This window comes from Pseudomonas sp. BE134, assembly GCF_031456105.1.
Lineage (GTDB): Bacteria > Pseudomonadota > Gammaproteobacteria > Pseudomonadales > Pseudomonadaceae > Aquipseudomonas.
In genome coordinates this window covers 1-57671 of sequence record NZ_JAVDUA010000001.1, presented here as the reverse complement: position 1 = coordinate 57671, position 57671 = coordinate 1, and the positions used below count along the sequence as shown (strand labels likewise).

49 protein-coding genes (1 of these 49 running past the window's edge) are annotated in these 57671 nt (G+C 60.3%); 23 read left to right on the top strand and 26 right to left on the bottom strand.

Annotated elements, in window-relative coordinates:
• Positions 1-1132: the 3' portion of a nitrite/sulfite reductase gene (locus J2Y56_RS00245; RefSeq protein WP_310337916.1), read on the top strand. 527 nt of this gene lie to the left of the window's left edge; the window shows 1132 of its 1659 coding nt (coding positions 528-1659); the start codon falls outside the window, past its left edge; the stop codon is at positions 1130-1132.
• Positions 1116-1610: a DUF934 domain-containing protein gene (locus J2Y56_RS00240; protein WP_007946496.1), complete on the top strand. Its 495-nt coding sequence runs from the start codon at positions 1116-1118 to the stop codon at positions 1608-1610. The genes J2Y56_RS00245 and J2Y56_RS00240 overlap by 17 nt, the downstream gene beginning before the upstream one ends.
• A gap of 52 nt (positions 1611-1662) precedes the next feature.
• Here J2Y56_RS00240 and J2Y56_RS00235 read toward each other — a convergent pair whose 3' ends face one another.
• Both J2Y56_RS00235 and sohB read right to left on the bottom strand, forming a co-directional pair.
• Positions 1663-5403: a dermonecrotic toxin domain-containing protein gene (locus tag J2Y56_RS00235; protein ID WP_310347753.1), complete on the bottom strand. Its 3741-nt coding sequence runs from the start codon at positions 5401-5403 to the stop codon at positions 1663-1665.
• A 185-nt stretch (positions 5404-5588) separates the two neighbouring features.
• Positions 5589-6611: a protease SohB gene (sohB, locus tag J2Y56_RS00230; RefSeq protein WP_007946494.1), complete on the bottom strand. Its 1023-nt coding sequence runs from the start codon at positions 6609-6611 to the stop codon at positions 5589-5591.
• Between the two features lie 203 nt (positions 6612-6814).
• On the opposite strand from sohB, the gene J2Y56_RS00225 reads away from it, so the two are divergent.
• The 7 genes from J2Y56_RS00225 (at position 6815) to J2Y56_RS00195 (ending at position 15340) form a co-directional block, all read left to right on the top strand.
• Positions 6815-7525 carry a histidine phosphatase family protein gene (locus J2Y56_RS00225; protein ID WP_310347751.1) on the top strand — a complete coding sequence of 237 codons (711 nt, stop codon included), beginning with the start codon at positions 6815-6817 and terminating at the stop codon, positions 7523-7525.
• A 78-nt stretch (positions 7526-7603) separates the two neighbouring features.
• Complete coding sequence (locus J2Y56_RS00220) at positions 7604-7918, top strand: SCP2 sterol-binding domain-containing protein (RefSeq protein WP_007976511.1); 315 nt, start codon at positions 7604-7606, stop codon at positions 7916-7918.
• A gap of 295 nt (positions 7919-8213) precedes the next feature.
• Complete coding sequence (locus tag J2Y56_RS00215; protein WP_310348335.1) at positions 8214-10061, top strand: amidohydrolase; 1848 nt, start codon at positions 8214-8216, stop codon at positions 10059-10061.
• 297 nt (positions 10062-10358) lie between these two features.
• On the top strand, positions 10359-12089 hold the full coding sequence (locus tag J2Y56_RS00210; protein ID WP_310347746.1) for a hydrogenase maturation protein: 1731 nt from the start codon (positions 10359-10361) through the stop codon (positions 12087-12089).
• Between the two features lie 54 nt (positions 12090-12143).
• Positions 12144-13007 carry a LysR family transcriptional regulator gene (locus J2Y56_RS00205; RefSeq protein ID WP_007946489.1) on the top strand — a complete coding sequence of 288 codons (864 nt, stop codon included), beginning with the start codon at positions 12144-12146 and terminating at the stop codon, positions 13005-13007.
• Between the two features lie 99 nt (positions 13008-13106).
• Positions 13107-14252 carry an SRPBCC family protein gene (locus tag J2Y56_RS00200; protein WP_310347743.1) on the top strand — a complete coding sequence of 382 codons (1146 nt, stop codon included), beginning with the start codon at positions 13107-13109 and terminating at the stop codon, positions 14250-14252.
• Positions 14249-15340 (top strand): SMP-30/gluconolactonase/LRE family protein, encoded by a 1092-nt coding sequence (locus J2Y56_RS00195; RefSeq protein WP_310347741.1) that lies wholly within the window; start codon positions 14249-14251, stop codon positions 15338-15340. Before J2Y56_RS00200 ends, J2Y56_RS00195 begins: the two co-directional genes overlap by 4 nt.
• Before the next feature lie 114 nt (positions 15341-15454).
• Here J2Y56_RS00195 and J2Y56_RS00190 read toward each other — a convergent pair whose 3' ends face one another.
• Together J2Y56_RS00190 and J2Y56_RS00185 are read right to left on the bottom strand one after the other, a co-directional pair.
• Complete coding sequence (locus J2Y56_RS00190) at positions 15455-15616, bottom strand: hypothetical protein (protein WP_310347738.1); 162 nt, start codon at positions 15614-15616, stop codon at positions 15455-15457.
• A gap of 109 nt (positions 15617-15725) precedes the next feature.
• The gene (locus J2Y56_RS00185) at positions 15726-15968 is read right to left on the bottom strand and encodes a DUF465 domain-containing protein (protein WP_007946484.1); all 243 of its coding nucleotides are present in this window, start codon (positions 15966-15968) and stop codon (positions 15726-15728) included.
• Positions 15969-16186: 218 nt separating this feature from the next.
• Here J2Y56_RS00185 and J2Y56_RS00180 point away from each other — a divergent pair, with 218 nt between their 5' ends.
• From J2Y56_RS00180 to J2Y56_RS00150, 7 genes are all read left to right on the top strand, one after another.
• On the top strand, positions 16187-16708 hold the full coding sequence (locus J2Y56_RS00180; protein WP_310347737.1) for a DUF4142 domain-containing protein: 522 nt from the start codon (positions 16187-16189) through the stop codon (positions 16706-16708).
• 242 nt (positions 16709-16950) lie between these two features.
• Entirely contained in the window at positions 16951-17802 is an 852-nt protein-coding gene (locus J2Y56_RS00175) for an STAS domain-containing protein (protein ID WP_310347735.1), read from the top strand.
• Positions 17803-17806: 4 nt separating this feature from the next.
• Positions 17807-18169, top strand: coding sequence for an STAS domain-containing protein (locus J2Y56_RS00170; protein ID WP_007946480.1), 363 nt, complete (start codon positions 17807-17809; stop codon positions 18167-18169).
• Positions 18166-18570, top strand: coding sequence for an anti-sigma regulatory factor (locus J2Y56_RS00165; RefSeq protein WP_007946479.1), 405 nt, complete (start codon positions 18166-18168; stop codon positions 18568-18570). The genes J2Y56_RS00170 and J2Y56_RS00165 overlap by 4 nt, the downstream gene beginning before the upstream one ends.
• Positions 18567-19577: an ATP-binding protein gene (locus J2Y56_RS00160; RefSeq protein ID WP_310337961.1), complete on the top strand. Its 1011-nt coding sequence runs from the start codon at positions 18567-18569 to the stop codon at positions 19575-19577. Before J2Y56_RS00165 ends, J2Y56_RS00160 begins: the two co-directional genes overlap by 4 nt.
• Positions 19570-20445 carry an ATP-binding protein gene (locus tag J2Y56_RS00155; protein WP_310347732.1) on the top strand — a complete coding sequence of 292 codons (876 nt, stop codon included), beginning with the start codon at positions 19570-19572 and terminating at the stop codon, positions 20443-20445. The genes J2Y56_RS00160 and J2Y56_RS00155 overlap by 8 nt, the downstream gene beginning before the upstream one ends.
• Positions 20435-22378: a response regulator gene (locus tag J2Y56_RS00150; protein ID WP_310347730.1), complete on the top strand. Its 1944-nt coding sequence runs from the start codon at positions 20435-20437 to the stop codon at positions 22376-22378. The genes J2Y56_RS00155 and J2Y56_RS00150 overlap by 11 nt, the downstream gene beginning before the upstream one ends.
• A 109-nt stretch (positions 22379-22487) precedes the next feature.
• On the opposite strand, the gene J2Y56_RS00145 is transcribed toward J2Y56_RS00150, so the two are convergent.
• From J2Y56_RS00145 to J2Y56_RS00115, 7 genes are all read right to left on the bottom strand, one after another.
• On the bottom strand, positions 22488-25124 hold the full coding sequence (locus J2Y56_RS00145) for an excinuclease ABC subunit UvrA (RefSeq protein WP_310347727.1): 2637 nt from the start codon (positions 25122-25124) through the stop codon (positions 22488-22490).
• 76 nt (positions 25125-25200) lie between these two features.
• Positions 25201-27312 (bottom strand): ATP-binding protein, encoded by a 2112-nt coding sequence (locus tag J2Y56_RS00140; protein WP_310347725.1) that lies wholly within the window; start codon positions 27310-27312, stop codon positions 25201-25203.
• Positions 27313-27682: 370 nt separating this feature from the next.
• The gene (locus J2Y56_RS00135) at positions 27683-30781 is read right to left on the bottom strand and encodes an error-prone DNA polymerase (protein WP_162131648.1); all 3099 of its coding nucleotides are present in this window, start codon (positions 30779-30781) and stop codon (positions 27683-27685) included.
• Positions 30757-32172 (bottom strand): DNA polymerase Y family protein, encoded by a 1416-nt coding sequence (locus J2Y56_RS00130; protein ID WP_007946471.1) that lies wholly within the window; start codon positions 32170-32172, stop codon positions 30757-30759. The genes J2Y56_RS00135 and J2Y56_RS00130 overlap by 25 nt, the downstream gene beginning before the upstream one ends.
• 7 nt (positions 32173-32179) lie before the next feature.
• Positions 32180-32797 carry a translesion DNA synthesis-associated protein ImuA gene (gene imuA, locus J2Y56_RS00125; RefSeq protein ID WP_007946470.1) on the bottom strand — a complete coding sequence of 206 codons (618 nt, stop codon included), beginning with the start codon at positions 32795-32797 and terminating at the stop codon, positions 32180-32182.
• Entirely contained in the window at positions 32797-33414 is a 618-nt protein-coding gene (gene lexA, locus J2Y56_RS00120; protein ID WP_007946469.1) for a transcriptional repressor LexA, read from the bottom strand. The genes imuA and lexA overlap by 1 nt, the downstream gene beginning before the upstream one ends.
• Before the next feature lie 183 nt (positions 33415-33597).
• Entirely contained in the window at positions 33598-34530 is a 933-nt protein-coding gene (locus tag J2Y56_RS00115; RefSeq protein ID WP_007946468.1) for a LysR family transcriptional regulator, read from the bottom strand.
• Between the two features lie 103 nt (positions 34531-34633).
• Here J2Y56_RS00115 and J2Y56_RS00110 point away from each other — a divergent pair, with 103 nt between their 5' ends.
• A complete protein-coding gene (locus J2Y56_RS00110; protein ID WP_007946467.1) occupies positions 34634-36376 on the top strand; it encodes an amidohydrolase in 1743 nt (580 codons plus the stop codon).
• Between the two features lie 126 nt (positions 36377-36502).
• Positions 36503-37240, top strand: a complete 738-nt coding sequence (locus J2Y56_RS00105; protein ID WP_310347722.1) for a TorF family putative porin — start codon at positions 36503-36505, stop codon at positions 37238-37240.
• A 10-nt stretch (positions 37241-37250) separates the two neighbouring features.
• Here the strand turns inward: J2Y56_RS00105 and J2Y56_RS00100 are convergent, their stop codons facing one another.
• The 11 genes from J2Y56_RS00100 to J2Y56_RS00050 form a co-directional block, all read right to left on the bottom strand.
• Positions 37251-37541: a DUF971 domain-containing protein gene (locus J2Y56_RS00100; RefSeq protein ID WP_007946463.1), complete on the bottom strand. Its 291-nt coding sequence runs from the start codon at positions 37539-37541 to the stop codon at positions 37251-37253.
• Positions 37538-38500, bottom strand: a complete 963-nt coding sequence (locus J2Y56_RS00095; RefSeq protein ID WP_007946462.1) for a HEAT repeat domain-containing protein — start codon at positions 38498-38500, stop codon at positions 37538-37540. The genes J2Y56_RS00100 and J2Y56_RS00095 overlap by 4 nt, the downstream gene beginning before the upstream one ends.
• Complete coding sequence (locus tag J2Y56_RS00090) at positions 38497-39345, bottom strand: ABC transporter ATP-binding protein (RefSeq protein ID WP_007946460.1); 849 nt, start codon at positions 39343-39345, stop codon at positions 38497-38499. Before J2Y56_RS00090 ends, J2Y56_RS00095 begins: the two co-directional genes overlap by 4 nt.
• A complete protein-coding gene (locus tag J2Y56_RS00085; RefSeq protein ID WP_162131647.1) occupies positions 39345-40091 on the bottom strand; it encodes an ABC transporter permease in 747 nt (248 codons plus the stop codon). The genes J2Y56_RS00090 and J2Y56_RS00085 overlap by 1 nt, the downstream gene beginning before the upstream one ends.
• A 188-nt stretch (positions 40092-40279) precedes the next feature.
• Positions 40280-41698, bottom strand: coding sequence for an ABC transporter substrate-binding protein (locus J2Y56_RS00080; RefSeq protein WP_310347719.1), 1419 nt, complete (start codon positions 41696-41698; stop codon positions 40280-40282).
• 257 nt (positions 41699-41955) lie between these two features.
• Complete coding sequence (locus tag J2Y56_RS00075; protein ID WP_007946457.1) at positions 41956-42201, bottom strand: ferredoxin family protein; 246 nt, start codon at positions 42199-42201, stop codon at positions 41956-41958.
• A gap of 26 nt (positions 42202-42227) precedes the next feature.
• Complete coding sequence (locus J2Y56_RS00070; RefSeq protein WP_310347717.1) at positions 42228-43973, bottom strand: fumarate reductase/succinate dehydrogenase flavoprotein subunit; 1746 nt, start codon at positions 43971-43973, stop codon at positions 42228-42230.
• On the bottom strand, positions 43970-44722 hold the full coding sequence (locus tag J2Y56_RS00065; protein ID WP_007946453.1) for a GntR family transcriptional regulator: 753 nt from the start codon (positions 44720-44722) through the stop codon (positions 43970-43972). Before J2Y56_RS00065 ends, J2Y56_RS00070 begins: the two co-directional genes overlap by 4 nt.
• 269 nt (positions 44723-44991) lie before the next feature.
• Positions 44992-45963 carry a Gfo/Idh/MocA family oxidoreductase gene (locus tag J2Y56_RS00060; RefSeq protein WP_310347714.1) on the bottom strand — a complete coding sequence of 324 codons (972 nt, stop codon included), beginning with the start codon at positions 45961-45963 and terminating at the stop codon, positions 44992-44994.
• A 16-nt stretch (positions 45964-45979) separates the two neighbouring features.
• The gene (locus J2Y56_RS00055) at positions 45980-46867 is read right to left on the bottom strand and encodes a Dyp-type peroxidase (RefSeq protein WP_310347712.1); all 888 of its coding nucleotides are present in this window, start codon (positions 46865-46867) and stop codon (positions 45980-45982) included.
• A gap of 205 nt (positions 46868-47072) precedes the next feature.
• On the bottom strand, positions 47073-48119 hold the full coding sequence (locus J2Y56_RS00050; RefSeq protein WP_310347709.1) for an AraC family transcriptional regulator: 1047 nt from the start codon (positions 48117-48119) through the stop codon (positions 47073-47075).
• Between the two features lie 207 nt (positions 48120-48326).
• Between J2Y56_RS00050 and J2Y56_RS00045 the strand changes: the two genes are divergently transcribed.
• Positions 48327-49271, top strand: a complete 945-nt coding sequence (locus J2Y56_RS00045; protein WP_007946449.1) for a transporter — start codon at positions 48327-48329, stop codon at positions 49269-49271.
• Positions 49272-49535: 264 nt separating this feature from the next.
• On the opposite strand, the gene J2Y56_RS00040 is transcribed toward J2Y56_RS00045, so the two are convergent.
• The 3 genes from J2Y56_RS00040 to J2Y56_RS00030 are packed head-to-tail and all read right to left on the bottom strand — an operon-like array spanning position 49536 to position 52622.
• Positions 49536-50819 carry a DSD1 family PLP-dependent enzyme gene (locus tag J2Y56_RS00040; RefSeq protein ID WP_310347705.1) on the bottom strand — a complete coding sequence of 428 codons (1284 nt, stop codon included), beginning with the start codon at positions 50817-50819 and terminating at the stop codon, positions 49536-49538.
• Positions 50819-52213 carry a D-arabinono-1,4-lactone oxidase gene (locus tag J2Y56_RS00035; RefSeq protein WP_405046826.1) on the bottom strand — a complete coding sequence of 465 codons (1395 nt, stop codon included), beginning with the start codon at positions 52211-52213 and terminating at the stop codon, positions 50819-50821. Before J2Y56_RS00035 ends, J2Y56_RS00040 begins: the two co-directional genes overlap by 1 nt.
• Positions 52214-52232: 19 nt before the next feature.
• Positions 52233-52622 carry a cytochrome c5 family protein gene (locus tag J2Y56_RS00030; RefSeq protein WP_310347703.1) on the bottom strand — a complete coding sequence of 130 codons (390 nt, stop codon included), beginning with the start codon at positions 52620-52622 and terminating at the stop codon, positions 52233-52235.
• A gap of 266 nt (positions 52623-52888) precedes the next feature.
• On the opposite strand from J2Y56_RS00030, the gene J2Y56_RS00025 reads away from it, so the two are divergent.
• Both J2Y56_RS00025 and J2Y56_RS00020 read left to right on the top strand, forming a co-directional pair.
• Entirely contained in the window at positions 52889-54514 is a 1626-nt protein-coding gene (locus tag J2Y56_RS00025) for an NADP-dependent glyceraldehyde-3-phosphate dehydrogenase (RefSeq protein WP_007948753.1), read from the top strand.
• Between the two features lie 65 nt (positions 54515-54579).
• Positions 54580-55599, top strand: coding sequence for an FUSC family protein (locus J2Y56_RS00020; protein WP_310347700.1), 1020 nt, complete (start codon positions 54580-54582; stop codon positions 55597-55599).
• Between the two features lie 3 nt (positions 55600-55602).
• On the opposite strand, the gene J2Y56_RS00015 is transcribed toward J2Y56_RS00020, so the two are convergent.
• Positions 55603-56496 (bottom strand): DMT family transporter, encoded by an 894-nt coding sequence (locus tag J2Y56_RS00015; RefSeq protein WP_310347697.1) that lies wholly within the window; start codon positions 56494-56496, stop codon positions 55603-55605.
• Positions 56497-56630: 134 nt separating this feature from the next.
• On the opposite strand from J2Y56_RS00015, the gene J2Y56_RS00010 reads away from it, so the two are divergent.
• Entirely contained in the window at positions 56631-57068 is a 438-nt protein-coding gene (locus tag J2Y56_RS00010) for an Lrp/AsnC family transcriptional regulator (RefSeq protein ID WP_007948750.1), read from the top strand.
• A gap of 58 nt (positions 57069-57126) precedes the next feature.
• Positions 57127-57453, top strand: coding sequence for a YceK/YidQ family lipoprotein (locus tag J2Y56_RS00005; protein ID WP_310347693.1), 327 nt, complete (start codon positions 57127-57129; stop codon positions 57451-57453).
• Positions 57454-57671: the final 218 nt, after the last annotated feature.

Sequence of the window (57671 nt, the reverse complement as noted above, 5' to 3'; positions counted from 1 at the left end):
CCGTGCGGCCATCGAAGTCCATGACATTGGCCTTGAGCCGGTGCACAACGCCGCAGGCGAACTGGGCTTCCGTGTACTGGTCGGTGGTGGCCTGGGCCGTACGCCGGTGGTGGGTGCGTTCATCAATGAGTTCCTGCCGTGGCAAGACCTGTTGAGCTACCTCGATGCCATCCTGCGGGTCTACAACCGCTATGGTCGTCGTGACAACAAGTACAAGGCGCGCATCAAGATTCTGGTCAAGGCGCTGACGCCTGAAGTCTTCGCGCAAAAGGTCGACGCGGAAATGGAACACCTTCGCGGTGGCCAGACCACGCTGACCGAAGCCGAAGTGCATCGCGTCGCCAAACACTTCGTTGACCCGGACTACAAGGTCCTGGACAACCAGAGCGCCGAACTGGCCGAGCTCGACCAGCAGCACCCTGGCTTCGCCCGCTGGCGCACGCGCAATACCCTGGCGCACAAGAAGCCGGGCTATGTGGCCGTGACCCTGTCCCTGAAGCCGACCGGTGTGGCACCGGGCGACATCACCGACAAGCAGCTCGACGCCGTGGCCGATCTGGCCGACCGTTACAGCTACGGTCAACTGCGCACGTCCCACGAACAGAACATCATTCTGGCCGACGTGGAACAGTCCCGACTGTTCGCGATGTGGGGCGAGTTGCGCGAACAAGGTTTCGCCACGCCGAACATTGGCTTGCTGACCGACATCATCTGCTGCCCTGGCGGTGACTTCTGCTCGCTGGCCAACGCGAAATCGATCCCGATTGCCGAATCGATCCAGCGTCGCTTCGATGACCTGGACTATCTGTTCGACATCGGTGAGCTGGACCTGAATATCTCCGGCTGCATGAACGCCTGTGGTCACCACCACGTCGGCCACATCGGCATCCTCGGGGTGGACAAGAAAGGCGAAGAGTTCTACCAGGTGTCCCTCGGTGGCAGCGCCAGTCGTGACGCCAGCCTGGGTAAAATCCTTGGCCCGTCCTTTGCCCAGGAAGCCATGCCTGACGTGATCGAAAAGCTGATCGACGTGTACATCGAACAACGTACCGAAGACGAACGCTTCATCGACACCTATCAGCGTATCGGTATCGACCTCTTCAAGGAGCGCGTCTATGCAGCGAATCATTAAAAACAACGAGGTCGTCGACGAGACCTGGCACTTGCTGCCCAAGGACTTCAACATCGATGAGATCAGCAACTGCGATGACCTGATCGTCCCGTTGCAGCTGTGGCGCGAACACAGCCGTATGCTCAAGGCCCGCGATGGCGGCTTGGGCGTTTGGCTGGACGCCGGCGAAGAAGCTGAAGAGATAGGTGACGACGTGGATCTGTTCCAGGTAATCGCCTTGAACTTCCCGGCGTTCACCGACGGCCGCAACTACTCCAACGCCCGCCTGCTGCGTGACCGTTACGGTTTCAAAGGTGAACTGCGGGCGATCGGCGATGTGCTGCGCGACCAGCTGTTCTACCTGCATCGCTGCGGTTTCGATGCGTTCGCAATACGCGCCGACAAAGACCCGTATGAAGCCCTGGAAGGTCTGAAGGACTTCTCAGTGACTTATCAAGCCGCCACCGACGAACCGCTGCCGCTGTTCCGTCGCCGCTGATGGTCAAGCCTTGAACCCCTCACGGGGTTCAAGGCTCCCCTCCTGCTTTGAATTAAAGATTGGCACGTTCCTCAAGTGCCCTGAAAGCCGCCATCGGATGATCAAAACGCCCGCTGCTGCGACTTAATCGACTCCACATTTGCTCCGAAGCATCGGCCTCGTCCAACAATCGCCAGACTCGTGTTTGTAGCGATAGATAGCTGACTTGAAAATCGGCCGTCAGGCTCAGCCTGTCCATGACCGCTAAAAACCGTGTGCCAGAAGGCTTGCCTGCCAGTCGTTGCCAAAGCGCATGCCGGGACTGCTGCAACGCTGCCTCGCAGTCTCGCAGCCATACTGTCGACGTTCCATAGTCGGCGCCGGGCATTCCAAGCCATAAATTGATTCCCGTTGCCTCTCGATGACTGATCAGCCGACGTAGCGTGTCTTCGTCCGTCAGCGGATTCCCCCACAGCAACACGCGATCGTCTGCAACGGCCTGATTTATCACCGCGGGTGGAACCCGGGTAATCTGGTTATCCCGTAAATCCAGGGACGTCAGATAGGGCTCGTCCTTGATACCGATCGGGCACCGGCTGATGTGTGTATTTCTCAGGTTAAGCTGGCGTAGATCGTTCATACCCAACACCAGAGGGGGTACACCCAGCGGGTTGTCACTCAAGTCCAGCAATTGCAGTTGGGTCAGGTCACGCAGCTGTGACGCGGCACTTTCACTGAAAACCAGCCGTGTTCCACGCAGGTGCAGCGAGCGAAGGTGCGTCAATTGCTCGATTGCGGGCGGCAAAGAGCGACCAGCATCGCCGGCCATGAAGTAGTGACGCAAGTCCACGCTGTCCAGATCCAGTATTTCAAGGTTTGGAAAACGCTCGATAAACCCGTTCAAGCTGTCCTGCTCGGTCAGATGGAAGCCTTTCATCAACAACTCGGTCACGTCGTCGAACCGCACATTCAACGTTGGCATTCGGTGATAGTTTTCGTAATTCATATCCAGCGTGGTAGACGGGGAACCGCCACGCTTTTGCCATATGGAGACCAGTTCCTCGGCGAGCTCCGTCCTCAGGGCTCGTTCATCTTGTAGCTCATCCGCCAGCAGCTGGTCGTTGTACGCCGTGATTTGTGCGGACGTCAAATCCTCCGCCGCCGCATCGCCAGCAACCAGAAACGGAAGGTCCATATCAGCGACATCATGGGGAACGCGGTCAATCCAACGGCTCAAATCGATGTTGAGTTGCTGAAGTTGCTGCTTTAACCCATCGATATAAGCTTGCACATTGTTGCCCACCCGTTGCAGGACTTCATCGGCCTGCGCAGCGGTGAAGTCAGGATAAATATCCTTGAGCTGCAACCTCATCATCTCGTGGGTCATGGCTACGCCTTGAGGTGTCGGGGGGTAACCTCCGCCGCGCAGCCCCTGAGGCTCAAACGTTAGCCCGCTGTCCATCCTTTGCAGGCCCGGCAGGGTTTGCGAACGAGGTATCGCCACTGCGCCGACCTTGAGTCGCAGCTCATTGGCAGGATCATCAGTCATCAGGTGTAACGCCGAGCGTTCGTCCTTTGACAGGATAGCGAGGACAGCCTCGTAGAAGTCCGATGGCAAGGCTGGGGGGTCATAGCGATCTTTTGCCCTGATGAGGCTCCGAGTGTTAGCAGCATCGAGTGGACCGCAGCTGTCCAGAACTCGCCCGGAAGGCGAATGGTCAAGAATGTTTATCCGAAGATTTTTGGGCCATCCGGGTACATTCTGGAGGGAGTGCAATGCCAGCGTGTCCGTCTCGGCATTGGCGACCGATCCAAGGTAAAGGCCTTCGTAAGCACGATTCAGGCGCACATGCTGCTGGTACTGACGGGCCTTGCTGTCCAGGCGTTTGAACACTTGCCTGACCTCGACAACGTCGGGCGTCGCGCGAATGTCTACGCCATAGCGGTCGAGCATTTGCTCTATGGCGCTTTTGGGAAGCCCCGGGTATTGACGTTGAAACAGCTGGACCCATTTATGCTCCGATTGCTGCAGCGCGGCGTAACGGCTATTGAATAATCCGGTTTGACCGACCGGCCCCAGTTCCTGATCGAGCTGGAAGCGGCTGATCGTGTCAGCCAGCAACGGAGTCGGTGGCCGGCCGGTGTTCATCAAGCGCAGCATGTCGTCGTCTACTGCGCTGACCTTGCCGATCTGCGCCAGGACTTCATCGCTGAATGACGCGACCGAGGGGCCGATGCCGCGGATCAGCTCCAGCCGCGATAGCCTGGAAGGCGCTGCCATACTGTCCTCGGCCGGCGTTACAAGGGCGACGTGTTCACTTGGCCCAAGTGCTTTGGCCTCAGCCCTTCCAACGCTAACATCCGCCCCTGCGCCTGCCAGCGGCAGCGCATTGAGCAAGCCAAACACCGTGCGCGTTACGCCCTCTTTGCGCTGGCCCGGCGTTTCACCGTTCACGGCCTGATCCAGTCCGTAACCGGCGTCGATGAGCCCTGCTAGCGCCAATACGCCTTCTCCCCCCGGTACAAACAGTGCCAGCGGCCCAAACTGGTTTATCCATTGCACGAGTGGCTCAATTACTGCGCTCAAATTGTCACGGTTGACTTGCGCGTCGTTTCGAATGGTTTTGGCGCTCCCCCAAGCCGCCTGCTTCATGGTCAATACCAACTGTGCAAACGGATCGGTCGCAGGGGCTTGATCGTCGAACCCGACGTACTCGGCGGGATCCCAATAACCATCATTGTTGAAGAAGCCGGCATTGTTCGTCAGCCAGTGCTTTTGGGGGTAAATCGCCATGCCGTCCAACGCCGTCAGCACACCTGCGTGGAAGGTGCCGTCTTGTCGATCATCTTCGATAAAGTGAGAAGCCACGGCTTGCTTCGTGGCACTGGCATTGCTCTGTTTCACCACCCATTGGTGCAATTGCGAAACGTCGGCGAAGTCGTGCAGCGGTGAGGAATTGCCAGGGATGTACATCAGTACTCGAGGGTTGGTGGCGACACGAAAGGTCCAGATATCGGTCGCAGTGTAGCGATAGAGCTTTAATCGGCTCGCCGTGACCGTGGGTGGAATGCGGGTAAGTGCTTGCAGCGATTCGGTGGTCAGCGTTTCCCATGCCTGATCCAGCGGCAAACCTGCTGCCTGCATTGCGAGCTTCAGGCCCTCCTCACTCAGGCGTTGTTCCTGTTGCTGCAACCAGGCGGCCATGACAAATGCCGCTTTGGCCGACGTCCTCAACCCACAGGGTTGCGGTGCAACGAGCATCTCGTCAGACGGCCAGGCCTGATTGAGATATGCCTTGTACGAATCCTGCAAATCCAGCTCCCAGACCCATTTCTTGAAATCAGCGGGTTTTAAGGTGATCTGTGTCGACGGCCCATAGGTCTGCGGGGCCGTTTGGCGATAAATGCCTTCGTATGTCTGGTGATTGCCGCTGCCGTGGTCAGCGAACTCGTCGACCCGCGGTACGATTCGAACAGAAGGACCAAGGTCCGGCGGGGTGTACAGGCCAAACGCATTTTCCGCGAAGCGTCCGTCTCCCACGGTCTGATAATTGGAAAGCAGCGCTTGCAGCAGCGATTGCGAGCTCGCTACTTGCCCTTGGTGAATACCCTCCGGTGCAGGATGACCCTTGTATTCGTAATCAAGTGTGACCAGCAGGGCCGTCTGTGGATCGATATCCGCCCCCCACTTCTCCCTAATCAAGCGGGCCCCAAATTGACGAGGGGTTTGCGGCATTGCGATGTTCACGGCGGCGTTGAGTTCGTCGCGCATTCGTAGCGGGTGGGCGACATTGTCAGGATTGAGGTCGGTCATGTGCATTCCATTGCGAGCATTTGGAACATCACCCTAACCAGTCGCCATTCACTCGAATGCAGGATCGGGTCGACAGCAGACTTAGGAAGTTTCGCTTTTTCATAAGGGAATGTGGGCGAATCCGGGCGAAAAAAAACCGGGACATAAGTCCCGGTTCCTTCTTCAGCACGATGTCGCGCTGGCGATTACCAGAAGCGTTGCTGGGTCAATCGGCTCCACCAAGTCAGCAATACACGATCGACCGAACCGCTGGCCGCCATGCCAATACGCTCTTGCAGGCTTTTTCGTTCCGCGTAGTGCAGGTGAAAGAGCTCGGCATTTTTTGCCCGTTCGGCGAGGTATTCATCGCTGGTCTTGAGTTCGTCGACCAGTTGCTTATCGAGGGCTGCGACACCGAGCCAGACTTCACCCGTGGCTACATCGTCGATGGCCAGTTGCGGGCGATAACGCGCGACGAAGTTCTTGAACAGTTGATGGGTAATGTCCAGGTCTTCCTGGAACTTCTCACGCCCCTTCTCGGTGTTTTCGCCAAACACGGTCAGGGTGCGTTTGTATTCGCCGGCCGTCAGCACTTCGAAATCGATGTCGTGTTTTTTCAGCAAGCGATTGACGTTGGGCAGTTGCGCCACCACGCCAATCGAGCCGAGGATCGCGAACGGCGCGCTGATGATCTTCTCGCCGATGCACGCCATCATGTAGCCGCCGCTGGCCGCGACCTTGTCGATGCAGATGGTCAACGGCACGCCAGCATTGCGGATGCGCGCAAGTTGCGAGGACGCCAGGCCGTAACTGTGAACCATGCCGCCACCGCTTTCCAGGCGCAGCACCACTTCATCCTTGGGCGTAGCAAGCGTCAGCAGCGCAGTAATTTCGTGGCGCAGGTTCTCGGTGGCTGAGGCTTTGATGTCGCCATCGAAGTCCAGCACAAACACGCGTTGTTTGGCCTCGGGGGTTTTCTTTTGCTTTTTCTCGGATTTAGCCTGGGACTTGCGCAAGGCCTTCAGCTGGTCCTTGTCGAGCAAGGTCTGTTCCAGGCGTTCACGCAGCCCTTTGTAGAAATCATTAAGTTTGCTGACCTGCAATTGGCCGGCCGACTTGCGTCGACCTTTGCTGCGCAACGCCGCAAAACTAGCCAGGACCACCAGAATGGCGATCACCAGTGTCACGGTCTTGGCCAGAAAACTGGCGTATTCGGACAAAAACTCCACAGTGACTCCTTCATTACGATGCGCGGCTTAAACACGCGCGGGATGTGTTCAGCATACCCATGCGCCAGCCCGACGACCAGCCGTGAAACCTCTGGCAACAGGCCTGTAACGGCCATTTCAAACAAGCGTATGTTTTTTCATTGACAGCTCAGCGCCATCCTCATAACCTCGCCAAACCTTCAACGTACCGGGATGACGCGGACGTGGGCAGTATCTATTTGATTCGACATGGCCAGGCCTCCTTTGGTGCAGACGACTATGACGTCCTGTCGCCGACCGGTATTCGCCAGGCAGAAATCCTCGGCCAACACCTGGCCGAGCTGGGTATCAGCTTCGATCGCTGCCTCTCGGGTGACCTGCGCCGTCAGCAACATACCGCCAACAGCGCGCTGGAACAGTATGCCGCCGTGGGCCTGCCAGTGCCGACCTTGGAAATCGATCCTGCCTTCAATGAGTTCGACGCCGACGCGGTCATCCGCGCGCTGCTGCCGGCCATGCTGGAGGACGAACCCGAGGCGCTGGACATCCTGCGCAACGCCGCGCAAAACCGCGCCGAATTCCAGCGCATCTTTGCCCTGATCATCGAACGCTGGCTCGCTGGCACCTATGACACGCCGAGCCTGGAAAGCTGGCTGGGTTTTGTTGAGCGCGTGCAAGCCGGCCTGCAACGAATCCTGGAAAGTGCCGACAGCACCCAGAAAATCGCCGTGTTTACCTCCGGTGGCACCATCACTGCCCTGCTCCACCTCATTACACACATGCCTGCCCGGCAGGCATTCGAACTGAACTGGCAAATCGTCAACACCTCGCTCAACCACTTGAAGTTCCGTGGTCGCGAGGTGGCGCTGGCTTCCTTCAACAGTCATGCACACCTGCAACTGCTGAAGGCCCCGGAACTCATCACGTTTCGTTGAGTCCGGACTATTGTGACCCTGGCTGTAATCACCCAGCTGTAATTACCCTGCTCTTATTACCCAAGAAAGGATCGAACCATGACCTCCGTAGCTGATGCCGTACAAGCAATGAAAGCCAAGTTCAACCCAGCCGCTGCTGCCGGTCTGGACCTGGTATTCGGTTTCCGCATCGACGACACCAAGAACTTCTCGCTGATCGTCAAAAACAGCACCTGCGAGCTGCAAGAAGGCGAAAACCCTGACGCCCAGGTCACCCTGGTGATGGACGGCGAAACCCTGGAAGGCATCGTTGACGGTTCGACCGACGGCATGCAAGCGTTCATGGGCGGCAAACTGCGCGCTGAAGGCGACATGATGCTGGCGATGAAACTGTCCGAGCTGTTCCCAAGCTAAGACGGCGGTTTCCGACCTTCGGGAACCTGTCTGGCTATCAACGAATCCCGCCCCTTGTGGCGGGATTCGTCGTTTTCGATCCCTGGAAAACGCCCCGCTGCGGATTCACCGTCTATATTCCTTCTGGCCGCATCCATCAGGGATCGGCTGTTTGCCCCCGACTTATTTTGCGTGGAGCACGGCCATGAGCCCACCTGATGCCCCTGACGGTTTCAACCGCCGACGTGTACTGCAAGGCCTTTCGGCAGGTGCTGTCGGTGCCTGGATCAGCCCGCTATTCGCAGGGAGTAAAACCATGCCCGATACTCCGGCCGACCTCATTCTGTACAACGGACGCCTGCACACCGTTGATCGAAAAAAGCCCCAGGCCAGCGCTGTCGCAATCAAGGACGGACGATTTGTCGTGGTCGGCAGCGATGCCCAGGCCATGGCCCTGCAAGGCCCCGGCACGCAAATCGTCGATCTGCACGGTCGCACGGTGATTCCCGGCCTCAATGACTCGCACCTGCATTTGATCCGGGGCGGCCTCAATTACAACCTCGAGCTGCGCTGGGAAGGCGTGCCGTCACTGGTCGATGCCTTGCGCATGCTCAAGGACCAGGCCGATCGCACCCCCACGCCGCAATGGGTGCGGGTGGTCGGTGGCTGGAACGAGTTCCAGTTTGCCGAAAAACGTCTGCCAACCCTTGATGAACTGAACAAAGCGGCGCCGGACACCCCGGTGTTCGTCCTGCACCTCTACGACCGCGCCCTGCTCAACCGCGCGGCACTGAGAGTGGTCGGCTACACCCGCGACACGCCGAACCCGCCCGGTGGCGAAATCCAGCGCGATGCCAATGGCGATCCCACCGGCATGCTGATCGCCCGGCCGAACGCGATGATTCTCTACTCGACCCTCGCCAAGGGGCCCAAATTACCGCTGGAGTATCAGGTCAATTCGACCCGCCAGTTCATGCGCGAACTCAATCGCCTTGGCATCACCAGTGCCATCGATGCCGGCGGCGGTTATCAGAACTATCCCGACGACTATCACGTCATCCAGCAACTGGCCAAAGACCAACAACTCACGGTGCGCATCGCCTACAACCTGTTCACCCAGAAACCCAAGGAGGAGCTGACCGACTTCAAAAACTGGACCAGCACTTCTCACTACGGCCAGGGTGACGATTTCCTGCGGCACAACGGCGCCGGGGAAATGCTGGTGTTCTCGGCGGCGGATTTCGAAGACTTCCTCGAACCGCGCCCGGACTTGCCACAAACCATGGAGCAGGAGCTGGAACCGGTGGTCCGGCATCTGGTGGAACAGCGCTGGCCGTTCCGTTTGCACGCGACGTACAACGAATCCATCAGCCGCATGCTCGACGTGTTCGAGAAGGTTAATCGCGACATTCCGTTTAATGGTCTGCCATGGTTTTTCGACCATGCCGAAACCATTACGCCGCAGAACATCGAAGGGGTAAAAGCCTTGGGCGGTGGCATTGCGATTCAGGACCGCATGGCGTTCCAGGGTGAATACTTCGTCGACCGTTATGGCGCCAAGGCGGCGGAACATACGCCTCCGATTGCGCGCATGTTGGCCGAAGGAATTCCGGTCGGCGCCGGCACCGACGCCACGCGCGTTTCCAGCTACAACCCCTGGACCTCGATGTATTGGCTGGTCAGCGGCCGCACCGTCGGCGGATTGGAGCTGTACCCGCAAGGCCTGAGCCGCGATACGGCGCTCGAACTGTTCACCCATGGCAGCGCCTGGTTCTCTTCGGAACAAGGCAAGAAGGGTCAAATCAAAGTCGGGCAATTGGCGGATTTGATCGCGCTGTCGGCAGACTATTTCCACATCGAAGATGAGGCGATCAAATGGATCGAGTCGGTGCTGACCATTGTCGACGGCAAAATTGTGCATGCCACCAGTGAGTTCGAAAAACTTGGGCCTGCGCCCATTCCTGTGGTGCCTGAGTGGTCACCGGTCGCCAAGGTGCCGGGACACTGGAAACATCTGACGCCGATGACTGCGCAGGTGCACCAGTGTGTTGGTGCCTGCGCGGTACATGCGCACAGTCATGAGCGGGCCCGGTTGTCCTCAGCGCCGGTCAGTGACTTCCAGGGATTTTGGGGGGCGTTTGGTTGTTCGTGTTTTGCGTTTTGATCAATGACCTCGCCTACATCGGCAATCCTCTGTGGGCCCTGCTCGCGATAGCGGTCTGAGATTCAACATTGATGTTGACTGACACACCATCGCGAGCAGGCTCGCTCCCACAGTTGTTTGCCACCCTGACATCGCAAACAGTTCTAAAGAACTGTCAGTTCTTACAGGCGCCAGTGCAAGCACTCTAGTTTTACTCTTCCAGGTAACAAACAAGCAGCGGGAATGGCGCGCTGCATCGAACGCCATGGACGGCTGATTCGAGGCCAATGGCTGAACATTCTCAAGGAAGAGTCAAACATGCGACCTCTCAACATTATTTTGTTGTGTTCGGCGTTCAATGGCCTGAGCCAACGGGCTTGGCTGGAGTTACGCCAGTGGGGGCATTGCCCCAGTGTCGTGCTGTTCACCGATGAAAAATCAGTCTGCGAGCAGATTGAGCAGTCTGGCGCCGATCTGGTGATCTGCCCGTTTCTCAAGGACCGGGTGCCGCAGCACGTGTGGAACAACGCGGAACGACCCGTTGTGATTATTCATCCGGGCATTGTTGGTGACCGTGGCGCCAGCGCACTGGACTGGGCCATTATCGGTAAGCTGGACCGCTGGGGCGTCACCGCGCTGCAAGCGGTGGAAGAAATGGACGCCGGGCCGGTCTGGTCTACCTGCGAATTCAACCTGCCCCAGGGCCTGCGCAAATCCGAGTTGTACAACGGACCGGTCAGCGATGCGGCGATCCATTGCATTCGCGATGTCGTGGACAAATTCACCAACGGTTTCGTGCCCGTATCGGTGGATTATAAAAATCCCTCTGTATTGGGCCGCTTGCAGCCGAACATGAAGCAGGATGATCGGACCTTCGGTTGGCACGACTGCTCGCGTTTCATCAAACGCTGCATCGACGCCGCCGACGGACAGCCCGGTGTTTTGGCAAGCCTGGCAGGTGGTCAGTACTACGTGTACGACGCCCATCTGGATTCACGTAGCGGCACACCTGGGGAGATTCTGGCGGTGCTCGACGAAGCAGTGCTGGTCGCCACCGGGGATAGCAGTGTGTGGATCGGCTCGTTGCGAAGCAAACCCCGGCCCGGCGAAGAAACCTTCAAACGCCCCGCCCGGCATGTCCTCGCCGAAAAGTTGCGTGATGTGCCCAGACTCGACGGATCAATCAGCTCAACCCCATACAACACTCAAACCTATCAACCGATCCGCTATCGAGAATGCGGGCATGTCGGCGAGCTGACTTTCGAGTTTTATAACGGCTCCATGAGCACTGAACAATGCCGGCGCCTGATGGCCTCGCTGCAATGGGCCAAGTCCCGCGACACCCAAGTGCTGTTGATTAAGGGGGGGCGCGGCAGTTTCTCCAACGGCGTGGACCTCAACGTGATCCAGGCCGCCACGGTTCCGGAGCAGGAGGCCTGGGCCAATATCCAAGCGATCGACGACGTCTGTCAGGAGTTACTCAGCGCCCGGCAATTGGTAATCAGCGGCCTGACCGGTAGTGCCGGAGCCGGCGGCGTGATGCTGGCGCTGGCTGCTGACATAGTCTTCGCCCGCGCGGACATCGTACTCAACCCGCATTACAAAACCATGGGGTTGTACGGCTCTGAATACTGGACCTACAGCCTGCCCCGCGCCGTCGGCCGGCAGATGGCGGAAAAACTCACCGAGGAGTGCCTGCCGATCAGCGTCATCCAGGCAATGCAATGGGGCATGGTCCAGGAAATCGGTCCACATTCCCCGCAAGCGTTTGGCGTGTGGTTATTGCAACGGGCGAGCGACGCGTTGACCGACCCGGCGTACGCCGCTGTGCGAGAGCGCAAGCATCGACCCGATACCCGTCTCATGCAGCAATGCAGAGACGCCGAGTTGGCGGAGATGGAACGGGACATGGTGCGCAATCGCAAACAGTTCGCCGAGAAGTGCCGTAACTTTGTCTTCAAGCGCAAACCGTATGAGACACCGGTGCGATTGGTGGCGCAGTGGGCACAGCTGCGCAGCCAGTCTCAGCCTTCGGTAGCGGCTACCTAAGCTGACCATCGCGTATCCGTTTACAATGCCGTCACTTCCCGCACCGGCTTTCCCATGGACATCGACCTCGCCCGCACCTTTCTGGAAATCGTCCGCCACGGCAGCCTGGCAGCAGCGGCCGACAAGCTTCATGTCACCCAAACCGCGATCACCGCTCGCGTGCAGAAACTTGAAAGCCATCTCGGCAGCACGCTGTTCGTGCGCAACCGCGCCGGCGCGCGTCTGACGCCCAATGGCGAAGCCTTCGTGGTGTACGCTAATCAACTGGTCGAGACCTGGGAAGCGGCGCGTCGGGATTTGCCGTTGCCCGAGGGTTACCGCGATGTGCTGCACATCGGTGGCGAGGTCAGCCTGTGCAATCCGTTGATGCTCCGCTGGGCCGGCGAACTACGCGAGAAAATTCCCAGCCACGCCCTGCGCATGGACATCCGCGACGGCGAACACCTCTTGCGACAACTGGAGCTGGGTGTGCTCGATGCGGCGCTGGTTTATCAGCCGGAATACTGGCCACGCCTGCAAGTCGAGCAGGTGCTGGAAGAAAAACTGGTGCTGGTGCGATTGGTCGGCAAACCCGATCCTTACGTGTACATCGACTGGGGCGCGGGTTTCCGTCGCCAGCACGATGCAGCCCTGCCGGAAAAAGCCAAAGCCGCGTTGAGTTTCAACCTCGGCCCACTCGGTTTGCAGTACATCCTGGAAAACGGCGGTAGTGGTTACTTCCGCACGCGCGTGGTCCAGAGTTATGTGCAAAGCGGTGTACTGGAACCCGTGCCCAAGGCCCCGGAATTCAGCTATCCGACCTACCTGGTGTACTCGCGCGATCGCGACTCGGTCACTCTGCAACGGGCATTCGATTTATTGCGAGAGGTGATCCAGTCTGATGAAGACTGGTCGCAACGCTGGAACCCGTTGAGCTGAACACACCGGATCATGGCGCTTGTGTCCTCTAGTTGCCGCAGGTCTTTGCGGGGAGTTCAGCTAATCTGCTGGCTATAACAATAACCAGAGGTGAGCGCAGTGAGGCAAACCACCCAGGCATTCCGTAGCCGCTATCGCGCCGATATTTATCCCCTCTACAACCCATGGTTGCACGGCGCTTTTGTGCTGGTGTTCGGGGTGCTGACCATCGGCGGATTCTGGAGCACCGTGCATCAGGTCAAGCCGCTGGAATGGCTGGCCGTGCCAATCACGCTGTTGTTCTTCAACTTCGGCGTGTACATGGTGCATCGACATCTGGGGCATCACAAAAAGCGCTTCGCGCGGATGTTCTACGCCCGCCATGCCGGCGACCATCACAGCTTTTTCGCACCCGGTCACATGACCTACGACAGCGCCCGGGACTGGCGGGTGATTCTGTTTCCAGCCTGGCTGATCGTGGTGTACACCGCCGTTATTGCCCTGCCCCTTTGGTGGGTGATTGATCAGTTCAATACCAACGTCGCCGGCCTGGTGGGTGGCTGTCTTGTCCTCGGCTACCTGACCTATGAAGTGTTTCATGCCTGCGAGCACCTGCCGCCCGGCAACCCGGTCACGCGTTTGCCGTGGATTCGCCAGATGCGCCGTCTGCATGAGCTGCATCACCGCAACGAGCTGATGCAGGAACGCAATTTCAACATCGTGCTTCCGCTGATGGATTACCTGTTCGGCACCCTTTACCGGGAACCGGACCCTGCCCCTCTGGCCCTGACGAGAACGCCCATGACCCGCATGCAGCACCAGATCGCTATCGCAGGAAACCCGATTGACGTGCTCGCCTACGCCAGCACCGTCACCCGTTGGCCGGAGTGGCATCCCTCCTCACTCAAGGTTGACGGTCAGGGCGGCCCATTGCACGCCGGTTCACGATTTGAGGAAGACATCAGGGCCGGCGGCCGCGACGGGCACTTGAGTTGGGAGGTCAACGAATACCTGCCGGGGCGTCGTTGGAGTGCCCAGGCACGGGGCGATCACGGGTTGTCGCTGGTGGTGACTTACGAATGTGCGACCGAAGGCAACGGCACGCAATTTATTCGCACCCTGGACTATCAGTTCGAAGGTTTTGGCATGCGCATTGCCAATCAGCTGCTGCTCAAACGGCGTATCGAGCGTGAATCCGCCGAATCGATGCGGGCCTTGCGGGAGATGGCGCAAAAACAACTGACACCTGCCGGAGCCAACGTGTGAAAAGAATCATCAAGTTCCGACATCTACTGGCCCTGCTCTTGATCGCTCTTTGCGCGTTCCTGTTGCTGTTCCCGACCAAAGTGGAACCGGTCACCTGGAATCCGCCACCGGCGCCGTCCCTCACCAGCGGTGTCTACGCCGACAATCAGCGCCTCAAAGGCGTGGAGCGTGTCGGCCCGGCGAATATTGAAGGACCCGAAGCGTTGTTGCTGGAGGGTGACACGCTGATCACCGGCCTGCATGACGGCAGGTTGATTCGCTCGAGCATCGACGGCAAACAAACCAAGGTGCTGGCCGATACCGGCGGCAGACCCTTGGGCCTGGCGCGTCACCCCAATGGATTGCTGGTGATCGCGGACGGGGTTAAAGGGCTGCTGTCGCTGGATGCCCAAGGCCAATTGATCCCGTTGACCACCACGGCAGGTGGCGTGCCGTTTGGTTTTACCGATGACGTGGCCATCGACACAGAGGGGCATTTCGCCTATTTCAGCGACGCCTCCAGCCGTTGGGGCTACGGCAAGGATGGCGAGGCGATCATTGAACATGGCGGCGATGGCCGTTTATTGCGTTATGACTTCCAGACCGGAAAAACCAGCGTGTTGCTGGACAAGCTGGAGTTCGCCAACGGCGTTACCCTGGGGCCGGACGACAGTTTTGTATTGGTCAACGAAACCGGCGCTTACCGCATCAGCCGCTATTGGTTGACCGGGCCGAAAGCCGGCACGCACGACCTGTTTATCGACAACTTGCCGGGGCTGCCGGACAACCTTTCATTCAATGGCCACGACCGCTACTGGGTGGCGCTCTATGCACCGCGCAATGCGTTGCTCGACCGCACGGCATCGCACCCTTTCGTGCGCAAGATGATTGCCCGGGCGATGACCGTGCTGCCTAAACCGGTGGAAAAACGCGCCTTTGCCTTGGGGCTGGATCTGGATGGCAAGGTGATTGCCAATCTGCAGGACGCCAGCAGCGGCAATTATTCGCCGATTACCACGGTGCGGGAGTATGGGGACTGGCTGTATTTCGGTTCGCTGAAGGCAATGAACATGGCGCGGTTGCCGCTCACTACCGCCCTCCAGAAATAACACGAACCCATGTGGGAGCGAGCCTGCTCGCGATAGCGTCGTGTCAGTCGATATGAATGTCGAATGACACGACGCTCACTCGAGCAGGCTCACTCCTAAAGGGGGATGTGTGGGTTATTCGCGATCAGCGTTGTCAGCTGTTTCTTTATTCACGCGCTCAGGGTCGTCATCTTCAGGATCCGGTTCGGGTTCGATGTCGTACGGGTCGGGCTCAGGACCAGTGGGCATCGGGTCATACCCGCCCTCCTGTTCACTCGGAAATCCGGGATCAGACATAAGGCACCTCTCAGGGAGTCATTAATGATGACTCTTCACATTCGAGGTGCCGGTGATTACGCCGTTCCAAATTGTGCGACACCGGTCGTCGGTGGCTCGAGACGGCGCGTCAGGACGATGCCTGCAATTGTTGGACGATCTTGTCCTTGACCTGCAATCGCTTCTCCTTGAGCTTCTTCAACACATCATCACTGGGCGCATCGGATGACGCGGTCTCGGCCTTCACCACGTCAGCATCCGCCTGGGAATATTTGTTGATCAGTGAATCCAGTAACGGATCCTTGGTGCGTTTTTGCTGGATCTCTTCCTTTGAAACCTTCAAGTCCTGAAACAGGTCATGGGGCACCGGCATGGAACACCTCCGTTTGATGATCGGTAGCAAACGCGATCGAATTGCGTTCACCAAGTATCAGAATGGCCTTGGTTTGAGGGTTCTGTCGACCACCTGTCAGACCAGCGGTGTCCGTTCGTCGTCCTGTCGCAAATGCGATAAAACCTTTGCCCAAAACCCGGCCTCCACAGATTAACGATCACTGGATCACTTTCAAAAACCTGTGTGGAGAAAAACCAATGGACGGATTCACCCTGCGCCACCTCGCCCTGGCCGTTGCCTTGAGCGCCAGCATGGGCACGGCATTTGCCGCCACTAACAATGATTTCGTCGACAGTGCGGCCGCAGGCGGCATTGCAGAGATCGAAACCAGCCGTTTAGCGCTGGAAAAAAGCAAGTCGGCGGACGTCAAGGCGTTTGCCAATATGATGATCACCGATCATTCGAAGGCCAACGACGAACTGGCCGCCCTGGCGAAAAAGCATGACATCAAGGTGCCGGACAGCACGACCCTGGTCAAACAAGCCAAGGAGCAAATTCTCGACATGCGCGATGAATCCTTCGATGCGGCCTATGCGAACAATCAGGTCAAAGCCCACGAAGACACCATTGAGCTGTTCAAAAAAGAAGCCAATACCGTGACGGACGACAAGGAGAAAGGCGCCACCGCGTTAAAAGGCTTTGCCCAGCAAATGCTGCCCGCCCTTGAGAAGCACCTGGCCATGGCGAAAAAGCTCCAGGCCGCCCACCCTGATAAATGACTCACCTGGAAGACCGCTGATGCGGTCTTCTTTTTAGCTGCTTGAATGGTCCTGGCCTCCCCCGATTCTCAGCCAAAAAATCGCCGCTTAAGGCAGCGCCGACTAGAGTTACCGGGCTACTTACGGTCGTAATGAAAATAACCTGCGCGAAACGCACAACTATTTCATTCGGCAAAGGTCACTGACTTCACGCCGGTCGTTTTCAATGGAACCGGGAAAGACTCATTCAGGAGCACATGGACATGGCAGCACTGCAAATCAGCACACTCGATGCGATGAAAAATAACCAAGCGCAACTGCTCAACGAATGGATCAAGGGCCTGGAAGCCAATGGTGCTACTCGCAATCTCAAAGAACAGGAACTCAAGCAGCAAACCGCAGAGTTCCTGCACCTGGTGGTCAGTGGGCTGGAAAACGGCAACGGGCCAAATGTCTCTGCGCCAGGCTGGGATGAAGCGCGCCAGTTCCTTGAAAAGCTCTCTCACAGCCGCGCCTTGCTCGGCCAGGACTCGCACCAGACCGCCAGCTTCATCTTTTCGCTCAAAGGCCCACTGTTTGGCCTGCTGCAAAACCATTACAAAGACAGTCCAGCGGTGCTCGGCGAGCAGCTCTGGGAAGTGTCTGAACTGCTCGATGCGCTGGGCATGCACACCATCCGCACCTTCCAGAAATCTCGCGAAGCGGTGATCAAGCGCCAGCAAGAAGAACTGCTGGAACTCTCCACGCCGGTGGTCAAACTGTGGGACGGCGTTCTTGCGCTGCCGATGATCGGGACCCTGGACTCGCAACGCACCCAGGTCGTGATGGAATCGCTGCTGCAACGGATCGTCGATACCGGCTCGGAAATCGCCATTATCGACATCACCGGCGTGCCGACCGTCGACACCCTGGTGGCTCAACACCTGCTCAAGACCGTGACCGCCATTCGCCTGATGGGTGCTGACTGCATTATCAGCGGCGTGCGTCCGCAGATCGCCCAGACCATCGTGCACCTGGGCCTGGACCTGCAAGGCGTGGTCACCAAGGCCAATCTGGCCGATGCCCTGAAACTGGCCCTGACCCGCCTGGGAATCACCGTCAGCAAGACGGTATAAGCCCATGGATAGAATTCCTATTCTGCAGATGGGCGACTTTCTGCTGGTGACCATTCAGGTCGACATGCACGACCAACTCGCCCTGACCCTTCAGGACGATCTGTCCGAGCGCATCAGCAACACCTCGGCGCGCGGTGTGTTGATCGATATTTCCGCACTGGACATGGTCGATTCGTTCATTGGCCGGATGATCGGCACCATTTCCGGCCTGTCTAAAATCATGGACGCCGAAACCGTGCTGGTGGGCATGCAACCGGCCGTGGCGATCACCCTCGTCGAACTGGGCCTGACCCTGCCCGGCGTCAGCACGGCGTTGAACGTCGAGCGCGGAATGAAACTGCTGCATGAACGAGTACGCGAGCAATGACCCTGCGCAGCAGCGGTACTCACCCGATTCACATTGAGCAGGACGTGGTCATGGCCCGCCAGACCGCACGCAAGCTGGCCACCGAGTGCGGTATGCGCCTGATCGACCTGACCAAACTGGTGACCGCCGTCAGCGAGCTGGCGCGCAACACCATGGTTTATGGCGGTGGCGGTGACATGGATTGGCAGATCCTCGACGAAAACTCGCGAGTGGGTTTGCGCCTGACCTTTCGCGACGAAGGTCCGGGCATTCCCGACATCAAACTGGCGATGACCGACGGCTGGACCTCCGGCAGCGGCCTGGGCCTGGGCTTGACCGGTGCCAAGCGTCTCGTGGATGAATTCGAACTGGATACCGCGCCCGGCCAAGGCACTCGCATAACGATCACCCGATGGACATGAACATTACCGGCACCCTGACCGACGTCCTGTTGATCGAAGACAGCAGCCAGATCGGCCATGCCCGGCGCACCGCGCAGAAACTCGCTGAACACATCGGCTTCGACGCTACCGATGCCGGGCGTGTGGCGCTGGTGGCCACAGAGCTGGCGAGCAACGTGCTCAAGCATGCCACCCGAGGCGAACTGCACCTGCGGACTCTACCGTTTGAAAACGGTCACGGGATCGAGATGCTGGCGGTGGATCGCGCGCAGGGCTTTGATTTGCAGGCGTGCCTGGCGGACGGTTTTTCCACGGGTGGCACTCAAGGCATTGGCCTGGGTGCGGTGTCACGGCAGACCGACGTGTTCGATGTGTATGCCGATTCCCGGGGCGCCGTGCTGTTGGCCCGCTTGTATCCGCGCACCCACAAGGTTACGGACCTGCGACTGGGCGTCAGCCAGCACTCGCTGGCCCGCGATCCGGCGTGTGGCGATGTCTGGCACCTGGCGATTGACGGGCAGCACCTCAGTGCCTTGGTGATCGACGGCCTGGGCCACGGCGAAGACGCCGAGCACGCCGCCCGCGCCGGCGAAAAAGCCTTTGCGCGAACGCCGTTCGCTTCCCCAGTGCTCCTGCTCGAAGACATTCACCAGGCCATGATCGGCACCCGCGGAGGCGCGTTGGCGGTTGCGCAGTTCGATGCGCATCGCGACAAACTGACGTTCACCGGTATCGGCAACATCGGCGCCAGCCTGATCGCCCCCGACAAATCCCGTGGCCTGGCGTCCCATCCCGGCATCGTTGGCGGGCAATATCGAAAAGCCCAACCCTTTGACTATGCTCACGTGAACGGACATCTATTGATCATGTACAGCGACGGCTTGCAGTCCCGATGGAACTTGCACGACTACCCTGGCCTGGTGCACCGTCATCCTGCCGTGATAGCCGCCGTCCTGCACCGCGATTTCTGTCGCGGCCGGGACGATGTGACGGTATTGGTCGTTGCCCTGGAGGCCGCCCATGGCTGAGACACCCTCGCTCGCACCGGACGACCCCTCGGCACTGATTGCACGCTTGCAGAGTGAAACCGCAGCCCTGCGCGAAGAGCTTGATGAAACCAATCAGGGCGTGCTCGCGTTGTACGCAGAACTCGACAACCAGGCCGAAGAACTGCGACAGGCCTCGGACCTCAAAAGCCGTTTCCTGTCGTACATGAGCCACGAGTTTCGCACGCCACTGGGCTCTATCCTGAGCATTGCCAGCCTGCTCAGTGATGAACTCGACGGCCCGCTCAGCCCCGAGCAACACAAACAGGTCACTTTCGTCAGCACCGCCGCGCGGGAGTTGAGCGACATGGTCGACGACTTGCTCGACCTGGCGAAAATCGAGGCCGGGCGCATCAGCATTTCACCGGCCTGGTTCGACATGCTGGACTTGTTCGCAGCCCTGCGCGGCATGTTTCGCCCAATTGTCGACGCAAGCGCCGTGGATCTGATCTTCGAAGAACCGATGGGCTTGCCGCGTTTGTTCACCGACGACAAGAAACTCGCTCAGATCCTGCGCAACTTCATCGCCAATTCGCTGAAGTTCACCACGCGCGGTGAGGTGCGGGTGTCCGCCCGGCTCGAAGGCACGGACTTCGTGCGTTTTGCCGTCAGCGACACCGGAATTGGTATCGCTGCCGAGCTACATGGCGCATTGTTTGAGGACTTCTCCCAAGTCGATTCGCCCTTGCAAAAGCGCTTGCGCGGCACCGGCCTGGGATTGTCATTGTGCAAACGCTTCGCCGCATTGCTGGGGGGCGAAGTCGGGGTCGAGAGTACACCGGGGGTCGGTTCGACCTTTTTCGTGATCATCCCGCTGGCCATAGCCATGGAGCCTGCCGATGAAACGTGACATCCGCCTGCTGATCGTCGACGACAACGTTGCGACGCGCTACGCCCTGCGCCGGCGCCTGGAGTCTCACGGGTACACCGTGCTCGAAGCCGGGACCGGCGGTGATGGCCTGGCGCTGATCGACAGCGAATCGATCGACGCGCTGATACTGGACGTCAACCTGCCGGACATGAGCGGTTTCGACATCGTGCGCAAGCTGCGTTCCGAGCCTTCCACCGCCCTGTTGCCGGTTATTCACGTGTCGGCTGCCTCGATCCAGACCGGCGACATCATCACGGGCCTGGACGCCGGCGCGGACGCCTACCTGATCCACCCCGTGGACCCGGACGTATTGCTGGCGACCCTGCGCACTTTGCTGCGAGTGCGCGACACCGAAAACGCCCTGCGCGAAAGCGAGGCGCGGTTTCGCGAGATTTTCGTCAATGTGTCGGCGCCCATCGCGGTGCTGGATGCCGATTTCAAAGTGCACGAATGCAACCACGCTTTCTCCCGGTTGATTCTGGACAACGTCGACCCGGACACCCTGGGTGAATGCTTCGCCGAAGACCAGGACGCGGTGATCGAGGAACTGCGCCTGCGTCTGCTCGCGGGCGAGCGCTGGAAAGGCATTTTGAACATGCGGGTGGAGGGGGAGCTACGGGAAACCGAGTGGCAGATTTCACCCTATCGCACACCGGGACTGAGCCTGGTATTTGTCGAAGACGTCACTGAACACCGCCACCGCGAGCGCTCGCACCTGGCCCGACTCGACGACGCCACCTCGCAGCTGGAACGTGAAATCGCCGAGCGCGTGCGCACCGAAGCCCAGTTGCTGCAAGTGCAGAAAATGGATGCGCTGGGCAAGTTGACCGGCGGCATTGCCCATGACTTCAACAACCTGCTGACCGGCATCATCACCAGCCTGGAATTGATCCAGAAACGCGTTGCCGACGCACGCACTGACAAGGTTCAGTTCTACGCCGACGCGGCGTTGAACTCGGCCATGAGCGCCGCCGCGCTGACCCATCGTTTGCTGGCCTTCGCCCGCCAACAACCGCTCGATACGCGGCCAGTGGACATCAACGAACACATCCGTTCCCTCGAAGAATTGCTGGTGCGTACCATCGGCGAACACATCGCCCTGAAGCTCGAACTGACCTCCAAAGCCGCGATTGCGCTGGTTGACCCGATCCAGCTGGAAAGCGCGGTGCTCAACCTGGTGATCAACGCCCGCGATGCCTTGCCGCAGGGCGGGAATATCTGGGTCAGCACTTACGCGGCGTATTCCCACGGCGACCTGAAACTGGCGGATGGCGCCTACGTCGCGCTGTCGGTACGCGATGACGGAACCGGTATCGAGCACAGTGTGATCGACAAGGTGTTTGACCCGTTTTTCACCACCAAACCGCTGGGCCAGGGCACGGGCCTGGGGCTGTCGAGCATTTACGGGTTCGCCCGGCAATCGGGGGGCGATGCGCATATCCGCAGCGTTGCCCGACGCGGTACCGAAGTCACCATCATGCTGCCGGCCAGTTCGGACCCGACCACGGCTGATGTGGTCTCAGAGGCGACGAACCAACAAGGCTCGGGCGAGCATGTGTTGATTGTCGAGGACATGCCGTCGGTACGCATGTTCGTCGCCGAGGTCCTGGTGGATGCCGGTTATCGCTGCACCCAGGCGGGTGACATCGAAGCCGCCCTTGAGCGCCTGCAAAACGATCCGTCGATTGATCTGATGCTGACGGACGTTGGCCTGCCGCGCATGAATGGCCGCGAACTGGCAGATGTCGCCCGAGGGTGGCGTGAAGGATTACCAATCCTGTTCATGACCGGCTATGCAGAAAACGCGATCAATCGGCAGGTGTTTTTGGGGGATGGCATGGAGATGCTGATCAAGCCGTTTCAGATTAGTGAGCTGCTGGACAAGGTCCGACGCACTTTGGACTGCGCCTGACAGACCGCTATCGTCGGAACGCCGCCCGGACCAAGCCCGCTCCCACAATGGGCAGCGCAATCCCTGTGGGAGCGGGCTTGCCCGCGATGAGGCCAGTAAAAACAACACATCAAGCCCTGCCAAGCACCCGGGCCAAAAACGGCGCAGTCCGGCTCTTTTTGCTTTTGGCCACTGTCTGCGGCGTGCCGGCTACAACGATTTTCCCACCCTGATCCCCCGCCCCCGGTCCGATGTCGATCACCCAGTCACTCTGTGCCACCACGCGCATTTCATGCTCGACCACGATCACCGTGTGCCCCGCCACCACCAGCGTATTCAACTGCTCCAGCAAGCGGTCGACGTCTCGTGGATGCAAACCGGTTGTGGGCTCATCAAGCACATACAACGTCGCGCCACGCTGGTTACGTTGCAACTCCGTCGCCAGTTTGATGCGCTGCGCTTCACCGCCGGACAACTCGGTCGCCGGTTGCCCCAGGCGCAAATACCCCAGACCGATGTCGCGCAGCACCTCCAGCGAGCGGCGAATGCCCGGTTGCTCGGCGAACACCTCGACCGCTTCATCCACCGTCAGCCCCAGCACTTGGGCGATGTTCAACCCTTGCCAGCTGATCGCCAGCGTCTCGGGGTTGTAGCGCGCACCATGGCACGTCGGGCATGGCGCGTAGACACTGGGCATAAACAACAACTCGACGCTGACAAAGCCTTCACCTTCGCAGGTCGGGCAACGGCCCTTGGCGACGTTGAACGAGAATTGCCCGGCGTCGTAGCCTTCGGCCTGAGCCTCGGGCGTGGCGGCGTACAGCTTGCGCACGTTGTCGAACAGCCCGGTGTAGGTCGCCAGATTGGAACGTGGCGTGCGGCCGATGGGTTTCTGATCGACCTGCACCAGGCGCTTGATCGAGGCCAGCCCGGCCGTAACCTGACCGCCGCTGACTTGCGGCGCATCGTCCTCAAGACTCGACGCTTCGGTTTCGCTATCGCTGGCGGCCCGCCCCAAATGGGCACCGACCAACTCCAGCAGCGCCTGACTGACCAGGCTCGATTTGCCGGAACCGGACACCCCGGTCACGGCGGTGAAACAGCCCAGCGGAAACTCAACGCTGAGATTGTTCAGGTTGTTGCGGCTGATGCCCTCCAGGCGCAACCAGTCGGTAGCCTTGCGACAGGCGCGCGGTTCGGTGACGGTTTCGGCGAACAGATAGGCGCGGGTCTGCGAGTTCGTCACCTCGGACAATCCTGCCGGCACACCGCTGTAGAGAATCTGTCCACCGTTCTCACCTGCCGCCGGGCCGACGTCGATCAACCAGTCGGCGCGGCGCATGGTTTCCAGATCATGCTCAACCACAAACAGCGTATTGCCAGCGGCCTTCAGGCGTTGCAGCGCTTCAAACAACGCTTCACCGTCCGCCGGGTGCAGGCCGGCTGAGGGCTCATCCAGGACGTAGATCACGCCGAACAGTTGCGAGCCTAATTGTGTCGCCAGCCGCAGTCGTTGCAACTCGCCAGATGACAGCGTCGGCGTGCTGCGTTCCAGCGCCAGGTATCCGAGGCCCAAGTCGGTCAGGGTGCTGACCCGTTCCAGCAAGTCCTGGGCGATCCGTTGCGCGGCCAGGCGTTTTTCCACCGACAGATTGGGCGTGTGGCGCACGTCCGGTGCGTTGGCATGACCGCTGGCACCGTGGGCAACTCGCGCGTCGCGGGCCTCGCGGGTTTGCTGGTGGGTCAACACGTCACCCGCCTCTTCGGCCTGCTCAAGGTAACTGTGCGCCGCCACGGGTTTCAGCACGGCGGCCACTTGTAGCAGTGGCATCTGCGATAACTCACCGATGTCATAGCCCGCAAACGTCACCGACAATGCCTCGCGTTTAAGCCGTTTTCCATCACATAACGGGCAAGGACTGCCGAGCATGAATTGCGAAACGCGCTTCTTCATCAGCGCACTTTGCGAGTGGGTGAAGGTGTGCAGGATGTAGCGTCGGGCGCCGGTGAAGGTGCCCTGATAGCTGGGTTCCAGCTTGCGTTTGAGCGCAACCCTGGTTTCTTCCGGCGTGAGCCCGGCGTACACCGGCACCGTCGGTGTCTCTTCGGTGAAAAGAATCCAGTCGCGCTGTTTTTTCGGCAGATCGCGCCAGGGTTTATCGACGTCGTAACCCATGGTCACGAGGATGTCGCGCAGGTTCTGTCCCTGCCAGGCCGTGGGCCAGGAAGCGACCGCTCGCTGGCGGATGGTCAGGATCGGATCGGGCACCATCAGCGCTTCGGTGACATCGTAAACCCGCCCCAACCCATGACACTCCGGGCACGCGCCTTGTGGGGTGTTGGGTGAGAAGTCTTCGGCATACAACATCGCCTGTCCCGGCGGGTAGCTGCCGGCCCGGGAGTACAGCATGCGGATCAGGCTCGACAACGTCGTTACGCTGCCCACCGAAGAGCGGGTGCTCGGCGTGCCACGCTGTTGCTGCAAAGCCACGGCCGGCGGCAGGCCTTCGATGGAGTCGACATCCGGTACACCGACCTGATCGATCAGCCGTCGCGCATAAGGCGCCACGGATTCGAAATAGCGGCGTTGCGCTTCGGCATAGAGCGTCGAGAACGCCAGCGACGACTTGCCCGAACCCGAGACACCGGTGAACACCACCAGCGCATCGCGCGGTATGTCGATATCGATGTTCTTGAGGTTGTGCTCCCGGGCGCCGCGCACCCTGACCATGCCGGAGGGAGGGTTGGATGTGTGCTTTGGGGGCATCGGGAAACCTTAAAGAAATAACTGAATAAACACCGCCCCATCGGAAGACAGCTGAACTCCCACATTTCGATCTGCGTTAACCGTTCAGGACTGTGCGAACCATTCGGGTGAGTGCTTCAGGATCGTAGGGTTTGCTCAGTAAATAGGTGTCGGAGCTGAGTTGGTGATTGCGCGAGATAATGTCACGGGTGTGGCCCGAGGTGAACAACACAGCCACTGGGGGAATTTGCACTTTGGCCCATGCCGCCAGGTCAGCACTTTTGATCAAGCCGGGCATGACCACGTCAGTAAAAATCAGGTCTACCTGCGTGCCCTCCAGCAACATCTGCATCGCTTGGTCTCCATTGGCCGCCGTCAGGATTTGATAGCCTTCTTCACGCAGCAACTCCACTGCCGAGGTGCGAACCGCTTCGTTGTCTTCGACCACCAGAATGGTTTCATGACCACCGTGCAGCTGTGCAACTTGCTGAGTGGCTTCACTGGGCGCCGGCCGCAGACTACGGGGAAAGTACAACTGAACCCGAGTACCCTGTCCCTCGGTGCTGGAAATCTCGATGTGCCCGCCGCTCTGTTTGACGAAACCGAACACCATGCTCAACCCCAGCCCCGTGCCCTGGCCGTCGGCCTTGGTGGTGAAGAACGGTTCGAAGGCTTGCGCGAGCACCTGTGGCGGCATGCCGATACCAGTGTCCGCCACCGTGACGCAGACGTAGTCGCCGGCCACGATGCCCTTGCCTGCACAAAACTTCTGATCCAGGACGACGTGTTCGGCACTCAAACCGATGGTCCCCTCACCTTTCATGGCATCACGGGCATTGATCGCCAGGTTGAGAATGGTGTTTTCCAATTGATTGCGGTCCACGAAGATGTGCCAGGCATCATCCGGGGCGTTTACCTTGATCTGGAGTGTTTCACCCAGCGCCCGCTGCAATATTTCCGCCAGACCTTCGAAGACCTGTTTTGGATTACAGACGGCTGGCGACAATGGCTGGCGACGGGCGAAGGCGAGCAATTGCGAAGACAATTTGGCGCCACGTTCGACTGCGGCAATCGATGCGTTGACCCGGCGCTGCACGTTGGCGTTATCCGGTTCGTGCCGCGCCAGCAAGTGCAGGTTGCCGGCGATCACCTGTAACAGGTTATTGAAGTCGTGGGCCACGCCACCAGTGAGGCCGCCGATGGCTTCGAGCTTCTGTGACTGGCGCAGTTGTTCTTCAGCTGCCAACCGCGCTTCGACTTCATCGGCGACGCGCTGCTCCAAGTTGCGTGTGAACCTGAGTAAGGATTCTTCGGCAGACTTGCGTTCATGGATGTCGATCAATACGCCGGGAAAACGGAACGGTTCGCGCTGCTGGTTAAACTCGCAACAGCCGCTCGCCAGCACCCATAGATAACCGCCATCCGGGCGCAGCACGCGATACTCCGCATTAAAGGCTTCTCCGGTTTCGACCGATTGACTGACCTGTTCCTGCACCCAATTGAGGTCGTCGGGGTGGATTCTGGTTTCGGTGACGTCCGGGGGCAGGTCGGCCAGATCCTGATCTGCGGGAAAAGAGAAGGTGCGGGCAAAGCGCTCGTCGCCGGAGAGCTTGTTGGCTTTGATGTCCCAGACGAATGAGCCGAGCAAGGCTCCGGCATTGAGTGCCAGGCGCACCCGTTCGTTGTCGGCGCGATAGGCGTCTTCGGCTGCCTGGCGGCGACGTTCGGAAATGACATGTTCCGTGGTCTCGACCACCATCGCCATGACCCCGGCCGGCTTGCCGTCATCATCGGCCACCGGGCTGTAATAGAGGTCCAGCCAGACGTCTTCGGGAATTCCGTCACGCAGAAGCACCAGCTCTTTATTGCGATAGGACAAGGTGCCACCCGCCAGGCAGGTATCGACCACATTGCGATTGAATTCGGCGACTTCCGGCCAGCCCATTTCCACCGGGACGCCCAACAGGTAAGGATGGCGGCCACCGGCAAATTTGGAGTAGGCATCGTTGTAGATCATGTACCCGGCGCGCCCCCACAGCATCACCATCGGCAGTGGCGAGGCGAGCATCAACTGCACCGAGCTGCACAGGCTCGCGGGCCAGGTGTCGAGGCTGCCAAGTTCGGTCTGGCACCAGTCGAACGTACGAATACGCCCGGCCATTTCACCGGTCCAGCCGGCACACCCGTGGCTTTCATCTAAAAACTGCATCGACTGGCTCTGAGTCCCTGTAAATGAACTGACCTGGAGGATCGCGACGACTTGAGAACGGCGTGGACCCGTTTGTTTCGAGCGCCGCCGACGTCAATGGTTTCATAGAGGTTAGCTGATTCTCAACCGGCAGATTTTTGTTGCTCACTCTCCGCGTAGATACCGTCTTGAACCTCACCGGGCAATCGCGTTTTGTCAGGCAAATCCCAGACGCAGCCTCGCGTTGCTCGTCAGCTGCTACAGGGTGGGTGGTGGGGATTTGTAGCAGCTGTCGAGCAACGCGAGGCTGCGTCTGCTTTCTACCTGAAAGAACTCAATTGCCGGGTTTGCGACGGCTGCGCTGCGGTCGGCAATAGCCCGTCGACACAGGTCAGCGGAAATCCCGGCTGCGTACGCTGATGCCGTCGAGCAATGCACTCAGGTCGCTCAAGCGTCCGGCAATCAGGTGGCGAACTTCGCCTTCCTTTTCCCAGCGGCCATCGACCTTGAGCAATTGCGAGCCGACCAGCACCTGGCGTTGCCTTTCCGCCAAGTCGCGCCAGACCACCACGTTGACGTTGCCGAACTCGTCTTCCAGGGTCACGAAGGTCACGCCACTGGCGGTGCCCGGACGTTGCCGCCCCGTCACCAACCCCGCGACGCTGACCGGGCGCCCGTGTTCGATCGCCATCAGTTCTTGCGAACTGCGACAACGCCGGGCTTTCAATTCACCGCGCAACAACGCCAGCGGATGCGGGCCGAGGGTGGTGCCGATGCTGGCGTAATCGGCTTGCAGGTCTTCGCCGACTGTGGGTTTGGGCAACGCCACGACGTCCTCTTCCTGACGCGGCAGGCCGGCAAATAAACCAAGTTGCTTTTGCACCCCCGCCACCTCCCAGCGCGCCCGATGCCGGTCACCGGCCAAACCCCGCAGCGCGCCGGCATCGGCCAGTTGCTCTTGGGCACGGGCGTCGAGGCGCGCACGTTCGCCGAGGTCGGCGATGTCGACAAACACCCCACGCGCGCGCGCCGCTTCGATGCGCCGGGCATCGTCTTCGCGAAAGCCCTTGATCATCCGCAACCCCATGCGAATCGCCGGTTGTGCACCGGTCATCGGCTCCAGGCTGCAATCCCAGTCACTGGCACGTACATCCACCGGACGAATCTGCAAATGATGCCGGCGCGCGTCCTGGAGAATCTGGTCCGGACTGTAGAAACCCATCGGCCAGCTGTTGATCAGCGCACAGGCGAAGGCCGCCGGTTCGTGGCATTTGAGCCAGCAACTGGCGTAGGTCAACAAGGCGAAACTGGCGGCGTGGGACTCGGGAAACCCGTAGCTGCCGAAACCTTTGATCTGCTCGAAGAGCTGCGCGGCGAACTCGGCCGTATAGCCGTTTTTCTTCATCCCGGCGGCTAGTCGGTCCTTGTGCGGTTCCAGCCCGCCGTGGCGTTTCCAGGCCGCCATGGAACGGCGCAACTGATCGGCCTCGCCGGGGCTGTAGTCGGCGGCGACGATGGCGATCTGCATCACTTGTTCCTGGAACAGCGGCACGCCGAGGGTGCGCTTGAGCACCTCCCTCAATTCTTCGGAGGGGTAACTTTCGAGTTCTTCCTTGTTTCGTCGCCGCAGATACGGATGGACCATACCGCCCTGGATAGGACCGGGGCGAACGATGGCCACCTCGATCACCAGATCATAAAATTTGCGAGGCTTGAGCCGGGGCAACATCGACATCTGTGCCCGGGATTCGATCTGGAACACGCCGATGGTGTCGGCACGGCCAATCATGTCGTAGGTGGCCGGATCTTCGGACGGGATCGTCGCCAGACTCAGGTCAAGGCCTCGGTGGCGGCGCAGCAGGTCGAAACAACGGCGGATCGCGCTGAGCATGCCCAGTGCCAGAATATCCACTTTGAGCAACCCGACTGCGTCGAGATCGTCCTTGTCCCACTGAATGATCGTACGCTCGGCCATGGCAGCGTTTTCCACCGGCACCAGGCTGTCCAGAGGCTGCTCGGAAATCACGAAGCCACCGGGGTGCTGGGACAGGTGCCGGGGAAAACCGATCAGCTGTTGCGTCAGGCTCAAGACCCGGCGCAGCACCGGGCTTTCGGGATCGAACCCGCCTTCCAGCAAACGCTCCACGGGCGGCGTGGCATCACTCCAGTGGCCGCAGCAATCGGCCAGGGCGTTGATCTGATCTGGCGGCAACCCCAACGCCTTGGCCACGTCACGCACCGCGCCGGCGGCGTGATAGGTGCTGACCACCGCCGTCAACGCCGCGCGCCTGCGGCCATAGCGCTGAAAGATGTACTGCAAGACTTCTTCGCGACGTTCGTGCTCGAAGTCCACATCAATGTCCGGCGGCTCGTTGCGCTCCTTGGAAAGAAAGCGCTCAAACAGCATGTTCATCCGGTCCGGGTCGATCTCGGTGATGCCCAAGGCGAAACACACCGCCGAATTGGCCGCCGAGCCCCGGCCCTGACAGAGAATTTTCTCGCGTCGGGCGAAGGCGACGATGTCCTGAACAGTCAGGAAATAGCTTTCGTAGCCCAGCTCGGCGATCAGCCCCAGCTCCTTGTTGATCAGCCCGCGTACCTTCTCGCTCGCCCCTTGGGGCCAGCGCTCGCGAATGCCGCGCTCGGTCAATTCGCGCAACCAGGAATCGGCGCTGTGGCCTTGCGGCACCAACTCCCGTGGATACTGATAACGCAGCTGCCCAAGGTCGAAGGTGCAACGCCGGGCGATGGCCAACGTTTCATCGAGCAAGGCTGGCGGGTAGATCGATTGCAAAACCTCCAGGCTGCGCACATGCCGCTCGCCATTGGGATGAAGGCGCAGCCCGGCTTCGGCCACCGGCAGGTGATGACGGATGGCCGTCATGGTGTCCTGCAAGGCGCGCCGGCCACGGGTGTGCATGTGCACATCGCCGCTGGCCACCGCTGGGATGCGCAGTTCCCTCGCAAGGGTCAGCAACGCGTCCAGGCGCCGGGTATCGTCCTGGCCGCGATGCAACTGGACGCTCAGCCACAGGCGTTCGGTGAAAGTCTGTTGCAGCCAGTGGCCCTGTTCGAAGTCATCGACAGCGTCCGGTGCCCACAACACCAGCAGCCCCGGCATCGGCTCGCTGAAATCTTCGCGCAGCACCTGATATTGGCCTTTTTGCGTACGGCGCCGCGCCCGGGTAATCAGCCGGCACAGGGTCTGGTAACCCTCCAGGTTCTCCACCAGCAGCACCAGTTTCGGACCGTTCTCGATGCGGATTTCGCTGCCGATGATCAGCGGCAGCTCCACCGCCTTGGCCGCTTGCCAGGCGCGGACGATACCGGCCAGGGTGCATTCATCGGTGATCGCCAGCGCCTGATAACCGTGCTTTTTCGCCCGTTGAAAGAGTTCGAGGGCGCTGGAGGCGCCACGCTGGAAACTGAAGTTCGACAGGCAGTGCAATTCGGCATAGTCGATGCTCATGCGAACCAGCCCTGCAGCCACAGCGGACCGCCCTCACCCACCGCCCGATAGGCCCAGCCCTGTTGGCCGGAACGGGTTTCGATCAGGTAGTAATCGCGGCGCACGTCGGCGCCGTCCCACCAGCCGGACTCGATGCGCTCCGGGCCCATGAGGATGCGCGTCGAGCCTTCGTGGATCGCCTGCGGTTCCGTCAGCAACCAGCCCGGACGCTGCACACCCGGCAACCCCGCGCAGAGTTGACTGTCGACCCGTGCCTGCCACGCGCATTCGGGCCGGTGATCGGCCTGAAAGCGCAAGCCGTGCACCGCCTCATCACCGAGCCGCGCGCGCAAGCGTTCGCGCAGTTGCTCCCAGGGCAAGGATTGCTGCGGGCGGTCATCGAACAGTTCCTGATACTGCGGGACGAAGCTCGGCAAGTCTTCGGCACACAGCCGAAAACCGCGCACCGGGGCTTCGACCTGAACCTGTTCCAGTCGCCCCCGGGCCAGTTCGAAGAGCATGGCCGGATCGCGTTCGGCGCTGAGCAGGCCGACCTTGATCACCGAGTCCGGCAAGCCGGCATGCTCCAGGTGCAGGTCAAACCGCTGCACGCCGCTGTCCCGACCACAGAGAAAGGCCGACAGGTCGCCGGTCAGCCGGCGCAGCGGAAACAGCAGCGCCTGATGGGACTGCACGTCGAAGTTGAGTTCGATGCGCACGTCGAAACGGTCCGGCGGCAGGTAGAACGCCAAGGCCAGTCGCCGCGCCCCCGTCAACGCGTCCAGATGCTTGAGCACCTGGGCTTCGAAACGCCGGGCCAGGCTCTGTCGCGGCAGCGCCTGCACCTGGTTCAAGGTGCGCAAGCCCATGCGCGACAACGCCGTGGCCACCACGGGTTCCAGGGCGATCCGGTCGACGGGCAACTGCCCGAGATGGTGCTGCAAGGCGTCGTTGTCCGGCACCACCAGCCCGTCATACACGTTGGCCAGCACCCGCGCGGCCACCGGGTTGGGGGCTGCGACGATCCGATGGCGAAAACCCAGCTCGCCGAGTTCGGCGCGTAACCGTGCTTCAAACGTCGGCCACGGCCCGAACAAGCCCAGGCTGGATTCGATTTCAAACACCACGGCACGCGGGTAATGCACGCTGACCTGAGAGCTGAAGCGATAAGCCCATGCGGCGAGGAACTGCTGCCAGTGCTCGATCTCGGCGGCGTCGTATTCGGCCGTGGCAAAGCCTTTGCTCAAGGCCTGCGCGGCGGTCATCGACTGGCCCGGCCGCAGGCCCAGCGCCCGCGCCGACGCGTTGACCGCTTGCAACACCCGGCGCTGCGCCGGACCGGTCAGCAGTGCCAGCGGCTCATCAGGATCGGGGCGCTGACGCAGCACCGCGTCCAGCGCCAATTGCGGGAAGAGAATACAGACCCAGCGCATGGCAACCTCAATGCCCCACGGGGAAGGCAATCGGCGCCGAGCGCGCCAGCCCGCCCCGGCACTTGAGCACGCGCAATTGCGCAGGCCTGGCGTCGATGGCGATGCGCAGGGCGGCGGGTGAAGGGTTGACCGCTTCATGGATAGAACGGTAGGCGAACGCCAGGGTCGAGCCGGTTTCCGCCGCCACCTGCAAGCGCCGTAACGCCCGGTCATCGGCCTTGTGCGGCCAGCACAGCACCGCACCGCAACTGCCGGAACGCAAGCATTGTTCAGCCGCCCACAAGGCATCCCGTTCACTGGCCTGGATGATCGACAACTGGCGCAGATCGACCCCGGCGTTCTGCCACGCCTGGGGATATGGCACGTAAGGGGGCGCCACCAGCACGATGCGTTCACCCGCCGCCGACAACCGCGCCAGCGCCGGCCACACCAGTTGCAGCTCTCCGACGCCCTGCCCGGCCAGAAGGATTTCGGTCAGCGCAGCTTCCGGCCAGCCACCGGTGGGCAACGCCGCGTCCAGCGCGGCATGCCCGGTGGGTTGCGGGCTGACGGCCGGGGGCGCAGGCCGTCCCTTCCAGACCTGGCCGCCATTGAACAGCGTATCCAGCGCAACGACGGCGCCCATCACCCTTGCCTCACCAGGCCGCAGAACACCCCTTCGATGGCGAGGTCCTGGTCGGGTTGCACGATGATCGGCTGATACGCCGGGTTGCGCGGCAACAGGCGAACCGTGTCGCCGGTGCGCTCGAAGCGCTTGATGGTGACTTCGCCGTCGAGCCGCGCCACGACGATCTGGCCATTGACTGCTTCCGGATTGCGCCGCACACCCACCAGATCGCCGTCGAGAATGCCGTCCCCGATCATCGAGTCACCCTGAACCCGCAGCATGTAATCCGGCACCCGCGAAAAGATTGCCGGGTCGAGCATCAAACGGCTGTGCACCTCGGCATCGGCGCCGATTGGCGCACCGGCCGCGACCCGGCCGAGCACCGGGATGTCCAGCCATTCGGGGCGCGCCGGTTGCCCGAGTAGACGAATGCCACGGGCCTGATGCGGGTTGACCTCGATAAAACCGGCTTCGGTCAGCGCCAGCACATGCTTGCGCGCCACGCTGCGGGAGGCGAAACCGAACGCCTCGCTGATTTCAGCAAGGCTCGGGGACTGACCGTGCTCCGCGATTCGATCGCGGATAAAGGTCAGGATGGCAGTACGGCGGGGAGTTAAAGTCGTCATGGAGTACATTTGTACTCTTTTGGCATTTCCCTGACAAGGAATTGTAGGCGTCGTGTAGGAACTCTGCGTAGGAGCTGCGTAGGAGCCAAGCAGCTGTCGAGTGAAACGAGGCTGCGATTTTGTCTGTAAAAATCGCAGCCTCGTTTCACTCGACAGCTGCTACAGGGGCCGGGCCAGTGTGTAAACGAAGACTCAACTGCCGTCGTCTTCGCTCAAGCCACGAGCCGTCAGAAACCCTGCGATGTAATCGATAAACGCCAGCACCTTCGCGGTCGCCCGCCGATGGCTCGGGTACACCGCCAGAATGTGCGGGCCAAAGCTGTCCGGGTCGATGTCGTAGTCAGCCATCACCTGCACCAGCCGGCCATCGGCGATGTACGGCGCGGCGCTCCACAACGGCGTGTGCAGCAAACCGCGCCCGGCCAGCGCGTTGGCCAGCAACAAGTCGTAGTTGTCGCTGCGCAGTCGCGGATTTTGCGGCTGTGGCAGGCTCAGGCGTTGCCCGTCGCGCTCGACCCACCAGAATTCGCGGCTGAGCAACGGATGGCGGTACAGCAGCCACTCATGGTCATCGAGGGTGTGCGGGGTGACGGCCACTGTTTTACGCGCCAGATAGGCCGGGCTGCCACACAGAGCCAGGCGATTGCTACCGACGACGCGGGCAATCAACCCCGGCAAATCGTCATGGCCTTCGCGCAGGGCCAGGTCGTAGCCGCTTTCCAGCAGATTGACGAACTCATCGCACAGGTCCACCTGCAGATTGATCTGCGGGTATTGCTCCAGAAAACCGCCACACACCTGATCGAGAAATGCCTGCCCATAGGCCAGCGGCGCAGTGATTTTCAGGTTGCCGCGCAGGCCATGCTGCAACTGCTCGATTTCCTCGCCGGCCTCCTCCAGCCGCTGCAACACCTGGCGTGCGGTTTCCAGATAGAGCCGCCCGGATTCGGTCAGCAAGATCCGCCGGGTGCTGCGCTCAAACAAGCGCGCGCCGAGTTCGGCTTCCAGGTGGTTGACCGCTTTGGTCAGGGCCGATGGGGTCTTGCCCAGTTGCTCGGCGGCGCGGCTGAAACTGCCGAGTTGCGCCGTGACCACGAACATTTTCAACGCACCCAACTTGTCCATACTTTTTCCATTCCGGCAAAAACGTTTTTCGTGAGGAAGGCGTTCTGCTGCGCACCAGCAGCCACTAATCTGGCCATCAGACGCAATAACAAGGAAACATTCAATGAAAAGATTCATCCCGAATCTCTTGATAGCCGCTGTTAGTTTTGCCTCGATGGAAGCCATGGCAGCCACCGATCTGGTGCTGATCAATGGCAAGATTTTCACCGCCGACCGTGCCCAACCGAAGGTGCAGGCGCTGGCGGTTCAGGACGGCAAGGTGCTGCAAGTCGGCAGCGATGCACAGATCAAAGCCTTGATCACACCGGAAACAAAAGTGGTGGATCTGGGCGGCAAAACCCTGATGCCCGGCCTGATCGACACCCATTCCCATGCGATTTTCGGCGGTCTGGAAATGGTCTCGGCCAACATGGAAGACGAGGTGGTCGGCCTCGACGAACTGGAAAAACGCCTGCGCGGCTGGCGTGATGACGGCAAGGCCAGACACGGCGATGTGCTGACCATCGCCGGCATGAGTTCGGTCTACTGGGCCAAGGCCGAAGAGCTGGGCAACAAATTCAACCAAGGTGAATGGGCCGACGTGCCCGTGGTGTTTACCGGCAGCGACCACCACACCGCCTGGGCCAACGACTTCATGCTCAAGCGCGCCGGGATTGATGCCGCATTGCTCAAGACCTTGCCCGCGGCCGAAGCGGACACCATCGGTAAACGTGCCGATGGCACCCCTAACGGCTTCCTGGTTGACGCCGGTTGGGACCGGGTGTCCTCGAAAATACCGGTGCCGAGCGCCGCCGATATGCTCAAGGCTGCCCAATCGGCCGTGCGCTACAACAACAGCGTCGGCATCACGGCGTGGATGGACCCCGCCGCCAACGCCGCGCCGGGCGAACCGCTGTTCGCGCTCAAGCCCACGGAGAAAACCGTCGGCGTGCTGCCCGCTTACAAAGCATTGTCCGAAACCGGTGGCATGAGCGCCCACGTCGCCGCCCTGCTGGTGGCCAATCCGAAAAGCATACCGGCCGACCTCGACACACTGGATAAAGTCCGCCAGCAATTTCAGGGCATCCCGAACCTGACCCTGCCCGGCGTCAAGATCTTCGCCGACGGCGTGATCGAATTCCCGGCCCAGAGCGCGGCGATGATCGACCCTTACAGCAACTCGCACAAACAGGGCGAATTGCTGATCGATCCGAAGCATTTTGGCGAACTGGTCAGCGCCATCGACCAGCGCGGCTGGCTGGTGCACATCCACGCCATCGGCGACCGCGCAGTGCGTGAGTCGCTGAACGGCATCGCCCAGGCGCGCAAGGATCGCCAAAGCGGCGTGACGCACTCGATCACCCACCTGCAAATCGTCAACCCGAAGGAGTTTGCGCGGTTCAAACCGCTGGGCGTCATCGCCTCGATGCAACTGCTGTGGGCGTCGGCCGATGATTACACCACGGACATGATCAAGCCCTACGTCAGCGCCCTCGCCTTCCGTTATCAATACCCCGCGCATTCGCTGCTCAAACAGGGCGCGACCATCTCCGGTGCGAGTGACTGGCCGGTGTCTTCGCCTAACCCATGGAACGCCATGGCCCAGGCCATCACCCGCCTCGGCCCGCTGGGCGTGCTGAACATCAAGGAAGCCGTGGATCGTGAAACGATGTTCTACGCCTACACCGTGAATGCGGCGCGCACCATTGGCCTGGAGAAGCAAATCGGTTCCCTGACACCCGGCAAGCAAGCCGACTTCATCGTGCTGGACCGTGACGTATTCACCGTCGACGACAAGGCCTTGAGCGACACCCAAGTGCTGCAAACCTGGTTCGCCGGGCGCGAAGTCTACGCACCGACCCTCTAATAAAAATCCGCTGTACCCGCTGGCCGATCCCGCGTTCAACGCCGGGGTTCGGCGCAGCTTTGCCGCAAAAAAAACGGCCCATAAACAATCCTGCCCCTAACAATAAAAAGCATCGGGACTTTACTCATGAAAGCTTTCACCCTGTTCGCCCTCGGTTCCTTGAGCCTGCTGCCGCTGAGCAGCCAGGCCATCGTCTTGAACGACGACTTTTCCGTCCTGGTGGACCTGACCCTGGCGAGCGATTACCGCACCCGTGGCATTTCGCAAACACTCAATGACCCCGCCGCGCAGGCCGGCGTAACGCTGGCCCACAGCACGGGTCTGTACGTGGGGGCCTGGACTTCGAACGTCGACTTCGGCGGCGGCCTGAAAACCCGTCAGGAAGTCGACTACTACGGCGGCTGGCTCTGGGAAGCCACCGACGACATCAACCTCGACATCGGCTACCTCAAATACACCTATCCGAAAGAAAGCCAGTTCAACCAGAGTGAGGTTTACGGCATTCTCAGCGTTTACGGGGTGAAACTCGGAGCCTATTACTCCGACGATGCGCCGGGCATCGATAGCGAGCAGAACTCGATGTACACCTATGTCGGTTACGAAACCCAGTTGCCCTATGACACAGGCTTAAAACTGCGCTACGGCAACATGGACTTCAAGGACCCGCGCATGTTCACGAGCTCCGGTCATGGCGAAGAGTCGTACCGCGAATGGGAAGTCAAATTGACCCACGAACTGGCCGGGGTGCTGCTGGGCCTGGCCTACATCGACACGGACCTGTCGAAAAGCCAATGCACCAGCAACTGGGGCTACGACGACCTGTGCAGCGCCACCGTGGTGGCGAGCGTCAGCAAATCCTTCTGACCCACAGGAGTTATGAGGTGGGTTCGGGAGTGAGTTGTGCCAGGTACGGCCACGGGTAGATGCCGCGTTCGTGGCCGTCGCTGAAGATCAGTTGCAGGCCGTAGCCTTGGACATTCAACTCGACCACACGAATGCGCGGATCAACCTTCACCGTCAGACCTTGCAGTCGAAACGCCCGGCATTGCGAGCACGGGCACTGACGCCTCAGTTCAGCGTGCCCCAGCCTCTGCTCACGGCCATCCGGCCAGTTCAAGCGCAGCTGCTGTTTACCTAAGGAATTACCCACCGCCACCGGGTTCATTGCAGTTGACTCAAGGCGATGCGCACGGCTTTGCGCACTTCCGGATCGCCGTCGTCTTGCGCGGCCTGCAAGGGGGCGATGGCGCCCTTTTCGTTCAATTCGCCAAGGGCCAGCGCGGCTTCCTTGCGCAGGTTGCTGATGCGGTGGCCAAGGGTTTCGATCAAGGCTTCAAGGGCGGGGGCGTAACGCAATCGACCGAGGCTGCGGGTGGCGCGCAGGCGGACTTGCCAGTAATCGTCGCTCAAGGCCGCGACCAGTGCGCTGCCGGCATCAATGTGGCCGACTTTGCCCAACGTGGTCGCGGCTTCTTCGCGTACTTGCCAGGCGTCGTCTTGCAAGGCCTGGCGCAGCGCGGGCAGCACGTGAGCGTCGCAAGCCAGCCCGAGGGCGCCGGTGGCGGCGCGGCGCACTTCAGTATCGGGATCGGCGCTGGCCAATCTCGCCAAATCCGGCAACGCATCGAGCTGCTTGAGCCAGCCGAGCACCCCCACCGCCTCGCGACGAACGCTAGCGTCTGCATCCGTCAACGCGTTTAACGCGGCAGCGGCGGCCTCGGGAAAACGCAACTCTCGCAACGCCCTGAACGCGGCAATGCGCACGCTGGCCTCGGCGTGCCCGGTCCACGGCAGAATCACCCGACCTGCCGCCTCGCTCTTGAGCAGGCTGAGGCTTTGCGCGGCGGCAGACTGCACGGCCAACGAGGAATCGGTCAGCGCCTGACACAAGGCCTCGACCACCGGAGCCTCTTCCCAGGCTTCAAGCAAGCGAGCGGCTTCGGCGCGGACTTCTTCGGTTGGGTCTTGCGCCAGTCGATTGACCAGCCACAGCAAGCCGTCCGGTTCTTCAAGGTCGGCCAGTTCAATCAGCGCAATGCGGCGCACGCCGGGATCGTCATCGGTCAGGCGCGGTTGCAGGGCGAGAATATCTTCGTTATCGGTTACATCGAATAGTGAGGTCATAGGGCAAATCGCGGCAGTTTGTTTTCAGGGGGGAGTCCGAGAGGGTTCAGGCGCGGTAGCTGCCGACCGTCTTCGTGACGCAGTAATTCGAGGCAATGGCGCTTCAGGCGGGAGAACTCATGGCTCGTCACCAGTTCGGTGGTGCGTGGCCTTGGAAAGTCGAGGCGCAGGTCTTCGATGATCCGCCCGGGGCGCGAGCTCATGACCAGCAGGCGATCAGCGAGGAACAGCGCTTCGTCGATGTCATGGGTGACGAACACCACGGTGGTGCGAATCCGCGTCCAGATGTCCAGCAACAGCTCCTGCATGTTCAACCGGGTCAGCGCGTCGAGGGCGCCGAAGGGTTCGTCCATCAGCAACAGACGTGGGCGGTTGATCAGCACCCGGGCGATTTCCACCCGTTGCTGCATGCCGCCGGAGAGTTGATCGGGCCAGCGCTCGGCGAAGCCTTCGAGGCCCACCAAAGCGAGGATTTCATCGGCGGCTTTGTGGCGCTCAGCCTTGCCGATGCCGCGCATCTTCAGGCCGAAGGCGACGTTGTCACGCACGGTTCGCCACGGGAACAGTGTGTGGTGCTGGAACACCATGCCGCGCTGCGGCGACGGGCCCGAGACCTGCGCACCATCGACTTTGAGGCTGCCGGAACGCGGTTGCAGGTGCCCGGCCAGCGCGCCGAGCAAGGTCGATTTACCACAACCGGACGGCCCGAGAACGCACACGAACTGCCCCGCTTCAATCTGGCAATCCAGACCTTGCACGGCTTCAAAGGCTTGCGAGCCTTCACCGAGGACGATGGACAACTGGCGAATATCAATCCGCCCTTCCGGGGTTTGCATCACGCTCATCAGGCTTTCCCTCGTGGTCGGTGCCACGGCGTGAACAGCCCGCCGAGACGTTTGATCAGCAGGCTGCTGCCCATCCCGAGTACACCGATCAGCAGCATGCCGACGACGATGTCGGCGTAGTTCTGAATGGTGTAGGACTCCCAGGTGTAATAGCCGATGCCGTATTGGCCGGAGATCATTTCCGCTGTCACCAGGCAGAACCATGAGGTGCCCATGCCGATGGCCAGGCCAGTGATGATGCTCGGTGCGGCGCCCGGCAAAATCACCTCCAGCAGAATCGCCCGACGCCCTGCCCCGAGGCTTTTGGCCGAGGCGATCAGGCGCGGGTCGACGCCTTCGACGCCGTGCACGGTGTTGAGCAGAATCGGGAACAGCGCGCCGGTGAAAGTGATGAAGACCATCGACAGTTCCGAGGATGGGAACATGAGGATCGCCAGCGGAATCCAGGCGACAGCAGGGATCGGGCGCAGGACTTCCAAGGGTGGCAGCAGTAAGTCTTCGGCCCATTTCGAGCGGCCGATGACAAGGCCCAGGGCGATGCCGATAAACAGCGCGGCGAGGTAACCGGCGAAGACCCGGCTGAGGCTGCTGCTCAGGTGTTGGCCGAGCTTGCCGGAATCGCCAAGGCCCAACGCGGCCTGGAGGACGGCCAGCGGCGTCGGGACGTTGGCGAAGGTGATCAGGCCGAGGTTCCAGTGACCACTGGCGGCGAGTTGCCAAAACAGCAGGCACAACAGCAGTGACATGGCTCGGGGGAGCCAGCGTGCATAGGATCGGTACACAATTCTTCCTCTCAACCTGATTCCCTGTGGGAGCGGCGGTGCGGCGGTCCGACTTGCCCGCGATGGCGGTGTGTCAGTCGACATAGATATCGACTGGTCTGGCTCCATCGCGGGCAAGCCCGCTCCCACAGGGGAATGCGGTGTGTTTGGGGTTAGCGGGCGGCGACGGATTGGGTGGAGGCTTCGGTGAAGTCGAAGACCTTTCCGCCCTGGGCCGTGGCGAATTGTTGGGCCTGGCCTTTGAGCAGGAACGCGCTGAGCTGCCCTTTCGCATCGCTGGCAAACCACGCCTGATCCGCCAGCAGCTTGATCCCGCTGTCACTCGCCTGGGCATACACCGCGCGGATGTTTTTGCCTTCTTGCTTGAGGCTGGCCAAGGCATTGAATGCCGCTTGCGCCGAGGCGTATTGGCGGACTTTCGGCTCGCCGCGCACCCAGATTTCCGCCACATGGTTGACGTCAGTGATCGCCTTCCCGCTCGCTGCATCCACGGCTTTCAGAGGTGTCTGCGCGTAGTTGGCCAGTTGCGCGGTGTAATCCAGGTTCGAAGCCTTGAACGCAGCGCGGATGTACTGCTCGTCGATAAAGGTATTGAGATCGAGACCCCGATCAGCCTTCTTCAACAACTTGAGGGTATCGATGGCGGTGCCCACCGCCTGACGGTATTCCGGCTTCCAGCTCAGGTCGCGGGTTTGCACGCCCAGCGGGCCGTGAAACAGGTAATTGACCTCGGCATCGACCCCGGTGACCTTGGCGATCAATTCGCTGTACTTCTCAGGTTCCGCCGCCAGCAACTGGTTGGCTTCGATGCTTGCCCGCAGATAGGCAACGACGATTTCCGGGTACTTCTTCGCATACGCCTGATCCACCAGCGCGCCGTGGAACGTTGGTGCCCCGGCCTGGGCGCCGTCGTAAATCTTGCGCGCGAAACCACGGCTCGGGAAAAGTTCGGCGAACGGCACGAAGTCAGCGTGGGCGTCGATCTTCCCGGCCTGTAACGCGGAGCCTGCGACTTCTGGCGGCTGGGCGATGATGTTGACGTCTTTGAGCGGATCCCAACCCTGAGCCGCCACGGCGCGCAGCAACATGCCGTGGGCTGTCGAGGCGAACGGCACGGAAATGGTCTTGCCCTTCAACTCCGCCAATGACTGCACACCCGAAGCGCTCGGCACCACGATGCCGTTACCGCTGCCCTTGATGCTGCCCGAGAGCACGCTGATAAACAGGCTGTGCTTGCCGGCGGTTTCAAATGCCACGCCGTTGAACGAACCGGGGAAATCGGCCATGGCGCCGAAATCGAGTTTACCGGCGACCATCTCGTTGGTCAGCGGTGCGCCACTGGTGAAGTTTTTCCACTCGACCTCATATTGGGCGTCTTTGTATTGGCCGTCGTGAGGCAGGTATTTGTCGAGCAGACCGAGCTCACGGATCAGCAATCCGCCAGCGGCGCAATTGATGGTGGTGTCCTGGGTGCCGATGGCAATGCGGATGGTTTCGGCCGAGGCCGACAAGGTGAATGAGGCCAGTACGAGACCGGCAAACGCTGCACGCAGTAATGTTGGCAAAGACATGGATGTATCCCCTCGAATCATTTATAGGATGTTCGTCTCCGCCACGATCAGGGCGTGGTGGGAAACGAGGGGTGGTTTGAAGCTGGCGTCCGGGGGTTGCCGGATGGCTTTAGGTTGTTTGGGCTGGCCTCTTCGCGAGCAGGCTCGCTCCCACATTTAGATTGTATTTCCCTGTTGGAATGCATTTCCCTGTGGGAGCGAGACCGGCTTGCCGGCGAAGGCGTCCGGTCATTCAATAGAGATGCCGGGACTCACACTCAGCGCAACAGGTAAGGAATTTCGACTTTCACCGCCCCGGTCGGGCAGTCCTTTTCGCAGGGCATGCAGTACCAGCACTCGTCGAAGGCCATGTAGGCTTTCTGCGTGGCCGGGTTGATCGCCAGCAGGTCCATCGGGCAGACGTCGACGCACACGGTGCAGCCTTTGTGGGCGATGCAAAGATCCTCGTCGACCGTGACCGGCGCGTTGGAGCGGAAGAAGATTTCCTGGGGTTGATAGGCCATTGGGCGGTCTCTCCTTTTAGTGATGCTCAGGCCGCAAAGGCGCCGACCCGCAGCCGGTCGTAGGCCTGCATTTCTTCGGCATCGAGCGGGATGATGTAAGGCTCGACGGCTTTCTTGAAGCTGGTCATACGGCCGTCGTCCCCCTTCTTCAGGTGGCAATGGCAGAACCAGTCACTGTCGTTGCGCAGCGGGTGATCGACCCGATAGTGGTAAAGCCCCCAGCGGCTTTCAGCGCGGAACAATGAGGCGCGGGCAGCCATTTCGGCGCAGTCGCGGATCATGCTGACTTCCATGGCGCGCATCAGTTCGTGGGCGTTGTGGGCCTTGATCTGATCGAGATCGCGCTGGATATCACTGAAGCGTTGCAGGCCGATCTGCATTTTCTTGGTCACTTTCGGCGGTTGCAGATAGTCGTTCACAAAGCGCCGCAGCTTGTACTCGACTTGCGCGGGTGGCAGACCGTGTTCGCGGTCCAGGGGCGCGTAGACCCTTTGTTTTTCTGTTTCGATCTGTTTGGCATCAACCGTTGAAAACTCGCGCCCGGCGACAAAGTCCGCCGCATTGTTGCCGGCAAACCAGCCATAAGTGAACGCACCGAGCATGTAGTTGTGCGGCACCGCCGCCATGTCACCCGCCGAGTACAATCCCTTCACTGAAGTCTCGGCTCGTTCGTTGACCCACACACCCGATGCCGAATGCCCGCTGCAAAAACCGATCTCGGAGATGTGCATCTCAACCATCTGCGTACGGTAGTCAGTACCGCGGTTGGCGTGAAACTGGCCGCGACTCGGGCGTTCGTTGCTGTGCAGGATCTCTTCGATGTTCTGGATGGTTTCCTCGGCCAGATGATCGAGCTTGAGGAACACCGGGCCGTTGCCGCTTTCGAGTTCCTGATGGAACTCCCACATCATCTGGCCGCTCCAGTAGTCGCACTCGATGAAGCGTTCGCCCTTGTTGTTGGCGGTATAGCCACCCAAGGGGCCGGTGACATAGGCGCAGGCCGGGCCGTTGTAATCCTTGATCAGCGGGTTGATCTGAAAGCATTCCAGGTTCGCCAGTTCAGCCCCGGCGTGGTACGCCATGGCGTAACCGTCGCCGGCATTGGTCGGGTTTTCGTAGGTGCCCATCAGGTAACCCGAGGATGGCAAGCCCAGGCGTCCGGCAGCCCCGCAGCAGAGGATCACGGCTTTGGCCTTGATCACGTGGAAGTCGGCAGTGCGGCAGTCAAACCCCATCACACCGTTGACCGCGCCCTCTTCATCGGTGAGCAATCGGGTGCAAACCAGGCGATTGGTGATGCTCACCCGCGCCCGCTTCAACTGACGGTACAAGACTTTCTTGATGTCGTGGCCTTCCGGCATCGGCAGCACGTAAGCGCCCATGTGGTGGACCTTTTTGACCGCGTAGTCGCCGGTCTCGTCCTTCTCGAATTTCACCCCCCAGCGGTCCAGTTGTTCGATAGTTTCAAAGCTGTGAGTCGCGTAGGCGTACACCGCCGCCTGGTTGACGATGCCGTCGTTGGCGATGGTAATTTCCTTGGTGTATTGCTCCGGCGTCGAGTGGCCGGGAATGATCGCGTTGTTCAGGCCGTCCATGCCCATGCTGATTGCGCCGCTGCGCTTGACGTTGGCCTTGTCGATCAGCAATACGCGCAGATCGCGGTTGCGTTCCTTGGCCTTGATCGCCGCCATCGGTCCTGCGGTGCCGCCGCCGATCACGACGATGTCGTATTCCTGCTCCAGCGTGCTTCTGGTTATTGAGCTGTGCGTCATGCCTGCGCCCCTTTTTGCCGGTCGATCCGCAAGCGGTACTGGAAGGCATCGCCACGGTAGTAAAGGTGTTCGAAATCCACGGGCTGACCGCTGGCGTCATGGGTCAACCGCTCGATGCGCATGATCGGCGAGCCCGGTTCGACGTTCAGTGCCTGGGTCAGGTCGCTGTCGGCCAGGACCGCGTCGATGGCCAGATCGGCATGACCGAGGGTCAGGCCGCAGTCGTTTTCAAGGATCAGGAAAATGTCGCGGGTCACCAGATCTGCCTTCTCCAGTCGTTCACCGAGAACCTTGGGCAGGTAGGTGATTTCCAGCGAAATCGGCTCGCGGTTGATCAGCCGCACCCGTTTGATCTGCGCCACGATTTCGCCTTCGGCGACCTGCAAACGTTCGGCGACGAGTTTGTCGGCGGTGATGAATTTGAAGCTGCGCAGGCGGTTGATCACCTCGTAGCCGCGACCGGTCATGGACTCGGCGAGGCCTTGCAGGGTGCTGACGTTCTGGAAGGTTTTCGGCTTGGCGACGAAGGTGCCTTTGCCGTGGATCTTGAAGATCAGCCCTTCTTTTTGCAGATCGCCCAGGGCCTGACGCACGGTGATGCGGCTGACTTTGAACAGCGCGCCGAGCTCGCTTTCGGAAGGCATCTGGCTGTCTTGCGGGTATTCACCGTCGAGGATACGGGCGCGCAGTACGTCACGCAGTTGGGTGTGCAGTGGAACGCTACTGAGAGATAGAACGTTATCGGTCATGACAGATCACTTGTTATAACGAGTTATGACGTGATCTTAGATAGACGTTGTGAGGATTGAGAAATACTGTTTGAGCATAAGGTTAGATTCGCCGAACGAACACAATCCTGTGTATCAGCTGCGGAGCACCGCGAGGCTGCGTCAGGCGGCGCAGCCGTCGTGAAATCAGAGGGTGCGGTGTGTCAGGAAAACCTTGCGTGCAGGGTTTGCGACGGCTTCGCCGCCGGACGCAGCCTCGCGGTGCTCCGCAGCTGCTACATCGGTGGAGTTCAGTGACCGCGCTTGAGGATCTGATCCATCACCCAGTCGGTTTTCAGCGCTTCCCCGGCCACTGCCGGATGCTGCGCTTCGCCGCGAATGTGCGCGTTCATGCCCAGCACGTGATGCCACTGGATGTGTTCGTGATGGTCGATGTGGAGGCTCAGATGTTCATCCGCCTGAAGCTGCAGCGGGTGCTCATCAAACACCGAAAAACTGATCCGGCCCTGGCTGCCAATCACTTCGACGCGGTCCTCGCGACGATCCGCCACGAAGTTCCAGCAGCCCATGCCCGTCGCCCCCGAAGCGAACCGCCAACTGGCGCTGACCGCATCTTCTGCGGCATACAGCCCGGCCTGTCGCGCCGTGAAACCGGCGACGTCGGTGATGTCGCCGAGCAGGTACTGGAACAGGTCAAACCCGTGGCTGGCCAGGTCGGCGAAGTAACCGCCACCGGCAATGTCCGGGTCCGTGCGCCAGTTGTGCGCGCCGCCCAGATCGACTGGCGACGGGGCTTTGGTCAGCGTCCAGGTCAGGTGCCGGACCTCGCCGATCCGCCCTGCATCCAGCCACTGACGCACTTGCTGAAAGCGCGGCAACGAACGCCGATAGTAGGAAACGAACAGGTGCAATCCGGCATTGGCAAAGACCTTTTGCATCTCGCGGCTTTGCCCGGCATTCAGCGACATCGGTTTTTCGACACAGCAATGTTTGCCCGCGGCGGCCACCAACAGGCTGTAGGCGTGATGGCTGTCGGGCGGCGTGGCGATATACACCGCGTCCACCTCGGGGTCATTGATCAGCGCTTGCGCGTCGGTGTACACCCGGGCGATGCCATGGCGTGTGGCGTAATCCGTCACCGCCTCCAGCCGCCGCCCCATCACCGCCACCAACGCCGAGCCGGGGGCCTTGTAAAAGGCCGGCCCGCTCTTGCGCTCGGCAACACTGCCGCTACCGATCATGCCCCAACGCACCACGTCCATGTTCATCTCCTGTTCGTTAGCCAATGCGCAACGCGCGCAGGTCCAGCTGACCGTCCTTGAGCGGGGGGCACCAATAGTAACCGCCGGTGATTGGGCGGCTGATGCGGTACAGGCCGTCGGTGATGCCGTCTTCCAGACCGCTCATGCGCCGCAGTTGCGCTTCGAAGGCATCGAGGGAAAAGCCGAACGCGAGGAACATCAGGCCGGCGCGATCACCTTCGATCCATGGCATCGAGCGACGGACGACGAATGCCTCGGGGGCGAAACTTTCCTGGGCAGTGCGTTTGACGTGGGCGGAGACCGGCGCGTCGTCGAGTTCTTCGTTGTCGCTCAAACGACGGCCCATGATGTTGTCCTTCTCATGGGACGGCATTGCGTGGAAACCTTTGAGGTCATGCTGCCACTGCTGGATCGCGGCAAAGCTGCCACCGACCAGGCCGTCCGTACCTTCGCTTAACAGCGCAGCGGCGACAGCGGCGTCGTCGTGCGGGTTTTCGGTGCCGTCTTCGTAGCCGGTCAGGTCGTGGCCGGTCTTGTGGCGGAAGGTTTCGTTCATCTGCACCAGGCGCAGGGCCGGCGCCAGAGCGGCTTCGATGGCCTGGCTGCGATTGAGCAATTCACCCCGGTCGATGCCATGCAACCAGCACCATAAGGCGTGTTGTGTCGACGGGTTGTCGACGCCAACCCCGGTCAACGCCGGAAACGCTCGCAAGCCATCGATCTGCGCGTGCAACGCCTTGACCAGCGACACCCCGAAACCGACCACAGCCGACTTCCCGTCCACCAGGCGCATCAAGTTGTCGAGCGCGACCGGCAAGGCTTCGGCGGATTCGAGGGCGAAGAACATATGACGGGCTTGAGGCGGAACTGGGGTGGCGAGAATGCCCGGCTGGTAATAACTCATATGAACTCCTTGAAAAAGAGCACGGAGTTTAACCGGAGCACGAGGTTTTGTGTGCACGACCCGTAGCAGCTGACGAGCAGCGCGAGGCTGCGTTCGGCTGCGAAGCAGCCGAGAAACCAGGCAATGCGGTGTGTCAGGCACACCTTGCGTACAGGGTTTGCGACGGCTTCGCCGCCGAACGCAGCCTCGCGCTGCTCGTCAGCTGCTACAAAGTATCGAGGGGTGGGCTTTCATTGCGGAATGCGCTCGGGCTCATACCGGTCCAGCGTCTGAAGGCACGGCGGAAACTGCGCACATCGCTGTAGCCGACTTCTTCGGTGATGCGCTCGATCGACATGTCCGGGTTGGCCAGCAGTCCCATGGTGCGCGCCTGGCGCACTTGTTCCAGCAGTGTTTCGAACGTCAGCGAGTGCTCCGTGAGGCGGCGGCGCAAGGTGCGGCTGCTCATGTTGAGATCGCCGGCGATTTTCTCGATATGGCTGCCCTCTGTCAGGTCTCGGGCAATCGCCCGTTCCACCGCCTGGATCAAGTCCATTTTCTGATGCACCTGCGTGGCTTCCAGCTCCAGCAATTTCACCGCCTGACGCAGGGCCAGGGAGTGGTGATTGGGCAGGTGCACATCCAGCCAATGTGCCGCGATCACCATACGGTTTTGCAGGCAGCCGAAACGCACGTCCGGCCCCAGCAGGCGCGAATACTCGCTGAGATAGTCCGGCGCGGGGTGCATGAACTCCACCGCCATCGGTTTGAAGTCCGCCCCGACCAGCGCCCGGCCATACACCAGCAGACTGGCGAAAAACTCCTCGACCGCAAACAGCTGCACATCAGCGAACGGCAAGCGGCATTCAGCGTCGACAAACACCCGATCACCCGCCTCCTCCACGCTCGATACCACAATCCCGCCGGAGGTGTGCTGATGGCGAATGCCCAGTTCAAAGGCATCGCGCAGGGTCTTGCACAGCGACAACACATGCCCCAGCAATCCCAGCGTGCCGAGCACGTTCTGCGCACCGACCCACAAGCCCAGCCCCTGATTGGGCAAGGCTTTGAGCGCGCGCTGAATCATCGCCACGGCCTGGCGATAGGAAATACGCTGCGCCGGGTCCTGGAGATCTTCAAAGGTAAAGCCGAGCCCTCGGCACAGGCTGTCAGGGTTGACGCCTTTTTGCTCCGCGACTTCGGCCAGTGTTTGCAGAAGAAATGGCGACACCAGCGCCAGTTCAAAGGTGGGATCAATCACTTTCATTTGCATGGGGTAAACATTCCGGGACGAGCTGCATTCTTATTTTTGTTACCGGTTATGTCGACGGAAGTTAGCACAGGGTTTAACGGCTGTCCGCAGAAGTCCCCCTTAATGGCCGCCAAAACCCTGCCTTGTGCAGCGCAGACAGCTTATTTCTATGTTGCGGCCCTCGTATGGACGCAGGAAAGCCCGCTAACAATAATAATGAGTACGCCCATGATCCCGACCCGCACGAGATTTCCCCTACTGGTCATCAGCCTGGCCGGCGTCTGCGCCCTTCAACCGGCAATGGCCACCGAGGCCGGCGTGGATAACATCGGCCCTGGCACCGACGGTTTTTTCATGTTGCCGCTGTCGCCCGACAGCCTTCCGGACAACATGCTGGTGTTCAACCTCTACTACAACCACTACACGTCGACGAAGCTGAATATCAGCTCGCTCGGTGGCAAGGTGCCGCAGGTCGACATCGAATCCACGGCGGTGATTCCGCGCCTCGATTACCTCAGTCCGCTGCGGGTTTTTGGTGGCCGCGTGGCGGGCTACATTGGGCAGCCCTGGCTCAAGCAGGAAGTCTCGGTGTTCGGCTTGCACGACACCCGCGAAGGCATGGGCGACACCACCCTCGCGCCGATCATTCTCTGGGACATGGGCCCAACCCTGACCCTGGGCGCCGCGCTGGAAATCACCGTGCCGACCGGCGAATACGCGGTCGATCGCCTGGCCAACACCAGCAACAACTTCTACACCTACAAACCGTTGTTCTCCTTCACGTGGCTGCCGTCGGAAAACACCGAGATGTCGGTGAAGACGACGTACAGCTTCAACGGAAAAAACAAAGACACCGATTACGAGTCGGGGCAGATTTTCCACTTCGACTATTCGGCCAGCTACAAAATTACCGACAACTTGATGCTCGGCTTGAACGGCTACTACCTCAAGCAAACCACCGACGACAAACAGTTCGGCCACACCGTACAGTTTAATGGCGAGGACGTGAGCGATGGGGTTCGCGGGCAGGTGTTTGCGATTGGTCCGGCGCTGCACCTGACCTTTTTGAAGTACGCCAGCGCGGAGATCCGCTGGGCCAAGGAGTTTGATGTGGAGAACCGGCCTGAAGGGGAAATGCTTTGGGCCAAGGTCAGTATTCCGTATGCGTTCTGACTGAACGACGCCATCGCGGGCAAGCCCTAATGCCAGTCAGTTAAGCCCAACCGCACTTTGTAGCAGCTGGCGAAGCCTGCGTTCGGCTGCGCAGCAGTCGTGAAATTAGCCGATGCGGTGTTTCAGGTAGACCGCAAGCTCATGTTTTACGACTGCTACGCAGCCGAACGCAGGCTTCGCCAGCTGCTACGGTCTGCGTTAAGGCTTAACTGATCGGCATGAGGGTAAGCTCGCGATGGCGTCGTAACAGTCACTGAATATCCTTCAGGAATACACCGGCCAGGTATCAACAATCCGCCCGCCCCGAACCGCCAGCAAATCCCCAAACTGCAACAGCACCGATTCTGTCTGGGTCGGCCTTAAAAACACCTGGTCTTCAACCCCCAGCCCCACCGCCGCCGAACCGTTGACTATTTCCTGATTCGAGCTGCGGCCATACACACCGTTACTCTGCAACCCCGGCGGCGATTCGAACTCCGCCATCCAATTACCGCCATAGATGAAAAACGTCTCGCGCTGATTGGTGTCCCACCACGAAAACAGTCGGGACTTGTCATCCAGTGCCGGGATGTCCACTGCCCCGGTGCTTTTCAACACCGGCGTGGCGATGTAAGCAGCGGGCACATGCTCCACCAGCGAAGGCAAATCGTAATGCGTTGGTTTGAGCATCGCCGTGCCCACCGAGACTTCGCTGCTCAGTTGTTCGTGCTCATGCATGCGATAACTCGGGCTGCCGGCCGTGTTGAGGGTCAGTCCTTCATGCCATAGACCGGGGTACTGCTGACGGGTGAAGTCGACGCAGCGGTTGTAAATCGTCATGACCTTGGCGAATAACTCCTCGGGCGAACCGAGAATCCCCGGCACGCCCATACCGACAAACGGGTCGTAGCCCATTAACCCGGCGAACTCCAGGTGCTGCGGGTGTTGGCTGATCAGCGCCAGCATATGCCCGAGCACTGCCACATCGCTGACGCCACCGCGATGCAACCCGACATCCAGTTCGATGTTCACCCGCAACCGCGTCCCCAATCCCTGTGCCAGCGCCAGGTATTGTTGCAGTCGCTCAGGCGTATCGAGCAACCACTGCAATTGCTTCGACGGGTCGAAAGCCCCTTTGTGCGACTGATAAAACAGTTGCGCCGAACGCACCGGCAGTGGCTTGCCCAACAGGATGTCGGACTCGGGAAACTGTATCGCGTCATGATTGAGAAACGGCTGATGAAACGACATCAAGCGCTGCGTGTCGGCACGCTTGGCGATGTAGGTCAGCAATCCTGGCGCTGGCAACGACTTCTCCACCAGCCGCAGGTGCTTGCCGCCGCGCTTGACCGATTGCATCACCACATCGATGTTGTGATCCAGCCGGTCAAGATCGATCAGCATCACCGGACGCATCGGCCCGTGTTCCTTGAGTTCACGGTTCAGCGCACGAAAATAGTCGCTGTACGGTGCGCCTCGATCACTTGGCCGTAACCACGCCCCGACACCCGCCAGTAACGCGCCGACGCCAGCGGTTGCGATCAAAAAATTACGCCGATTGACAGCCATCAGCTCACCCCCAGGATCGATGACAAGTGGGCGTTGAGGAATTTTCCGCTGGGGTCGAGTGCCTGCCGGACCTGGAGGAACTCCTGCCAGCGCGGGTACAGCGGCTGCAGGTGTTTCGCGTTAAGGGTGTGTAACTTGCCCCAGTGTGGCCGGCCGTTGTACTTCCAGAAAATCGGCTCGACGGCGGCGAAAAAGTTGTGATGATCCATCTGGTAATGCTGGTGGACCGAGATCGAGCAACTGTCGCGCCCTTCGAACATGCTCAGGGGGATGTCGTCGGCTTTGACGTAACGGTATTCAATCGGAAACCAGGTGCGCAGGTCTTTGTCCCGGATCAGCTTGAGGATCTCGCGCAGGCACGCCGGGCCGTGCTCTGCCGGCACGGAATATTCCATTTCGTTGAAACGTACCGTACGCACATTGGCGTAGATGTCGAATGAGTCGCCTACCCGGTCATCGAAACTGGCGATGTGGCGCAAGCTATTGAGCATCGTGTGGCGCAGGTCAGGAAAGTCGCTGCCGTACTTGTCGAGCTTTTCGATCAAGGTCACGAATTCGTTACCACCCTCCTCATCCGCCGGGATCGGCGGTGTGGCCGGGTCGGTGGTTTCGTTCAAGGCGATCGACAACGCGTAGTCGGAGTGGGTGACCACTTGCATTTCCCAGTGCTGGTTTTCCCGAGTGTTCTTGTCGAGGTCTTCCAGTAATTCTTCGGTTTTGGCGACCCACTGGTGTTCTCTCAAGCGATAGGCCGGGCGGTTTTGCAGGCGGATTTTAGTCGCCACCCCGAGCGCGCCGAGGGACACCCGCGCCGCGCTGAACACTTCAGGGTATCGCGTGCTGTCGCAGTCCAGCACCTCGCCATTGGCGGTAACCAATTGCAGGCCGCAGACGTGGGCGGAATAAGATTGAAAGTTTTTACCGGTGCCGTGGGTCGAGGTGGAAATCGCCCCGGCGAGGGTCTGGTAATCGATGTCGGCCATGTTTTGCAGGGCCTGGCCGATGTCTTTGAGCGGTGTGCCCATGCGTGACATCGGCGTGCCGGCAGCGAACTCGGCTTGCAGGGTTTTGGCGTCGTGATCGATCAAGCCAGTGAAATAGCTCAGCGACACCAGCGTGCCATCGGTGGGCACCAGCGCGCTGAAGGAATGCGCCGAGCCCACCGGGCGAATCTTGCCGGGGGCCGTGCGCACCACTTGGATCAGCTCATCCAGATCCTTGGGCGCTAGCCGCGCTGCCGGCAGGCAACTCTGGCCTCCCGACCAGTTACGCCAGGGAATCAGCCGTGGCGCGCGCAGCAGTTCGGCCAGCGCAGGCGACGAGCCGAGCGCGGTAAAGGCACCAATGACACTGGCCCTCTGCAACAACTGACGCCGTGTTAAGTCCATCGTCATGAATCGCACCCTGTCGTTCTTATTGTTGGATGTGCTGGCCGGACATGAACGCAATCAGCGCCAGGAACTGTTCTTGTGAGCACTGCATGCACATGCCCATTGGCGGCATGCCGTTGTAGCCGTTGATTGCGTGATCGAGCAGCGTGTCGGCGCCCTGCATGACCCGGGGCTCCCAGGCTTCCTTATCACCCGTCAGCGGCGCCCCGGCCGCCGGGTTGGCGTGGCAGAGTTTGCAACTGTTGTCATAGACCTGCGCCAGCTCGGCGTCGGCTGGTCGGGTGGTGGCCGCTTCACTGTAAGTGACCGGGCTTTTTGGCTCTTCACCACACCCCGCGAGCAACACCACAAAGACGCACCCCATCAGGGCAAAACAAAGGCTAGGCTTTTCAGTGAATCGGCGTGCCCGCATGGCGGTCCTCTCATTGGGTGCCCGGTCAGCCGGATGCACTGTTTTTGTTGTGATCAAGGAGAGCTCAACACTAAGGCACCCCACGTGGGCAGGTTGAGGGCATTGGGGGCCAACAAAGGGGGCTTCTGAGGCCATGACCCCCGCGCCGGGAAATTCACGGGCTACCACGCTGTGGCGCAAATCGCTGAGATGAGTCATGACAAGCGAGGTCGAGGTCTGCTAAAACGTTTCATCAAAGCATCACCTAATCCAGAGGGGGTAGCGACATGACCACAGCCAATATTCTCGACAACCTGTTCCCGAGCCACGCCGACATCCCGGAAAAGTACCGCCTCGACGGCCAGACCGAGCAGCGTGAGTACCTGGTCGATGGCGAACTGAAAACCTGGTCCGGGCCGCTCGCCCAGGTCCGTAGCCCGGTGTACCTGAGCGGTGCCAATGGCGACGAGCAAGTGATCCTCGGCAGCACGCCGTTACTGGATGCCGACACCGCACTGACCGCGCTGGACGCCGCCGTTCGCGCCTATGACCGTGGCCAGGGCTTGTGGCCGACCATGCGCGTCGCCGAACGCATCCAGCACGTCGAGGCCTTTCTGGGTCGCATGCGCCAACAGCGCGAGGCGGTGGTCAAGTTGTTGATGTGGGAGATCGGCAAGAACCTGAAGGACTCGGAAAAAGAGTTCGATCGCACCTGCGATTACATCGTCGACACCATCAATGCCTTGAAGGAACTCGACCGCCGCTCTAGCCGTTTCGAGCTGGAACAGGACACCCTCGGCCAGATCCGCCGCGTTCCGCTCGGCGTGGCCCTGTGCATGGGCCCCTACAACTACCCGCTGAACGAAACCTTCACCACGCTCATTCCGGCGCTGATCATGGGCAACACCGTGGTGTTCAAACCGGCCAAACTCGGCGTGCTGTTGATTCGCCCGCTCCTGGAAGCGTTCCGCGACAGCTTCCCGGCCGGGGTGATCAACGTGATCTACGGCAGCGGCCGCGAGACTGTCAGCGCGCTGATGGCCAGCGGAAAGATCGACATCTTCGCGTTTATCGGCACCAACAAAGCCGCCAGCGACCTGAAAAAACTTCACCCCAAACCTCACCGTTTGCGTGCGGCGCTGGGCCTCGATGCGAAAAACCCCGGCATCGTCTTGCCGGAAGTCGATCTGGACAACGCAGTCAGCGAAGCCGTGACCGGCTCGTTGTCGTTCAACGGCCAGCGTTGCACCGCGCTGAAAATCCTCTTTGTCCACGAAGACGTGGTCGAGGCTTTCATCGAGAAATTCAACGCCAGACTCGCCAGCCTCAAACCCGGCATGCCGTGGGACAACGGCGTGGCGCTGACCCCGCTACCGGAGTCGGGCAAGGTCGATTACCTGCATTCGCTGGTGGCGGACGCCGAAAGCAAAGGCGCCAAGGTGGTCAACCCCAACGGCGGCCTGGCCCGCGCCTCGTTCTTCTACCCGGCAGTGTTGTACCCGGTGACCACGCAAATGCGCGTCTATCAGGAAGAACAGTTCGGCCCGGTCATCCCGATTGTGCCGTACCGCCATCTGGACACGGTGATCGATTACGTCCTGGAATCGGACTTCGGCCAGCAGCTGAGTATTTTCGGCACCAACCCGGTCGCAGTCGGCCGGCTGGTGGACACCTTCGCCAATCAGGTCGGGCGCATCAACCTCAACGCCCAATGCCAGCGTGGCCCGGACACCTTCCCGTTCAACGGGCGCAAGAACTCGGCCGAGGGCACGTTGTCGGTGCATGATGCATTACGGACGTTTTCGATCCGCACGTTAGTGGCCACCAAATTCCAGGAAACCAACAAAGACCTCATCAGCGAGATCATCAGCGGACGCAGTTCGAGCTTCCTGACCACTGATTACATTTTCTGAGGACACAGCGACTGAGCACCTTCAGCCAACGATTACCACCGCTGCTGCGCCGACTGCTGCGTCCGTTGCTGGACCCGTATCGGCGCTACCGGAACGCCAAATTGATCCACGCGGTGCGGGTATCGCTCGGTTTGCTGGCGACGATCCTGCTGACCACCGGCATTGATTTGCCCCATGGTGAATGGGCGTCGGTGACGATGCTGGTAGTGATCGGTGGCTTGCAGCACCACGGCAATATCGGCAAAAAAGCCGCCGAACGAGCCATTGGCACCTTGATCGGAGCGGGTGTCGGTCTGGTGCTGGTCGCGCAACAGGCCTGGCTCGGCATGCCGTGGCTGACTTATTTCGCCATGTCGGTGGTGTGCGGGATTTTCTCCTATCACGCCATTGGCAAGGGCGGTTACACGGCGTTGCTGGCCGCCATCACCGTGTTTATCGTCGCGGGGCATGGCGACAACGCGATCACTGCCGGCCTGTGGCGAGGGGTGGACATTTTAATCGGCATTGCGCTGGCGCTGGCGTTTTCCTTCGCGTTGCCATTGTATGCGGTGTTTTCCTGGCGCTATAACCTGGCCGATGCGTTGCGCGATTGCGCGACGGTTTACGGGCGCATCATCAATGGCGAGCCGGTCAGCGATGACGAACACCTCAAGCTCATGGGGCGCCTGAACACCGTGATGGTGCAATTGCGCTCGCTGATGCCGTCGGTGTCCAAGGAAGTGAAAATTTCCATGACCGAACTGGATGCCATTCAGCGCAACTTGCGGATGTGCGTCAGCACCCTGGAAATCCTCGGCAACACCCGCCCGGATGCCAGCGACCCGCATGCGATGGCGCAGTTGCAATCCGCGATGACTGCGGAACATCGGCAAATCCGCGTGCAACTGATAGGAATGGCGCGAGCATTGAAAACCGGTGCGTCGCAACGGCTGAGCCGGCCCGACGACCTGCCGGCAGTATCAAGCCTCGATGCGCCGGTCTACACCCCGCTGGACGGCTATCGGTTGTTGACCCGCCAGTTCGCCGCCAACATCAGCGAGATGCGCCAGCGACTGGCCAAGACCTCGCCGCGCTGGAACATCTGACGCTTACTGTGCCGCCAACTTGCGAGACTTGAAGCCCCAGCCCTGTTGCATCCCCGCGGCAGCCAGCAGAATCGCCGCCACGCCGAGCCATTGCAGCGGTTCCAGGCGATGGCCGAAGGCAAACCAGTCGACAAAAATCGCCGCGATCGGGTAGATGAACGACAACGCTCCGGTCAGTGCCGTCGGCAGTTTTTGAATCGCGCCATACAGCAGCACGTACATCACACCGGTGTGGACGATGCCCAGCGTCACCAGACTGGCCCAGGCACTCGGTGCTTGCGGCAGCGCTGAAAAGTGCGCGAACGGCGCGAGCAACAGCACCCCGGTGCAGACCTGGATCAATGCGATCAGATGCGGCGGCGTACCGGTCAGGCGCTTGATGATCAGCGCGGCAATCGCGTAAAGGAAGGCCGCGCCCAGCGCCAAACCGATGCCCATCAGGTAATCATTGCCGCTCTCGCCCTGCCCTCCATGGGCACTGACAATCGCCAGCATCCCGAAAAATGAAATGCCCAGCCAAAACAGCTTCTGCAGGGTGAGTTTTTCGTTGAGGAACAACGCGGCCAGGCCCACCAACATGAACGGCTGAACGTTGTACACCGCCGTACCAATGGCTATCGAGGCGCGGGAATATGAGGCGAACAGCAGCACCCAGTTACCGACTATCGCCACGCCACTGATCACTGCCAGCAGGAACGTGGTACGGGTCAGAATGCCGGGACGCAGAAAGCCGAAGGCCGCGCAAATCAGCAGCAAAGTGCCTGCGCCGAAGAGGCAGCGCCAGAACACCACGTCCAGCACCGGTTGCCCGGACACTAGCACGAACCAGCCGATGGTACCGGAGATCAGCATGGCGGCGGTCATCTCGAATGAGCCGCGACGTATTGATTTGTCCATCTTCAGACTCCTGTGTTTGAGCGCAAAGTATGCCAATCATCCGGGAGGCTTCTCCAGCGCAAAAAGCAGGCTAAACTCGGTTTCTGCCTTTCTTATCAAGGTGGTTTTGATTAATTGCCTTACAGGGGTTTGCCATGACTGACGATATCGACCAAGTGCTGATCAGCGCCTTGATGGAAGACTCGCGGCGCTCGCTCAAGGCGCTGGCTAACCTCAGTGGCCTGTCCTCGCCCAGTGTCGCCGAGCGCCTGCGTCGCCTCGAAGAACGCGGTGTGCTCAAGGGCTACACCGTGGATATCGACCCGAAATGCTTCGGTTATCAACTCCAGGCCATCGTGCGGATTCGCCCGTTGCCCGGTCAGTTGCAGGAAGTGGAACGGCAGATTCAAGCCATTCCCGAATTCACCGAGTGCGACAAAGTCACGGGCGACGACTGCTTCATCGCGCGCCTGCACGTGCGCTCGATGGAACAACTGGACACCCTCCTCGACCGCCTGAACACCCACGCCGAAACCAACACCGCTATCGTCAAGAAGACCCCGGTCAAACGCCGGTTGCCACCGATGGCATGAGTGATGTTTGTTCGGCAGTAGCGTAGATTGAGGTTTTCCGGCGAAGGATTGGCGGTCCATGAAAACTCAGGCAATGCTTCTGGCGGCGCTGATGCTGGCAGGCTGCGGTACGATTCAAACGGTGGTACGCGGCGATGAAGTGGTGGCTGAAAGCCTTAAGGAACAGCAGAGCTATTGTGGTGCGGTTCCGCGAATCTACAGCGGTGTGGGCTATGATTTTTGCAGTCTGAATGCGCCGCTGAAAAAAGGGCTGGATGCACAAGACCACACCAATGCTCCAGCTATCGTTCTGATCGACGTGGTCATGTCCGGCGCCCTCGACACCTTGTTGCTGCCCTACACCATTTACCGCCAACAGGCCGATGGCAGCATTGTCATCCACTGAATGACCTGAACGTCAGGCAATAAAAAACCCGCCGAACAGACTGTGTGAAAACCTAGCAATCTGCATCGCGGTTTAAGAAAATGCCCCGTAATCGAAAGATACGGGGCATTTTCTTTGTTATGACTTACATCCAAGGTCAAGCGCGCGATCAGACCAGCCTTTTTCCGGTTTCGCTGGAGGATTTAATCCCTGAGGATCACCTCGTTCGCGTGATTGAT

Coding starts and splice junctions, on each gene's coding strand:
- J2Y56_RS00030 (WP_310347703.1), bottom strand. CDS start 52,622: ATGCGGGCACGCCGATTCACTGAAAAGCCTAGCCTTTGTTTTGCCCTG.
- J2Y56_RS00095 (WP_007946462.1), bottom strand. CDS start 38,500: ATGACCTCACTATTCGATGTAACCGATAACGAAGATATTCTCGCCCTG.
- J2Y56_RS00140 (WP_310347725.1), bottom strand. CDS start 27,312: ATGCAGTTTTTAGATGAAAGCCACGGGTGTGCCGGCTGGACCGGTGAA.
- J2Y56_RS00025 (WP_007948753.1), top strand. CDS start 52,889: ATGACCACAGCCAATATTCTCGACAACCTGTTCCCGAGCCACGCCGAC.
- J2Y56_RS00165 (WP_007946479.1), top strand. CDS start 18,166: ATGACCCTGCGCAGCAGCGGTACTCACCCGATTCACATTGAGCAGGAC.
- J2Y56_RS00210 (WP_310347746.1), top strand. CDS start 10,359: ATGCGACCTCTCAACATTATTTTGTTGTGTTCGGCGTTCAATGGCCTG.
- J2Y56_RS00130 (WP_007946471.1), bottom strand. CDS start 32,172: ATGCGCTGGGTCTGTATTCTCTTCCCGCAATTGGCGCTGGACGCGGTG.
- J2Y56_RS00090 (WP_007946460.1), bottom strand. CDS start 39,345: ATGAGCGTGATGCAAACCCCGGAAGGGCGGATTGATATTCGCCAGTTG.
- J2Y56_RS00010 (WP_007948750.1), top strand. CDS start 56,631: ATGACTGACGATATCGACCAAGTGCTGATCAGCGCCTTGATGGAAGAC.
- J2Y56_RS00080 (WP_310347719.1), bottom strand. CDS start 41,698: ATGTCTTTGCCAACATTACTGCGTGCAGCGTTTGCCGGTCTCGTACTG.
- J2Y56_RS00005 (WP_310347693.1), top strand. CDS start 57,127: ATGAAAACTCAGGCAATGCTTCTGGCGGCGCTGATGCTGGCAGGCTGC.
- J2Y56_RS00060 (WP_310347714.1), bottom strand. CDS start 45,963: ATGGACGTGGTGCGTTGGGGCATGATCGGTAGCGGCAGTGTTGCCGAG.
- J2Y56_RS00150 (WP_310347730.1), top strand. CDS start 20,435: ATGAAACGTGACATCCGCCTGCTGATCGTCGACGACAACGTTGCGACG.
- J2Y56_RS00145 (WP_310347727.1), bottom strand. CDS start 25,124: ATGCCCCCAAAGCACACATCCAACCCTCCCTCCGGCATGGTCAGGGTG.
- lexA (WP_007946469.1), bottom strand. CDS start 33,414: ATGTACTCCATGACGACTTTAACTCCCCGCCGTACTGCCATCCTGACC.
- J2Y56_RS00045 (WP_007946449.1), top strand. CDS start 48,327: ATGATCCCGACCCGCACGAGATTTCCCCTACTGGTCATCAGCCTGGCC.
- J2Y56_RS00050 (WP_310347709.1), bottom strand. CDS start 48,119: ATGCAAATGAAAGTGATTGATCCCACCTTTGAACTGGCGCTGGTGTCG.
- J2Y56_RS00110 (WP_007946467.1), top strand. CDS start 34,634: ATGAAAAGATTCATCCCGAATCTCTTGATAGCCGCTGTTAGTTTTGCC.
- J2Y56_RS00075 (WP_007946457.1), bottom strand. CDS start 42,201: ATGGCCTATCAACCCCAGGAAATCTTCTTCCGCTCCAACGCGCCGGTC.
- imuA (WP_007946470.1), bottom strand. CDS start 32,797: ATGGGCGCCGTCGTTGCGCTGGATACGCTGTTCAATGGCGGCCAGGTC.
- J2Y56_RS00070 (WP_310347717.1), bottom strand. CDS start 43,973: ATGACGCACAGCTCAATAACCAGAAGCACGCTGGAGCAGGAATACGAC.
- J2Y56_RS00185 (WP_007946484.1), bottom strand. CDS start 15,968: ATGCCGGTGCCCCATGACCTGTTTCAGGACTTGAAGGTTTCAAAGGAA.
- J2Y56_RS00240 (WP_007946496.1), top strand. CDS start 1,116: ATGCAGCGAATCATTAAAAACAACGAGGTCGTCGACGAGACCTGGCAC.
- J2Y56_RS00190 (WP_310347738.1), bottom strand. CDS start 15,616: ATGTCTGATCCCGGATTTCCGAGTGAACAGGAGGGCGGGTATGACCCG.
- J2Y56_RS00115 (WP_007946468.1), bottom strand. CDS start 34,530: ATGGACAAGTTGGGTGCGTTGAAAATGTTCGTGGTCACGGCGCAACTC.
- J2Y56_RS00055 (WP_310347712.1), bottom strand. CDS start 46,867: ATGAGTTATTACCAGCCGGGCATTCTCGCCACCCCAGTTCCGCCTCAA.
- J2Y56_RS00155 (WP_310347732.1), top strand. CDS start 19,570: ATGGCTGAGACACCCTCGCTCGCACCGGACGACCCCTCGGCACTGATT.
- J2Y56_RS00235 (WP_310347753.1), bottom strand. CDS start 5,403: ATGACCGACCTCAATCCTGACAATGTCGCCCACCCGCTACGAATGCGC.
- J2Y56_RS00205 (WP_007946489.1), top strand. CDS start 12,144: ATGGACATCGACCTCGCCCGCACCTTTCTGGAAATCGTCCGCCACGGC.
- J2Y56_RS00035 (WP_405046826.1), bottom strand. CDS start 52,213: ATGACGATGGACTTAACACGGCGTCAGTTGTTGCAGAGGGCCAGTGTC.
- J2Y56_RS00220 (WP_007976511.1), top strand. CDS start 7,604: ATGACCTCCGTAGCTGATGCCGTACAAGCAATGAAAGCCAAGTTCAAC.
- J2Y56_RS00040 (WP_310347705.1), bottom strand. CDS start 50,819: ATGGCTGTCAATCGGCGTAATTTTTTGATCGCAACCGCTGGCGTCGGC.
- J2Y56_RS00170 (WP_007946480.1), top strand. CDS start 17,807: ATGGATAGAATTCCTATTCTGCAGATGGGCGACTTTCTGCTGGTGACC.
- J2Y56_RS00215 (WP_310348335.1), top strand. CDS start 8,214: ATGCCCGATACTCCGGCCGACCTCATTCTGTACAACGGACGCCTGCAC.
- J2Y56_RS00105 (WP_310347722.1), top strand. CDS start 36,503: ATGAAAGCTTTCACCCTGTTCGCCCTCGGTTCCTTGAGCCTGCTGCCG.
- J2Y56_RS00065 (WP_007946453.1), bottom strand. CDS start 44,722: ATGACCGATAACGTTCTATCTCTCAGTAGCGTTCCACTGCACACCCAA.
- J2Y56_RS00015 (WP_310347697.1), bottom strand. CDS start 56,496: ATGGACAAATCAATACGTCGCGGCTCATTCGAGATGACCGCCGCCATG.
- J2Y56_RS00160 (WP_310337961.1), top strand. CDS start 18,567: ATGAACATTACCGGCACCCTGACCGACGTCCTGTTGATCGAAGACAGC.
- J2Y56_RS00180 (WP_310347737.1), top strand. CDS start 16,187: ATGGACGGATTCACCCTGCGCCACCTCGCCCTGGCCGTTGCCTTGAGC.
- J2Y56_RS00175 (WP_310347735.1), top strand. CDS start 16,951: ATGGCAGCACTGCAAATCAGCACACTCGATGCGATGAAAAATAACCAA.
- J2Y56_RS00100 (WP_007946463.1), bottom strand. CDS start 37,541: ATGAACCCGGTGGCGGTGGGTAATTCCTTAGGTAAACAGCAGCTGCGC.
- J2Y56_RS00085 (WP_162131647.1), bottom strand. CDS start 40,091: ATGTCACTGCTGTTGTGCCTGCTGTTTTGGCAACTCGCCGCCAGTGGT.